Source organism: Ferrovibrio sp. GW821-FHT12B10 (assembly GCF_058807515.1).
The window spans coordinates 3,119,110-3,176,780 of sequence record NZ_JBXAQT010000001.1 but is presented as its reverse complement, the minus strand read 5'-3'; the positions used below and the strand labels follow the sequence as shown (position 1 = coordinate 3,176,780).

The window sequence follows — 57,671 nt, the reverse complement described above, 5'->3', positions numbered from 1 at the left end:
CTTCGGTCGGGTTGATCACGATGTAACCGCCCGAGCGCAGCTGCACGGTGGGCGAGAACATCGCATCGAGCTGCTGTTCGACCTGATAGCGGGTGAACAGCGGGATCTTGTCCTGATACTGCTTCACGTTTTCGGCGTGATTGGGCATCAGCATCTGCATGAAGTCATGCGCGAAGCGATAGCCTTCCTCGCCTTCCACGATCACTTCGTCGATCTGATCCGAATAGAGATCGCGGATCGAACGCTTGATCAGGCCGGCCTCTTCGTAGATCAGGGCCGGGGCGGAGGATTCCAGCGTGCGCTCGCGGATGCTGTCCCAGCTGCGCAGCAGGTATTCGAAGTCGCGCTTGATCTCCGGCTTGGAGCGTTCCATGCCGGCGGTGCGCACGATCACGCCCATGCCGTCCTGGATATCCAGCTCCGCCGTGATCGCCTTGAGACGCTTGCGGTCGGCCTGCGACTGGATCTTGCGCGAAATGCCGCCGCCGCGCGCGGTGTTGGGCATCAGCACGCAATAGCGGCCGGCCAGCGACAGATAGGTGGTGAGCGCCGCACCCTTGTTGCCGCGCTCTTCCTTCACGACCTGCACCAGCATGATCTGCCGGCGCTTGATCACTTCCTGGATCTTGTAACGACGGAAGGCGCTGGCGCGACGGCGGCGACGGCTGTCTTCCTGGTGATCGTCGCCCTTGCCGTCCTTGGCTTCAGCTTCTTCACCATGCTCGTCTTCACCATGCTCCTCGCCATCGACCGGCGCGGAGACGGTCGGCACCGGTTCGGCCACGTGCGGCACGTTCCAGTAGGCCGGCTGGCCAGCAGCCTCTTCGGTGGCGGGCGCTTCGGCAGCCGGAGTCTCGGCAGCGGCTTCAGCCACCGGCTCGACAGCCGGCGCGGTCTCAACGACCGGTGCGGCTTCGGGCTCGACAGCAGCTTCCGCAACGGGGGCTGCGTCGTCGGCCTTGATCTCTTCGACGGTTTCGAAATCGCCTTCGACGGTCTCAACGCCGTCGTTGTGATCGTCGGCATCCTGATGGTCGTCGGACTCATCGCTCGCTTCGGCAGACTGCTGCTTGTCACGACGACGCGACGCCTTGCGGGCCTCCTCGGCGGCCAGTTCGGCTTCCTCGGCTTCGGCGGCACGCGCCTCTTCCTCGGCCTGCTGCGCGAGCAGCGCCTGCCGGTCCGCTATCGGGATCTGATAGTAGTCGGGATGGATTTCACTGAAGGCCAGGAAGCCATGGCGATTGCCGCCATATTCAACGAAGGCCGCCTGCAACGAGGGCTCCACGCGGGTGACCCGCGCGAGATAGATGTTGCCCTTGTTTACCTGCTTGGTGGAGGTCTCGTAATCGAACTCTTCGAGCCGAGTACCCTTCACGACCACAACCCGGGTTTCCTCCGGATGGGTCGCATCAATCAACATACGCATGCCCATGAGGCACTATTCCTGCGGCGCGGCGCCGCCCGCGCGAATAACAAACGGCGGCGCGCCTTTGCTCTCGAAGCGGACTGCGGCCGGATCGGCCCGTCGCGGCCCTAGAGAACGGGGTGGCGGCGGTAGTGATCCTGTCGACCGGTGAGTGGGCGCTTCATCAGCGGGTAAAGAACGCTGAGCGCGCCGCGGCGCCGGTCTGCCGAGCCTCCGTCCAGCCTAGCCCGAATGAGAACTGGGCTGGCGCGGGTGCTTCGAAGGTTAAATATCATCCGGTGTGTCTTGAGCGCCGCTCCGGGGTCCTTCCGCGCCAGGTCGCCTCCTTCGGGCTGAACTCTGGATGGGTGCGGTCAAACTCATCGTCGCTACGCCGACCCTTCCGCTCCCGCACCGGGACCTGAAAAGTAAGGAAAAACCTTATTCCACAGGCCTTTGGCTGGACGTCCGGGTCTGACTCGGATATTCGCATCTGCATGCTACGCTTTGGCAGGGCATACCCACAAGGTCTTTCTTGCCGCGACGCGGCAGGACAGCCCGGCCTTTTCCATAAATTACTGATATTATTCATATTTTTATGCGGCTGGGCGGCCGACTCGGGCGCAGCGGAGCCGTTGCGGCTCACCCGGCTGCAGCTTGGCCTGAATGCCGGCCTCACAAGGCTGGTGATCGAGGCCTCCGGCCCACCCGAAGCCATGCTGGCGGCCAGCGCCGACGGCCTGGGCCTGCAGCTCACCCTCGCCGACATGCGCTGGGCCGCCCCGCCGCCGCAGGCGACCGCCGGGGGGCTGGTGGCGGCGCTCGGATTACCCGTCTCGACACCGAACGGTCCGCTCTCGATCGCCATCGAACTGATCGAGCCTGCCGTGATCGAGCGCGCCTTCCGGCTGGAACCGCAGGGAGCGGCCGGCCATCGCCTGGTGATCGACCTGCGGCCTGCCGAGCCCAATGCCTTCAGCCTCGCCTTCGCCGCGCCGGTGCATCTGCCGCTCGATACCGCTGTCGACATCGCGCCGCCGCCCGCCGCCGCGCGCGACCGCCGTCGCCTGATCGTGCTCGATCCCGGCCATGGCGGGCAGGATCCCGGCGCGATCAGCGCCTCGGGGCGCTATGAAAAGGAGATCACCCTGCAGGTGGCGCGGAGCCTGGCGGCGAAGCTGCGCGCCACCGGCCGTTACACCGTGCTGCTGACGCGCGACAACGACCGCTTCATCCGTCTTCCTGAACGTGTGGCCCTTGCCCGGGCGAAGGAAGCCGACCTCTTCCTCTCCATCCATGCCGACAGCCTGGCCGCCGACCGCGCGACACGCGGCGCCAGCATTTATACCCGCGCCGAGGCCGCGACCGACAAGGAAGCCGAAGCGCTGGCGCTGCGCGAGAACCGCGCCGACCAGCTGGGCGACAGCAGCCGCGCCGGCGATGTGGATGATGTGGTTTCGATCCTGCTCGACCTCGCCTCGCGTGACACCACGCGCCTGTCCAGCCGCTTCGCCGGCCTGCTCACAGCGTCCTTGAGCGAGGCCACACCGCTGCGGCGCAACGCCGTGCGCGCGGCGAATTTCCGCGTGCTCTCCGCGCCCGACGTGCCGTCGGCTCTGCTGGAGCTCGGATATATCTCGAACCCCAGCGACGAGGCCCTGCTGTTCTCGGACGCCGGCCGCGACCGGCTGGCCGGCGCCGTGGTCACCGCCATCGACCGGTTTTTCGGCGCGGAAACGCGGTAGCCGGACTCAGGTCCGGAAATAGGCCACCAGTTCATTGAGTTGGTCTGCCTGCGTCGCCATCGCCTGCGCCGAAGCCGTGGTCTGCTCGACCAGAGCGCCATTGCGCTGGGTCATCTCATCCATGTTCGCCACAGCCGTATTGACCTCGTCCAGGCCGGTCGCCTGTTCGCGGCTGGCTGCGGAAATCTCGGCCACGATATCAGCCACCTTGTTGACCGCGCCGACGATCTCCTTCAGCGCGGCGCCCGCGTGCTTGACCAGATCGGCGCCCTGACGGACCTGGTTGTTCGACAGCGCGATCAGATCCTTGATCTGCTTCGAGGCCTCGGCAGAGCGCTGCGCCAGCGCGCGCACTTCCTGCGCCACCACCGCGAAGCCCTTGCCTGCTTCACCGGCACGCGCCGCTTCCACGGATGCATTCAAGGCCAGCAGATTGGTCTGGAAAGCGATTTCGTCGATCAGGCCGACGATGTCGACAATCTTCCGCGCGCTGTCCTCGATCTGGTCCATGGCGGTGACTACATTGCCGACCACGCTGCCGCCACGATCCGCGGTCGCCCGCGCCGTAGCCGAGAGCTGATTGGCGGCCTCGGCATTTTCGGCATTGTGCTTCACCGTCGAGGTGATCTGATGCATTGCAGCCGCCGTCTCCTCGAGACTGGAGGCCTGTTGTTCGGTGCGGCCGGCCAGGTCGGTCGATCCCGACGAGATTTCACCGGCCGCGTCGCGTACCGTGCGGGCAGCCTGGGAAATCTTCTGCATCACGTCGGACAACTGCTCCGCCGTCTGGTTCACATTCCGTTGCAAGGTGGCGAAGACACCCTGGAATTCCCCATTCACGCGGTTTGTCATGTCGCCACGCGCCATACCGTCGAGCGTATGATTCACCGCATCGACTGCGCCGGAGAAATTGTCGAGCAGCGCGTTCACGCCCTCGGCCAGCTTCCGCATCACACCCTGCAGCGGCGCAACATCGATCCGCTGCGACAGGTCGCCGGCCGCAGCCGCGGCGACGATCAGGCCCACGGAACGGTCGATCATCTCTTCCTGGCTCACACGTTCCCGCTCAAAGGTGACGCGGCCTTCCTCGACCTGCTTCTGCAGCTGTTCATTTTCCAGACCATTCTGCCGAAAGATTTGCACTGCGCGCGCCATGTCGCCGACTTCGTCAGTCCGCTCCAGTTCCTGGATCGGCGTGCTCCATTCGCGCTTCGAGATGCGCGCCATGGCGCCAGTCAGGTTGGTGAGTTTGTCGACCAGCTGGGGCCCGACATAGAACTTGGCCACGGCCAGCGCGGCCACAATGCCGAGAACGGCCAGGCCGACCAGCACAGAGGTGCCGAGCTTGACGACCGCGAAGGACGATCCCGCAGCGTCCAGCGCTGTGGCATTGGCCTTCCCCACCACCGCCTTGGTTCGCGCCGTCAGTTCGGCAGCGCGCGTGCGACTGGCTGTCAGGGCGGCGTCAGAATTCCGGATCGCCTCGGCTTCACGCGTGCGCACGGCGAAAATGCCGTTGTCGCCACGGCCAAGCTGAACCATACCCTCGACTGCCGTGCGCAGTTCCGGCATGGCCTTCGCCTTCTGCACGTTCTCCATGCTGCGCAGCATCTTGGTCGCACGGCCCTCGAACCGGTCTTGCAGGATGCGCAGCGACGATGCGGTCAGTGTTTGCGCCGCCGTTTCAGTGATGTTGATGGCTGCATTGAACTCGGAGCTGAGCTCGAACAGGCTCTGCACCAGGCCGAATTCGTTGCCCAGCGCCACCATTTCGGCAGCAATCTCCTTGCCCGACTTCTTCTCGTCGACCCCGGTCAGGCCGATAGTGACATTGAACGCCATCTCATCGAGCAGCGAGGCGACCTGCTTGCTAAAGCCTTCATTGATCTTGTCGACCTCAGCCATCAGTTGCTTGCGCCGGGCCTCGAACTGGAGACGCGCCTTCACGCTGGCATCGACCTTGACGATTTCCGCTGAGAAGGCCTCGACCATCGTCCGGATGGCCGCGATTTCCGATGCTTCAACACCATGGTCCTGCAGGCGCTGCAACTCGACCCCGATCCCATCCTTGATCTTGAGAACCATGGCGTAGAATCGCGCCCGATCAGCTTCAGTCTCCGCAGCGCTCAGCGCCGGGGCAATAGCGACCAGTTCGGAACTATGTTCGACCAGGTTGAGCGAGGTGGTGACCGCGGGCAGGCTATTCTCGACCACGCGATCAAGCTGATTGCCGATGCTCCCGAAAAAAGCGCCGCCGATGCCACTCGATACCAGCATCAACCCGGCAATGGAAAAGAAGGCGATATAGAGCTTGGCTCCGATCCCCATCTTGCGGCGCAGGAAGGCCGCCGCATGCACCCCCGCGCCATCTGCGGCAACGTCAGTCATGATGGTATCCCTCAAAAATCAGAAACCGCCGGCGTGCCCCGTCACATGACGAGGCACGCCGCACAGAACTACTTCAGGCTCTTCACGGCTTTGTATTTGCCGTCGTCGCCGATGACCGTCAGGAACACGGTGTCCGAGCCCTGATTGTCATTCGCGCCGAAGGTCAGCTTGAAACCGCCGAGGTCATACTCGCCCTTCGACAGGGCATCGAGCAGGCTCGCGCGGGTCGGTTCACCGCCCAGACGATCGAGCGCTGCAATGACCAGTCGACCGACAAGATAGCCTTCCAGCGAAATGAAGCCGACCTGCGCGGTCGGAACATGCGCCTTGAGCGCCTTCTGGTAACGGTCAACCGCCGGCACCGAGGTGTCATAAGGGAACGGCACGACCTGCGTCACCACCACGCCGCCGCCATTGGTTCCCAGTGCCTCGGCCAGCGGATCAGCGCCGACGAAGGAGATGTTGACGAAGGTGGCGTTGAACTTCACCTGTTTCGCCAGCTTAATGAATTCCGCTGCCGGGGCATAAGGCCCGATGATGACAACGGCCTGCGGATCTTCTTTGCGAAGATCGAGCAGGCCCTGACGCACCGCCGTGGTGTTGCGTTCGAAGGTCGCCTCGCCTGCCACCTTCATGCCGCGCTTATCCAGGGCCTTCTGGATGCCGGCCTGTCCGGCGCGACCGAAGGCGTCATTCTGATAGAGCAGTGCGATCTTGGTGTGACCGAGATCCTTGGTCAGACGCTCGACCATTTCCTCGGTTTCCTGGAAATACGATGCACGCACATTCACCACATGCGGCTTGTAGGGATTGCGCAGGAACTCCGCGCCGGTGAACGGTCCGATAAATGGGACCTTCTTTTCCGCCACGATCGGTTCCACCGCCGCAGAGGTCGGAGTGCCGACGGGACCGATCAGGGCAAAGACCTTGTCGTCATCGATCAGCTTGCGTGACGCATCCGCGGATTTATCGGGCTCGTAGCCGTCATCGCGCGGAACCAGTTCCAGTTTGCGGCCTTTGACGCCACCTGCGGCATTGGCTTCACCGAAAGCAGCCAGGATGCCGTCCCGCATGCCGGTGCCCAGGCTGGAAGCCGGACCGGTCAGCGGTGCGGCCTGGCCAAATACGATCTTATCCGCGGCAACGCCGGGATCCGCCGCAGACGCATCGTATACGGCAGATATGGCCAGAAGGGCGGCCAATCCCCAGATTGATTTTTTCATTGTGGTTTCGTCCCCTGTTAGATGCCGACTCTTTGATGATCTAATCGACTGCACGTTTTCTTGGATGATCGATCGACTGCACGTTTTTACAGTCCACTGACTCAGGCCCTCGAACAATCACCCCTTAAGGTCAGGAGCCGGTATGCGCTTGCAAAAGCACTGCTTTTTCTGACATCGAAGCCCCTGTCGAACCCGTGAAGAAATGTTAGCGACAAGCGCCCACATTCCTGGCGTTAAATCCCGGTAACATCAAAGCTGCCATGGCCTTTATCACGCCATAATGTTGTCTCTATACAGAGCGATCATTCGGGAGTACCTGTACGCCGAAACTCGGATCCCGCTCGGGATCATATTGGGGAAGCCTTCCGTCCATGCGTCTTCTGTCGCGCTTTTTCCTGCTGATGTTCCTTGCCGTGATCGGCGTGATCGGTGCCGGCGTCGCCGGTCTGGTCGGCCTGTGGTATTACGGCCGCGACCTGCCCGACTATCAGCAGCTGGCCAATTACGAGCCGCCGGTGACGACCCGGCTGCATGCCGGCGACGGCCGCCTGATCGCGGAATACTCGCGCGAGCGCCGCCTCTTCGTGCCGATCCAGGCGATCCCCAAGCCGGTGATCCAGGCCTTCCTCTCGGCGGAAGACAAGAACTTCTACGCCCATAGCGGCATCGATCCGGTCGGCATCCTGCGCGCCGTGGTGCAGAATGTGGCGAACCTGGCGCAGAGCCGCCGCCCGGTCGGCGCGTCCACCATCACGCAGCAGGTGGCGAAGAACTTCCTGCTCGGCAATGAAGTGTCCCTCGGCCGCAAGGCCAAGGAAGCCATCCTCGCCTTCCGCATCGAGAAGACCTTCAGCAAGGACAAGATCCTCGAGCTTTACCTGAACGAGATCTATCTCGGCTCCGGCGCCTATGGCGTCGCCGCCGCCGCGCTGATCTATTTCGACAAGTCGCTTTACGACCTGACCCTGCCGGAGGCCGCCTATCTGGCCGCGCTGCCGAAAGCGCCGAGCAACTACAATCCGGTGCGCCATCTGGATCGCGCCAAGGCCCGCCGCGACTGGGTGATCGAGCGTCTGCAGGAAGACGGCGTCATTACCGTGGAGCAGGCGCGCAGCGCCATCGCCGCACCGCTGGTGGCGCTGGCGCGTCCGGAATCGGAACTGGCGCGCGCCGACTGGTTCGCCGAGGAAGTGCGCCGCGATCTTGTCGTGAAGTTCGGCGAGAAGGGCCTGTATGAAGGCGGCCTCAGCGTGCGCACCACCATGGATCCCAAGCTGCAGGCGCTGGGCGAGCGCGCGCTGCGCGATGGCCTGGAAGCCTATGACCGTCGCGCCGGCGGTTGGCGCGGCCCGCTGGCCAAGCTGCAGTCTGGTGCAGACTGGCGCGCGCAACTCGTCGCCCTGCCGCCTTTCCCGGGCTTGTCGGTCACCTGGAAGGTCGCCGTCGTGACCGCTGTGGAAAATGACAGCGCAGCACTCACCTTCGCCGATGGCAGCAAGGGCATCCTGCCCTATGCCGGCCTGCGCTGGGCGCGCAAGAAGCTCGGCCCCGATCATTTCGGCCCGGTGCCGCGCGCGCCGTCGGAAGTCGTCGCCATCGGCGACGTCATCGCCGTGCAGCCGCTGGATGCCGCCAAGCCGCAGAACGGCTATTCCCTGCGCCAGATTCCCGAAGTCGGCGGTGGCCTGGTCGCCATGGATCCGCATACCGGCCGCGTGCTGGCGCTGGTCGGCGGCTTCGACTTCAAGGTCAGCCAGTTCAACCGCGCGACGCAGGCAATGCGCCAGCCGGGTTCATCCTTCAAGCCGATCGTCTACACGGCGGCATTGGATAGCGGCTTCACACCGTCGTCGCTGGTGCTGGATGCGCCCTTCGTGCTCGACCAGGGTCCGGGCCTGCCGCTGTGGAAGCCGGGTAATTACTCGAACCAGTTCTACGGCCCCTCCACGCTGCGCGTCGGCATCGAGAAGTCGCGCAACCTGATGACCGTGCGCCTGGCCCAGGCCATCGGCATGGAAAAGGTGGTGGAGAATGCCAAGCGCTTCGGCGTGATCGACAATATGCCGGCGATGCTGTCGATGTCGCTGGGCGCGGGCGAAAGCACGCTGATGAAAATGACCACGGCCTATGCCGAGATGGTCAACGGCGGCAAGAAGATCACGCCCACCCTGATCGATCGCGTGCAGAACCGCAACGGCGTCACCGTTTATCGCCATGACAAGCGTGAATGCACCGGCTGCCTGTCCGACTGGGCCGGCCAGGGCGAACCGGCGCTGCCCGACACACGTGCGCAGGTGATCGACAGCGTGACCGCCTATCAGATGGTGTCGATGCTGGAAGGCGTGGTGCAACGCGGCACCGGCATCCGCATCCGCGAACTGAACAAGCCGCTGGCCGGCAAGACCGGCACCAGCAATGACAGCATGGACACCTGGTTCATCGGCTTCAGCCCCGACCTCGCGGTCGGCGTCTTCATCGGTTACGACACGCCGAAGGACATGGGCAAGCGCGAGACCGGCGCTTCCGTCTCGGTACCGGTGTTCAAGGACTTCATGGCCGAGGCGCTGCAGGGCAAGCCGAACATCCAGTTCCGCGTGCCGCCGGGCGTGCGCCTGGTGCGCGTGCAGGCCGAAACCGGCGAACTGGCCCGGCCGGGCGACCGCAATGTAATCCTGGAAGCCTTCCGTCCCGGCACCGAACCGCAGGTCGGCGAACGCGCCGCCGTGCTCGACGGCTCGATGGCCGCCGAACGCGACAGCATCTCGGGCGTCGGCACCAGCGCCGGCTCGGCGCCGATTTCAGGCACCGGCGGCCTTTACTAGACATTGAAAAAGGCCGCACCGGAAACCGGCGCGGCCTGTCCACCGTTCTGTCAGTGCAGGCTTACGCCTTGCGCAGATACGGAATGGTGCCGGCCAGATCGCTGTTGTCGATCATCTGGAAGCGGCTTTCGCTGCCCGCCTTGCGCGCCGCCGCGAAGGGCGCGTATTGCGGATCGGACGTGAAGGCATTCGCCGCCGCCGCCGTCGGAAACTCCATGATGGCGATCAGACTGGTATCCAGCGGCTTGCCCTCCATGGTGACCACGTTGCCGCTGCGCGCCAGATACTTGCCGCCATGCTTGTGCACAAGATCGTGAACCGCACCCGCATAAGCCGGCACCCAGCCATCATTCGTCACCTTGATATCAGCGATCACATAAACAGTCATTGCACTGAAACTCCTGAGAGATTGCGCGGCGCATAGGGGAATCCCGCACCGGTGCGTCACCCTCGCAGACACGCGACGCGACGCTCTAGTCCGCGGTTTGTAGTGGCGCGGGTACAGTTTCTGTACTGTGCCGGCGGTTCGTTCGCGCCTAAGGTCCCGCCGCTTTCATCGGAGACCGCATCATGTACCAGCCCGGATATAAACAGTTCTGCCCTGTCGCCATGGCCGCCGAAGTGCTGTGCACGCGCTGGACCATGGTGCTGCTGCGCGAGCTGGTGGCGGGATCGACGCGCTTCAACGACCTGCGCCGCGGTGTGCCGAAGATGTCGCCGACATTGCTGTCGCAGCGGCTGAAGGAACTGGAAACCGCCGGCATCGTGGAACGGCGGGAACTGAAATCGGACAAAGGCATTTTCGATTATCACCTGACCGAAGCGGGTCAGGACCTGCGCGCCGTGGTCGAAGCCATGGGCCTGTGGGGGCAGCGCTGGGTGGAGGCGCGGCTGTCGCTGAAGAACCTCGATCCATCGCTGCTGATGTGGGACATGCGGCGCAATCTCGATCCGACGCCGCTGCCGAAAAAACGCAGCGTGATCCAATTCCTGTATTCCGACCTGCCGGCGTCGAAGCAGAACTGGTGGCTGGTGGTGGAGGCCGATGGCGCAGTCGACCTGTGCTGGTCCGACCCCGGCTTCGATGTCGACCTCTATGTCTCGACCGACCTCTGCACCATGACCGAAATCTGGATGGGCCTTCTCACGGTGCAAAAGGCCGGCAACAGGGTCACCCTGACCGGCGCCCGCGAACTCGCCGAAACCATGCAGACCTGGCTTGGCCTCAGCCCCTTTGCCGTGGAACGCAAGCGCACGGCGGCCTAGGCCGGCGAGAGGGATCAGGAAACCGCCGGACTGCCCCGGCAAAGGCTACGCTAAGCTCTTGAAACAACAGGCCGCTTGACACTTTCAGGCGGCCTCTTTATACGCTGCACACGATTTGAGTTTGCGGATCGGTTCCCGGTCCGTCTGGCGGGCGGTTAGCTCAGCGGTAGAGCACAGCATTCACATTGCTGGGGCCACTGGTTCAATCCCAGTACCGCCCACCATTTTCATCTCCTGACATTGCAAGACAGCCTGACGAATCGCGCGCCGCAAGGTGGCCGACCGAAAGCCTGTTCATTGGCATGGCCGGCCCGTAAAATCGGCGCGGACAATCGACACACCAAACCGATCCGCACCCCCACACATCATGCATTACAGACCGGAAATCGACGGGCTGCGCGCGATAGCCGTAATCCCGGTTATCCTGTTCCATGCGGGCATCGGCGGATTCGGCGGCGGCTTCATCGGCGTCGACGTCTTTTTCGTCATCAGCGGCTACCTGATCACCTCGATCATCCTGTCTGACCAGGCGGCCGGCACATTCTCGATCGCCAGATTCTACGAGCGCCGCGCCCGGCGCATATTGCCGGCGCTGTTCCTGGTCATGCTCGCCTGCCTGCCCTTTGCCTGGCTGTATCTGCAGCCGCAAGAGTTGACGGCCTTCGGCAAAAGCATCGCCGCCGTGGCGACCTTCTCGTCGAACATCTTCTTCTGGAGCGGCAGTGGCTATTTCGCCGCGGCCGCCGAAACCAAGCCGCTGCTCCATACCTGGAGCCTGGCGGTCGAGGAACAGTTCTATGTGCTGTTCCCGCTGCTGCTGATGCTCACGTCGCGACTAGGCCGGGCCAGCGTCGCCGCCCTGCTGACGGTCTGCGCCATCGCCAGTCTCGCGCTGGCCGAATTCGGCGCACGCAACTATCCCTCGGCCGCATTCTTCCTGCTGCCGACGCGCGGCTGGGAGCTGCTGATCGGCGCCCTGCTCTGTTATGTGCGGATCGCCCCGGCGCGCTGGCTCAGCGAGGCCGCCGGCTTCGCCGGCCTCACCCTGATCCTCGCCTCGGTCGTCCTGCTGACCAAGACCAGTGTGTTCCCCGGCCTGTCGGCCCTGCCTGCCACAGCCGGCACGGCACTGGTGATCCTGTTCGCGACGCAGAAGACCGCCATCGGCCGCCTGCTGGGCCTGCTGTCAGCCATCGGCCTGATCAGTTACAGCGCCTATCTGTGGCATCACCCGCTCTTCGTCTTTGCCCGCATGGCCGGCGAGCCAGGGCCTGCAGGCTTTGCGGCGCTGATCCTGCTCACGTTTGTCCTCGCCTATCTGAGCTGGCGCTTTGTCGAGCAGCCCTTCCGCCGCGGCGCCACGGTGGGGCGCGGCGCCATTGCCGCCTTCGCGGTCGGCGGCATCATCCTGTTCACCGGCGCCGGGCTGCTGGCCGCCCGCTACAAGGGGTTCGAGGATTATTATTACGCGCATCGTCTCAATGCCGACGAGCAGCGCGTCTATGCACTGGTGAAAGCCCATACCCAGTACGACATCTCGACCGTCATGGGTGACGACGGCAAATGCAATTTCTGGAGCGAGACGGTCGACGAAACCTTCGAGCGCCGTTTCGCGGCCTGCGCCGCGCTGCATGGCAAGGCGCTGGTGGTTCTGGGCGACTCCCATGCCATGAACATCTATAACGCGCTGTACCGGGCAAAGACCGCGCCTTTTGTCGTCGGCATTTCGCGCGGCGGCTGCCGCCCGCATGACAGCCTGCCCTACTGCCATTACCAGGCCTTCGAGGCTTTCGCCGACCGGCAGAAGGATGCGATCGGCACCGTCGCCTTCCATCAGTCGGGCTCGTATCTGCTGCGCGACCATCTGGGCAATGCCGGCAGCTCGGAAACCTTCATCAGAGGCAAGGGCTACAGCATCCATCGCGAGACGATCGCGCGCCTGACAGCCTGGTTGCAGCACCTGCAAACCAAGCATGCCGTCGTCTGGCTCGGGCCTTTCGTGGAGGCCGGCACCGACATGACCAACGTGCGTGCATTGGCAAAGGCCGGGCTGAAGGTCAACCCAGTGTCGATCTCGGTTTTCGCCGCACTGGATGTCGTCCTGAAGGCTGACGCCCAGGCGGCCGGGATTGCCTATGTCTCGCTGGTCGATATCCTGGGAATCAGGGAATCCTCCATGCTAACCGGCGACTGCCTGATGTACCGGGATACCGACCATTTCAGCATCTGCGGCGAGGCCATCATCGGGCCAAAGATCGGCCGCGCGCTCGCGGCTGCGCCATAAGCGTCTATCGGAGCGAGAAGGCTTCGCCCGCTTCCACATCGAAGGAATAGGCCACCAGCGTGACGCCGGCCGGAATGCTGAGTCGCGAGTAGCGCAGTGTGGGTGAGGTGATGCGGCTGAGATCAGAATGACCGCGCCGCAGCAGATCGGCCACATGATTGTGCAGGAACAGGCCATAGGCACGGTCGCTGAGTGTACGCAGGTCACGGCCGAGAATGCTGCGATCGACATTGACCGCATGGGCCGTCGCCGCGCCGCCGCAATGCACAGTCCGGATCGCGTCATCGGTCTTGATCATGATGTGAACATAGGCGAGCAGACCCTTCTCGCCGAGGAATTCAGGCAGCGAGACACCGGCATTGCGGATTTCTGGCGCGGCCTCCAGCAGACGAAGCGCAACGGCATTGCCGCTGGCTGAACTCATGGGCAGCGGCTGGGCCGACCAGCCCGGCGGCTGGCGCAGCTCATCGATCAGGCCGGGAAAGCCGATGACGGCGAAAAACTCTTCCAGCGCCTCGACATCCTGGAACAGGATTGCGTCCTGGCCGGCGCGCTTCTCGGCCAGTGCCGTCGGCACGAGGCCGATGGAGGCCGCGACATCTTCGGCACGCAGGGCTGCACGCTCGATCCGCCATTGCAACGCGGTGTCCAGGCGCTCGGCCAGGCCGGCCTGCAGGGACGTTTTCAGCGGCCTGATCTTCTCATTCATCTGTGTACCTGGAGAATACCCAGCACTATCGGCCGGTCGGAGAGCCGGCGTCAATGCCTCTCCTATCATAGGCGATACAGAGCGAAATCAGTTCCCCGGGGTGGTGCTAGTGACTTCCGAACGTGTCAGGCGGCCAAGCAACCAGGCGGTGCCGTCATTGCTGTAGGTGTTCACGGTCGTCTTGGAATGACCGTCACCGGTGCTGACGCCGATCTGCGTGGCATTGCCATAGGCGTCATACTGATAACTAGTCGTGACTGCCGGCAGCACGGCGCCACTCAGTTCCCAGCTCTCTTCCAGGCTTTGAGTCAGGAAGGGATAGCGCCGCGTACCGCCGAGATTCGTATTGTCGTAGGTATTGGTCGAGCGGTTGAGCACCTGTGCAGCGAGCTTCTTCTCTCGGTTAGAGACTAGCCCGGTGAAGGGATAATCCTGCCGATAGGTTGTCACCTGCTCGACACCGGTCTGCTCGTCCTTCACCGTCATCTGGCGGAAGCCAAGGAAGCCGCGGCCCAAGATATCAGCCTTGGCACCAGCGTAGCGATAGGTGCTGCGATAGTCGCCACCGACGCCATTGGAAGATTTCACTTCACTGATCACATACATCGGTCCCTGCAAGTCGATGCAAGGATAGGCGCAGGCCAATATGCCGGTATCCTTGGCATACAGCGGCGCACCCTTATTGATGCGGTCATAGGTCAGCTTGGTCACTGCGCCGGTACCGCTGGCAATCTGCGTCACCAGCTCGGGCACGAAAGCGACTGGACGGCGCTTTGACACCGAGATCGGCTGCGAACCCACGATGGTGCCGTTCTCGTCATATATGTAATCCCAGCCCTGCCAGAACAGATCCGGTGCGCCATCGCCATTCCAGTCCGCACCAGGCATCACCGCCGGCCCGAGGCCGCCACCGCCACTCACACTACCCCAGGCAAAAGTCGAATAGCCGGACGGAATCTTCAATGTCTCAAGCATGAAACCGTTCGCCTGGACAGCAGCCGTGACGAAGTCGGCACGGCCGTCACCATTGGAGTCGCCAACAACGTAACCGAGCGTTCCAGAGTTATGGATCAGCGGGGCAAAGTTGCCGGTGCCATCGCCAAGATAGATGTAGGTTGTGGTCATGCCAGGCGGAATTCCCGGCATGATCATGTCCATGATGCCATCGCCATTCGCGTCGCCGATCAGCGTGCGCAGGTATTGCCAGCCAAAGCCCAGCGTCCCGACGGCTGTGTAAGTCGTGCCCCCTGGCCCCATCAGGTGAATTTTCATGATGGCACCAAATGCGCTGGGCACCGGGAAGATGTCGGCGCGGCCATCGCCGTTGAAATCCGCCACATACATACCCATGCCGTAAAAACCGGGAATGCTCAGGTTGGCATCGGTGAAGGTGCCATCGCCATTGCTAAGCATGATCTTACTCATGCCACCACTGCTGCGCGTCTGCAGCAGCAGATCCGTGCGGCCATCACCATTGAAATCACCGCCAAAGAGGTCGTAGGTCTGCCAGGTGGTCGGCGCGAAGCTGCCCTGCGTGAAGGACACGCCATCGGCGTTGGTCAGGTAGAACTGCACGGCTTCGGTCGTGCCCTTGCGGTAAACCAGATAGTCACTGCGCCCATCACCGTTCCAGTCGCCGATGACGACCGTATAGAGGCTCCAGCTCTTGCTTTCCGTCTTGAATGGTGCATCGAAGCCGCCCGTAGCATTGGCCAGCACGAAATAACCATTGTTGCCCACGGTGCAGAAGGCATCCACCCGGCCATCCCCGTTCCAATCAGCATCGGCGATGATGTTGGTTTTCGGGCCCGTCGTCACGGGGTCGCAATATTGGTTGCCGCCCCCAGCACCCACATCGCTGCCGGCAATCTGTGAGCTGCCCTGCCAGGTCAGCGTCATTGGTGGCAAACAGACATTCGCGCCATCGCAAGACTTGATATTGGTGATGCGCGAGCGTGCATTGAGCGGACTTTGCTCATAGGCAATGCGATAATCGCGGACCAGCGTAGCGCCGCTATAGGCCTGCACATTAATCATACGCTGCATCTGCTTGACCTGGCTGCCGCCGGCATAGGCCAACTCAAGGTCTGTGCGCGCGGCATAGACAAAACGTACCGAGTTGACAGGCGCCGTTGCCCCATTGCCGGTATAGTCGATACGATTGGGCTGATAACTGCCATTGGCAGCATCCTCAGCGTAAGAAACCGAGAAATAATTACCCTTGGTGTCACCGGTCTTATTAATCGCCCAGACGCGGACCGCCGCCTTGCCTTGCGCCTCGATGCGGCTGTCGGCCGTGTTCCCAAATTCCATCACCAGGCCGGCCTTGGTCCAGACCTTGAACCAGGCCGGACCAGAGCCGGCAGTACCAAACGAGACAATTTTGCTGAAGCTCTCACGCTCGGTGCGATATTCGGTCTGGTCGGCGCCGTAGGTGCCACTGGTCACGATCAGCCGCTGGCCATCCAGGCAGAAGCGGTCGTTAGCATCATAAGCAATGCTGCTGGAGCTACCATCCTGCACGATCGTCTGACCACAGCGGGTGATGGCGGGAAGACCGCTCAGGCTCCACCCCACCCCCAGCAAACCATTGCCACTGCGGCTGTCGTAAGAGAGTGACAGCTTCGGCTCCAGGCCGGCGGTGCCCGGCACGACTGAAATCGGGATCGTGTAACTGGCCGAACCGGTATCGGTGACCTCAAACTTGCCGGGCATCGTCATTTGCGCGACCGCCGGCAACGCAAGCGTCGCCACCATCAGAGCAGCGAGGCCGCTTCTCAATCCACCAATCATGTATTCCCCCAAAAACCAGGCCGAGTCGTCCCGATGCCCATTTTCCATGAGCTTGCGGACACAACCACGGTTGTCAATCTTCAGCCCATCACCCCTTAGGGTATGCGTGAATGAGGATTGACAACTACCCCCCTTATCGCCAAGGTAAATCGATTTAGTAAATCGATACACAAAACAAGAAACCGTCAGGGAAAGGAAACACCATCATGCCGATTTCACGCCGCAGCTTCATCAAGACCGGTACCGGGGTGGCCGCCGCCTCGCTGTTCGCCTCGCCCGCCATCCTGGCCCAGGCGGCGCCCATCACCTTCCGCGTCTCCTCCTCGATGCCGATCGACCCCAATGCCGCGCATCATGTCTGGTTTGACCTGTTCCAGAAGAACCTGAAGGCCAAGGTCGGCGACAAGATCCGCCTCGACTTCTTCCCCAACAGCCAGCTCGGCAAGGAAGCCGACGTGGTGCAGCAGGTCATCATCGGCTCGGTCGACATGATGATCACCGGCTCATCGATCTGGGCCACCGCCGTGCCGGAACTCGGCGCACTTGATCTCGGCTTCCTGTTCGACAACTACGCCCATGGCGCCAAGGCGCTGGATACCGGCGTGGGCAAGACGTTTGAGTCGATGCTGGAAGAGCGCAAGGGCATCAGCGTTCTGGGCTGGGGCTTCCATTTCGGCGCCCGCAGCGTCTACACCCGCGCCAAGGCCGAGAACCTGGCCGGCCTGAAGAGCGTCAAGCTGCGCGTGCTGCCGGCGCCGGCCTTCATCGAGACCTTCAAGATCATGGGCGCCGTGCCGGTGCCGATCCCGGTCAACGAGCTCTACACCGCGCTGCAGACCGGCGTGGTCGACGGCTTCGAACATGACCCGGCCACCGTGCTGTCCAACCGCTTCTATGAAGTGGCCAAGTTCTGCCTGCGCACCGACCATCTGTTCAGCCCGATGATCTGCGCGCTGGGCAAGCGCGGCATGGCCAAGCTGACCAAGGACACCAAGGACGCCTTCCTGGCCGCCGCCAAGGAAGCGACCATCGCCGAGCGCGCCATCGCCGACGCCAAGGCGACCGAGGCGATGAAGGAACTGGAAAAACTGGGCGTCACCTTCACCGCGTTCCCCGCTTCTGATCGTGCTGCCATTGCGAAGCCGATCTCGGAGACGCTGTATGCGCAGTTCATGACGCAGTATCCCTCCACCAAGCCGGTCTTCGACGCCATCGCCAAGGCGCGCGCCTAACCGGACAGACTGGTCAAGCCCGGCCCTGCGGTCGCACGCAGGGCCGGCGCTATAAAGGGAAGACAGACATGAACAGCATGGCCGCCGTCGACACACCGATCCTCTATGACCGCTATGGCCGCGGCGGCGCGCTGCTGCGCAGTGGCCTGCATGTGATCGAGCATATCGCGGCCATCGCCCTGCTGATCGACGTGCTGGTCGTCTTCATCTCGGTGATTTTCCGCTACTTCCTGCATGACCCGGTTGACTGGGCCGAGGAAGTGGCCCGCGCCCTGATGGTGGCGCTCGTCTTCTTCGGTGCGGCCACCGCGCTGGGCCGCAGCCACCATGCCGGCATCGACGTGTTCCGCGCCGCCTTCCCGCCGCACTGGCAGGCAGCGCTGGTACAGACCGGCCGCTGGATCGTGGCCGGCGTGGCGCTGGCCCTGCTGGCAACAACATATTCTTTACTGGAAGAGAGCGCCGGCCAGACCACGCCGCTGGGCCTGCCGCATGGCATCTACGTCTATCCGGTGCTGCTTGGCAGTCTGGCGATGACCGTCTTCGCGCTGGCCAATGCCTTCGAGGCGCCGCGCAGCCTGGCGCTGGGCACATTGGTCGGCACCATCATCTTCTGCGCCGTCATCTGGGCCTGGCACAGCCTGCACTGGGCCTCGGCGCCCTCGCCGCTCGCCCTGCTGCTGGTGGGCTTCATCGGCAGCGTCGTCATCGGGGTGCCGATCGCCTTTGCGCTGGCCTTTGCATCCCTGGTGTATTTCCTCGCCGATCCCTCGCTGCCGATGGTGATCTATTCGCAGCAGGTGGCGGCCGGTGCCGATCACTTCGTCTTGCTGGCAATTCCCTTCTTCGTGCTGGCCGGCCTCGCCATGGAAGCCAATGGCATGTCCTCGCGCCTGATCGAGCTGCTGCTGCGGTTGATGGGCCGGATGCGGGGTGGCATCAACCTGATCACCATCGTGGCCACGGCGGTCTTCTCGGGCATCTCGGGCTCCAAGCTGGCCGATATCGCGGCCGTCGGCGGCATCATCATGCCTGCCGTGCGCCGCAGCCGGCAGGATCCCAACGAGACTGCAGGACTCCTTGCATGCACGGCCGTTATGGCCGAGACCATCCCGCCCTGCGTCAACATGATCATCTTCGCCTTCGTCGCCAATGTGTCGGTCGGCGGGCTGTTCGTGGCGGGCCTCATGCCGGCCGCCTTCCTGGCATTGCTGCTCGCCGCCGTCGCCATCTGGTTCGGCGGCAAGGTCGAACCGCAGTATCTGAAAGCCAGTGATCGCTCGATGGCCCAACTGGTCGGCGGCTCGCTGGTCGCGCTGGTCATGATCCTGATGGTCGGCCGCGGCGTCACCGCCGGCGTGGCGACCTCGACCGAGGTCTCGGCCTTCGCCGTGGTCTATGCGCTGGTGGTCGGCGGCCTCGCCTTCCGCGAGTTGACGGTGAAGGTGACGGTGAGGCTGTTCGTGCAGTCCTCCGCCATGGCCGGCAGCATCCTGTTCATCGTGGCGGCGGCCAGCGGATTCGCCTATGCGCTGACCATCGAGCAGATTCCGACCCTGATTTCACACACCCTGATCGACTTCGGCCGCAACTACGGCAGCATGATGTTCGTGGTGGTGGCGACGCTGGTGATGATCTTCTTCGGTGCCGTGCTGGAGGGTGCCCCGGCGCTGATCATCTTCGGGCCGCTGCTGACCCCCATCGCGGCCCAGCTCGGCGTCAACCCGCTGCATTTCGGCACCATCATGGTGATCGCCATGGGCTTCGGACTGTTTGCTCCCCCTGTAGGATTAGGCCTGTTCGCCACCTGCACCATGACCGGCACGCGGGTCGAGGACGTGGCGCGGCCAATGGCGAAATACCTTGCCATCCTCGCGCTGGGAATAATTATATTGATCGTGTTCCCGTCCTTCTCGCTCTGGCTTCCGGCGCAATTCGGTATGAACTGATCATGTCCACCATCAGCGACGTAGCCCGGCTCGCCAAGGTCTCGACCTCCACGGTCTCCAACGTGCTCAACGGCCGCACCGACCGCATGAGCAAGGAGACCCTGAGCCGGGTCGAGCAGGCCGTGGCGCTGCTCGGCTTCCAGCCCAACCGCGCCGCCCGCCAGCTCAAGACCGGCCAGGCGCAACTGCTCGGCCTGCTGGTGCCCTCCATGGCCAATCCCTCCTATGGCCTGCTGGCGCGCGAGATCGAGACCGTGGCGCAGCAGCAATACGGCTACCGCGTCATCGTCGCCAATACCTACCGCAAGGCCGAACAGGAGCGCGCCTTCCTCGACGACCTGTGGTCGCAGGGCGTGCGCGGCGCCATCGTCATCTCCTCGCTGGCCGACGAGACCCATTTCGAGGAACCGGTGGCACGCGGCCTCGCCGCCGTCAGCTATGACAGCCACGCGCGCCGTGATCGCCAGCCGATCCTGGATTACGTTTCGGCCGACAACGTCGCCGGCGCCGGTCTGGCCGTACAGCATCTGGCCGAACATGGCCATCGCACCATCGCCTTCCTCACGCCGTCCGGCTGGACCTTCAGCCGCGCCGAGAAGCGCGAGGGCTTCCTCAATGCGGCCAAGGCCGCCGGCATGCAGGCGGTGATCATCGCAGGCAGCACGGCCTCGCATTACGCCGACGAGGAGATGGCGGAACTGGGTCAGAGCCTGGCCGAGCCGCTGGTCAAGCATCCCGACAAACCGACCGCCGCCGTCGCCATCAACGACATGATGGCCGTCGGGCTGATGGCCGGCCTGCGCGAGCGCGGCCTGACGCTGCCCGACGACATGTCGGTGATAGGCATGGACGGCATTCCGCTCGGCGCCTATACCGCGCCGCCGCTGACCACCGTGCGCCTGCCGCTGCCCGAGCTGGCCCGCACCATGGTCGACCGCATCATGCTGCGCCTGAAAGAGCCCGACACGATGCCGGACGAATTCCGCTTCAAGTCCACGCTGCTGGTGCGCGGCTCGGTCGCCCCGCCGGGCAAGCCGCGCCGCAGCCTGTCCCATTGATCGAGTTTCATCATGCGTATCCTGCTCTGCCACACCCCTGACGCCCTGAAGAACTATTACGGCGAGGAAGCCTTGGCTGCCCTGCGCAGGCATGGCGAGGTGCAGTTGCATGACCGCGCCACGCCGCTGACGCCGGCCGAGCTGATCCAGCGTGCCCGCGACTGCCAGGTGATCGTGTCGGACCGCCAGACCACCGGCCCGGCCGAAATCTTCGCAGCTTTGCCCGAGCTGGTCGCCTTCGTGCGCTGCGCCATGGATATCCGCAATATCGACCTGGACGCCGCCAACAAGGCCGGCGTGCTGGTGACGCGCGCCACCGCCGGCTTCATCGACGCGGTAGCCGAACTGGCCATCGGTTTCATGATCGATCTGTCGCGCGGCGTGAGCAGCGCCGTGCAGGCCTATCGCAACGGCCAACCGCCCGCCATCCGCATGGGTGTGCAGCTCTCGAAATCCAGCGTCGGCATCATCGGCTATGGCGCCATCGGCCAGCGGGTTGCGAAACTGGCGCATGCCATGGGCATGACGGTGCTGGCCGCCGATCCGGCCGTGACGATCACCGAGCCTTATGTGGAACAGGTGGCGCTGTCGCATTTGCTGCATGCGTCGCGCTTCGTGATCTGCCTGGCACCCGCCAATGCGCAGACCGAAAACCTGATGAACGCGCAGGCTTTTTCCGCCATGAAAGCTGGCAGCTACTTCATCAACCTGGCGCGCGGCGAACTGGTGGATGAAGCAGCACTCGTCCAGGCGCTCGACTCCGGCCATCTGGCCGGCGCGGCGATGGATGTCGGGCGCGCACCGGACCAGATGCCCTCAGCCGTCCTTGCCGGCCGCAGCGATGTGATTGCCACGCCGCATATCGGCGGGCTGACGCCGGCGGCGATCCAGCATCAGGCCTTCGATACCGTGCGGCAGGTGGCGGCACTGGCCGAGGGCCGCATGCCCGATCTCGCCGTGAACCCGGATATGGCAACGCGGCTGAAGCGACTGGGCGTTACGGCCTGACGCCTAAGGTCTGACGGCAGGCGTTTCCAGCGCCATGCCTTTGGCGCGATCGGCCAGATACAACTCCAGTTCAATCATCTCTGGCGCGCCGTAAGCGAACGGCTCGGCGCGCACGCCGGTCATGCAGTTGCGCAGGCGGCGCTGCAGCGAGCCCATGGCCTGCCATTCCAGGCGATAGATCGGATAGCCGGTCGGATGCGCCTGCGGGATCGGGCTGCCGGCCAGCCGCTTGCCCCAGTTGTCGTCATGGCATTGCGCGCAGGAGAAATTGAGCTGCCCCATCGGCGTGGAGAATAGCGCCTTGCCGCGCGCGCGCGTCCCGGCCAACCGCGGATCGTCGGGCGGCGCGATGGGCAGGCCTTTCGACTGATGGCCGATATAGGCGGCAAGCCCGAGCAGCGGGCGGCTCTCCGGCTCAAACACTGGCTGCTGCTGATGGGCCTGGCGGCAGAGATTGATGCGCTGCTCCAGGTCGATGGCCCGGCCGCTCTTCTCGTCAAAGGCCGGATAGCGCACGGCGACGCCGCGCATGCCGACCGTCGCATCATTATGGCAGCCGGCGCAGGACTTCGCCGTCGCGGACGGCGCTTCGCTCCACAGGCTTTCGCCATCGGCGACCCAGAGCATGCCGGAGTTGAGTGTTTCGTCCTGCTGCATGGCCTGGGTCTCGCGACTCATGAAGCTGAAGCCCGAGCGGCGCTCGTCTTTCGGAATATCGGCGGCCAGCGCGGCCGTCGCCATGACAGCGATAACGGCCGGCAGTAACCGGATCATGTCACGGCAATGGTCATGGTTTCGGTCTGGCTGAAACCGTTGTCGCCGTCCCAGGTGAAGGTGATCTGGCCGCTGGCCGTGGCAATGGTGGTGAAGCTGATGAAGGGATTGGCGGCGGTGGCCGGATAGAAATCGGCGCGGAAGATTTCCTCGCCGGCATAGCGGCAGGTGAACTTGCGCAGGATGTCGCGCGGCACGATCCTGCCATCCGCGCCGGGTCGGAAGCCCGTTTCCATGACATGGGAAATCATCGCCTTGATCTCGATGATCTCACCCTTCTTTGCCGTCTTCGGCACGCTGATCAGAGCCCGGGCCATGATGTCACTCGATACAGGCTGCAAGGGTGACGATGACTTCGACCTGGTCGGACCAGAAACTGCCATCACTGAAGGCGCCAATCGCCGTCACGCGCTGCGAGGTCGCCAGCCGCATGCGGGTATTGACCACGGCGCGGCCGGCGCGCGGGCCGAGATGGAAGGTCGCCACATTGGGCTGCGGATTCTGCTCGGTGAAAATGGCGAAGGCGCGCACATGATCGGCCTGGGTCATCGGGCTGTCGGCCTTCAGCGTGACCGAGACCGAATTGCCATTCTCGACCAGCGGCGGCAGGTCGAGCTTGACGCGGCCCGGCTGCACCTTGGCGCCACCGGTGAATTCATTGATCGCCGCCGCCAGCTCGGCCGGCGTGGTGGCGAAGGCCGGGCGCAGCACCAGCAGGCTGGCCGCGCCCACGATCGCTGTCCGTCTGGTGATGATCAGTTGCCTGTTCACTCGCGCAATCCCGTCAGAAATGCCACAACATCCTCGATCTCGGCGGCCGTCAGCACCGGCTGGTCGCGCCAGGCGGCGCCGACATGACTGAGGCCTTCGATACGATAGTAAGATGGCATGATGGTGTCCGGGTTCAACCGTCTGGAATCCACAATGCGCAGACGTAATTGCCCGGCCGACCAGCGCGTCCCCGCTCCGTTCAGCGGCGGTGCCAGATCCCCCTGGAACCGCTCTTCCGGAAACGGCCCGGTATGGCAGAGCAGGCACAAACCTTTCTGGCGGCTGGCAACGATGGCGCGGCCGCGCTGCGCATCGCCGGGCTTCCCGGTCAGCGATTGCAGGATCGCATCACCTGTTATTGTGTAAGCGACCGGCAGTTCGGCCCTGGCGGATAACGCCGCCAGGGCCAGAACGCCGGAAACGACAGCCGTCCGAAACCTCACGCCGACTTCAGATCGGTATTCTTCATCGGCAGGTCACGGATGCGCTTGCCGGTGGCGGCAAAGATCGCGTTCAGCACCGCCGGCGCAGCGACGGCAATGGTGGGTTCGCCCACGCCGCCCCAGAAGCCGCCAGAGGCCACGATCACCGTCTCCACCTTCGGCATCTCGTCGATGCGGATCATCGGATAGGTGTCGAAGTTCTCCTGCTCGATACGGCCATTGGCCACCGTGCACTCGCCATAGAGCGCAGCCGTCAGACCATAGACGAAGGAGCCTTCGACCTGGGCCGCGATCTGCTGCGGATTCACCGCATGGCCCGGATCGGTAGCCGCCACGATGCGGTGCACCTTGATCTTGCCGTCCTTGCCGACCGAAACCTCGGCGCAGGCGGCAACATAGGAGCCAAAGCCCATGGTCTGGGCCAGACCGCGGAAGATGCCGGCGGGCGCCGGCTTCGACCATTCGATCTTGTCGGCCACCGCATTCAGCACCGCGAGATGCTTGGGGTGGTTGGCCATCAGCTTGCGGCGCAGCGCCAGCGGATCCTGCTTGGTCTCATGCGCCAGCTCGTCGATGAAGCTCTCCAGATAGATGGCATTCTGGTTGAGGTTCACCCCGCGCCAGAAGCCTGGCGGCACATGCGGGTTGCGCATGGCATGGTCGATCAGCAGGTTCGGGAAGGTATAGCCGATCGAGGCTTCCGCACCGCCGGCCGGATTGAGGCCCTGGAAGACCACAGGATCAAGCCCGTTGCGGATATTCTGCGGGAAGATGCCGGCGACAATCGACTGGCCGGAGATCCGCATATGCAACCCGGTGATCTCGCCCTTGTCATCCAGCCCGGCCGTCATTTTGCACTGGGTGACCGGATGGTAGCGGCCATGGGTCATGTCTTCTTCGCGCGACCAGATCAGCTTGATCGGCGTGCCGGGCATTTCCTTGGCGATGGCAACCGCCTGACGCACCCAGTCATGCACCGCGCCACGCCGGCCGAATCCGCCGCCGAGATGCAGCTTGTAGACCTCGCACTGTGCCGGCGGCAGACCCGAGGCTTCGGCAGCCGCGGCCAACGCGGCCTCGCCGTTCTGGGTCGGCGTCCAGACCTCGCAGCGCTGCGCCGTGTATTTCGCCGTGGCGTTCATCGGCTCCATGGTGGCGTGGTTCTGGTACGGATAGCTGTAGGTCGCCGTGACGATCTTCGCGGCGCCTTTCAGCGCCGCCTCGACATCACCGACCTTGTTGCCGGCGGCGGCGTCCTTGGCGTCCAGTCCTTCCTTCAGCACCGCCGCGATGGTGGCGCTGGAGACCTTGGCATTCGGACCCTCGTCCCATTCGATGGTCATGGCGTCGAGGGCGCTTTTCGCCCGCCACCAGGTATCGGCGACCACGGCCACAGCACTGTCGCCCACCTGCACGACCTTCTTCACGCCGGGCTTTTTCATCGTGCCGGCCGCGTCGAAACTCTTCACCTTGCCGCCAAAGACCGGGCAGTCCTTGATCGCGGCATTCAGCATGCCGGGCAGCTGCAGGTCGATGCCATAGACCTGCTTGCCGGTCAGCTTGTCGACCGTGTCGAGGCGCTTCACCGGCTGGCCGGCGATCTTCCAGTCCTTCGGGTCCTTCAGCGCCACGTCGGTGGGCGGCGTCAGCTTGGCGGCGGCATTGGCCACCTTGCCGTAGGTCGTCTTGCGGTTCGACGCCTTGTGCGTGATGACGCTCTTCTCAACCGTGCATTCGGCCGCCGGCACCTTCCACTGTTCGGCCGCGGCCTGCACCAGCATCATGCGCGCGGCAGCGCCGCCCTTGCGGACATAGTCATGCGACTCACGGATGCCACGACTGCCGCCGGTGGAGAAATTACCCCAGGCGCGGTTGCGCGCGAGATTCTGGCCGGGCGTCGGATATTCGGTGGTGACCTTCGACCAGTCGCATTCCAGTTCCTCGGCGACGAGCTGCGCCAGACCGGTGAGCGAGCCCTGCCCCATTTCCGAACGCGCGATGCGAATCACCACGGTATCGTCGGGCTTGATCACAACCCAGGCATTGATCTCGGGCGCCGGCGCGGGCGTCTTCTGCTGCGCCGAGGCAAAGGGGATATGGAAGCCGACGGTGAGACCGGCGGCGGCGGACCCGGTGATGAAGCCGCGGCGGGAGGGCGTCATGACGTTCATGATGGTTCTCCTTCCCTTTAAGAGCGGCCGCGAGTGGCGGGCGCGCTGCCTGCCATCTCGGCTGCCTGATGGATGGCGCTGCGCACCCGGTTATAGGTGCCGCAGCGGCAGATATTGGTGAGCTCGGCGTCGATATCGGCATCGGTCGGCTTGGGCTTCTGCTTCAGCAGTGCCGCAACGGCCATGATCATGCCAACCTGACAGTAACCGCATTGCGGCACATCCTGGGCCAGCCAGGCCTTCTGCACCGGATGCGAGCCATCGGGCGACAGGCCCTCGATGGTGACGATCTTCTGTGCCTCGGTGAAGGCCGAGGCCGGCATGGCGCAGGAGCGGACCGCTTCGCCATCCACATGCACGGTGCAGGCGCCGCACTGAGCCACACCACAGCCATATTTGGTGCCGGTCAGCTTGAGCTGCTCGCGGATCACCCAGAGCAGCGGGGTGTCCTCCTCGGCTTTGAACTCGCGCACTTTGCCATTCACGTTGAGCTTGGGCATTGCTGGTCCTCCGGATCCGCGACAGGAATATCTGTGTGTGGGGTTGGACGTGGGGCCGTCCATTATGGGGTCTGCATATTACAACTCAGACCACCCCGTTCGTCCTAGAAAATTCCAGGCACGGAAATGTGATGCTGCACCGCAATCCGCATGGTTCCCTCGCGGTGACCATGGAGCAGCCCGCCAGTCCGACAACAACGCCTCTTTTTTGATCGGCGCTGCTGGAGCTTAGCCGCGGCGTTTTGCGCGCAATTTCAAGGTCTGCAGCAGCATGGCATCGCGCTCGGCGCTCAATTCTGCAATCGAGCGGCCGGCAGCTTCCGCCTCCACGCCCTGCACGATGGCAGCCTTCACGTCTTCGCTGAGCTGCGGATTGCCGAGCGAGGCCCAGCGCTTTTCCTGGCTGGGGCCGAGGTGATCGAGGTAATGCCGTATGCCGCCGTCACCGCCGCCCAGGTGATAGGTCATATGTGCGCCCTGGATCGACCAGCGCAGGCCCGGCCCCTCCACCAGCGCCTTGTCGACTGCCTCCACATCGGCGATGCCCTCGGCGACTATATTGACGGCTTCACGATAGAGCGCCGACGCCAGCCGGTTGGCGATATGGCCAGGCGCCTCGCGTTTCATGCGCACCGGCACCTTGCCCAGCGCCTCATAGAAAGCCATCACGCGCCGCACGACAGCATCATCGGTGCCGAAAATCTCCACCAGCGGCACCAGATGTGGCGGATTGAAGGGATGCGCGACGACAATCTGCGCCGGCTTCGATACACCCTGGGTGAGATCGGACCAGGCAAAGGAGGATGTGCTGCTGGCGATCACCGTGCCGGGTGCGGCATTGAAGATGTCGTTATACAGACGCCGCTTCAGTTCGATCTTCTCCGGCGCATTCTCCTGCACCAGATCGGCATCCGTGACGGCGGCGGACAGCCGCTTGAACAGCTTGACCTTGCCGCGCCCGCGCAGGCCAAGCTGCGCCAGTTGCTTGCGTGCGGCGGCCATGCGCGGCCGGAAAGCGTCGAGCGCCGCTGCATCCGGGTCCCAGACCGCGACATCGATACCGCCAGCGGTGAACAGCGCCGCCCAGCTTGCGCCGATCAGGCCGGCACCGACGATGGCTACGCGTTGCACGGGCTGTGCTGACATGACTCAAATCCTCGTTTCGTTGGGATCAGGCGCTGACGGCCTGGGGGAAAACTTTGGCGACGAAGCGCGGGTAGGTCTCGCCGATCTCAGCGGCGATCCGCCCGCGCATCAGGGTAAGGGTCACCTCGTCGGGCGCCGCCGTCTGCGGCACTTGATCGGGAACATCGAAATCGAAGCCGGTATTGTCGCGGACTTCCTCGACCGTATGCCCCGGATGCACGCTGTCCAGCCGGAAGCGGAGTTTCTGCCTGTCGAAGCTGAACCAGCAGAGATTGGTCAGCAGGCCGATGGGGCCGCCGGGCCGATAGGTGCCGTCATTCTTCGGGCCGGCCGAGGAAATGAAGTCGACCTTCGGCACCAGCACGCGGCGTGAATGCTCCTCACGGAACAGGATGACGCGCGGCACCAGATAATAGAGATAGCCCGAGCCGAACGAGCCCGGCCAGCGCACATCCATCTGCGGATACTGGCCGCCGGTCCCGACCAGATTGATATTGGCCTGCCCGTCAATCTGGCCGCCGCCGAGGAAAAAGGCATCAAGACGCCCTTGCGCGGCGATATCGAACAACTCGACGCCGCCGTCACAGAAGAAGTTGTGCCGCACGCTGCCCAGGATGTTGATCCGCAGCTTTGGGTCGCGGGCGCGCGCCAGCAGCGCGCCGGCGCCCGGGATCGGCGACGACGAGCCAACCGCGATGATGCGGCAGCCCTGCAGCAGCCCGGCGATGGTGTGGATCAGCAGTTCCTGGCGACTGAAACTCATTCCGCCGCCCGTCGGTCATGCACATAGGTATCGAGATAGCGGCAGAAACCCTCGTCCGTCTTCGCCAGCTCGCCGTATTCGCGCAAGTGCGCCTCGTCGTAATCGTAAAGGTCCCAGAGGCTGAGCGGCCAGGCGCCGCGTGGGGCGATCGCCATGCCGCCGATATAGGCCGCCGTCAACGTGCCGGCCGCAGACTCTTCCGTGGCCAGCAGATCGACATCGCGGATTTCCTCCACCGTCACCAGCGTGGTGGCCGCGGCATGCGCCATCGCCACCAGCTCGCGCCGGCGGCCGATGAAGACATTGCCATCGCGGTCGGCATAGGGCGCATGGAAAATCGCGACATCGGGACGGATGGCGGGCAGCAGCACGATGGGATCGGATTTTTCCTCGAAGGGATTGTCGATCACTGTCCAGTCCGGACGATTGGCCAACAGGTCGGTGCCGAGCAGGCCGCGCAAGGGCATGAAGGGCAGGCCCTTGCCGGCCGCCTGGATGGCCGCGTGAATGGCGGGGCAAGTCGCGTCCATCATGCGGAAGCTGCCGGCCTTGAGCGCGGCGGCGAAACGATACGCCGTGCCATATTCCCCCAGCGTGATGGCCGAGGTTTCCAGCGTGGCGACGCAGCCGGCGCCGATCAGCAGTTCGGCCTGCAGGCCGGAGACCGGCACGCCGACCAGGTGCAGGTTGCGGATGCCGCGCCGAATCATGGCATGGGTGAGCGCCATCGAAACGCCGGAATAATCCGGCGGCACGGCGATCTTGGCGCCGTCGGGGATCATCGCCGCAAGCTGGTCGAGACCGGTCATGGCGCCCTCCTGTTGCTTTCTCCGATCCTATTTAGGGGCAACAGGGCGTGTCGTCTATGCGGGAAAGGGCTGCGCCGCGCTATATGCGGCGCAGCATGGGGGATCAACCGCGCAGCTTATTGGTCCAGGCTTCCAGGGCCACCATCAGCTTCTGGATGAAGTCCCGGGTCGGCTGGTCGGTCAGCTTGCCTTCGGCGTCGAACTTAGTCTGCGCCATGCCAATGAAGACTTCCGGCTTGTTCACCGGGAAGGCGTTCAGGAACACCATCATCTTGCGCAGGTCATACTGCGCCCGGCCGGTGCCCAGCGGGCCCATCGCCGCGCCCATGATGGCGACGGGCTTGCCATCGAAGGGCTGGGGCTGCAGACGCGAAACCCAGTCGATGGCGTTCTTCAGCACGCCGGGAACCGAGAAATTGTATTCCGGCGTGACGAACAGGATGGCGTCGGCCTCGCCCAGCGCCTTGCCCAGACGCTCGACCGGTGCCGGGAAGCCCTGCTGCTTGATGTCGTCATTGTACAGCGGCAGGTCGCCGATCTCGGCCGGGGTGATGGTCATGCCGGCTGGGGCGACCTCGATGGCGACGCGGAGCGCGGCGGCATTGTAGGAGGCCTTGCGCAGGCTGCCGCAGAGCGCGGTCACGCGAATGGGAGCAGTCACGGGGACGTCCTTTCATAACAGACAGCGGCTTATGGTTCCGCCTGGAAGATGTCGCTGCGCTGCTGGCGCAGCTGCGCCAGCAGTACCAGACGGAGCACCAGCAACGCCAGCAGGATTGCGCTGCCGGAAGATGGCGCCGGCCATCAAAAGGCCGTTCAGTAGCCGAGCGTCTCCGGCAGCCACATCACCAGCTGCGGCGCGACGATGAAAGCGATCACCAGCGACAGCATGGCCAGCACGAACCAGACGGCATATTTCACCGTCTGCTCGATCGGCACGCGGGCCAGCTTGGCCGCCACCATCAGGTTGACTGCCATCGGCGGTGTGAACTGGCCGATCGCCACCATGTAAGTGAGCAGCACGCCGAACCAAACTGGATCCCAGGCGAAATTCCGCATGATCGGCATCAGCAGCGGAACGAAGATCAGGAAGATCGAGATGCCGTCCAGCACCATGCCGACACCCAGCAGAACCAGCACGATAATGGCGAGCGCGCCATAAGAGCCGAGGCCACTGTTGGCGATGCCGCGTGCCAGCGGATCGACGATGCCCAGCGTACTGACCGCATAAGCGAAGATGCTGGCCAGTGCGATGATCAGCATGATGATGCCAGACGTCTCGGCCGCCTCAACCAGGATTGGCGTGATGTCCTTCATCCTGATCTGGCGATGCACGACCATGCCGACGAACAAGCCGTAAACCACGGCGACCACGGCGGCCTCGGTGGGCGTGAACCAGCCCATGCGCATGCCGCCCAGGATCAGCACCGGCGCCGCCAGGCCCCAGAGTGCACCGCGCAAAGCGGGCCAGAAGGCGGGGCGTTCAGTATCCAGCTCGGCCTTGCCGAAACCGTAATGCTTGGCCAGCCACACCGCCGGTATCATCAAGGCCAGACCGGCCAGCACGCCCGGCACCATGCCGGCGGCAAATAGCGCCGGCACGGATGCGCCGGGCACCAGCACAGAATAAACAATGAAAGCGATGGAGGGCGGAATGAGGATGTCGGTGGCGGCCGCCGCGCCGATCACGGCGGCGGAATAGCCGGCGGGATAGCCGGCGCGCTTCATCGCCACCAGCATGACGCCGCCGACGGCCGCCGCCGTCGCCGGGCCGGAACCGGAGATGCCGCCGATCAGCATGGCGACACCGATGGCGACCAGCGGCAGGCGGCCGGGCTTGCGGCCAACGATGGCAACGGCGAGATTGACCAGCCGCTCGGCTACGCCGGACTTCTCGAAGATCACACCGACCAGCACGAACATCGGCAGGGCCAGCAGCGGGTACTTGGCGATGCCGGCATAGAAATTGTTCGGGATCGACATCATGCCAAGATCGGCCAGCGCGATGCCGAGCGAGCCGCCGAGCATCAGCGCCACGCCGATCGGGACGCCGGCCAGCATGAGGACGGCGAAGACGACGAAAATCAGGATGCCAATCATTGCGCGCGCCACTTGCGGAAGAAGACCTGCACGCCGCGTGCGGTGATGGCGGCGGCCAGCAACGGCAGCCATATGCTGTACCACCATTGCGGCAGGCCGATGCCCGGCGAGGTCACGTCGTATTTGTAGTCGTCATAGAAGAAGCGCACCGCCAGCACGGTGAGAATGCCGAAGGCCAGCACGGTGCAGGCCGCCGAGAGCAGCGCCAGCAGGCGACGACGTTCGGGCGTGCCGCCGTTGAAGAAAGCCTCGATACGGATATGCCGATCGCGCGCCACCGCAGCCGATGCCGCCACCATGGTCAGCACCACCATCAGCCAGATCGAGAATTCCTCGGTCCAGGCGAAGGATTCATCGGTGAAATAGCGCACCAGCACATTGCCGAAGGTGATGACAGCCATCAGCGCCATGGCGCCCGCCCCCACCCAGTCTTCCCAGCGCAGCCGCTCGGGATGCGCGGGATCGGGATGCAGCGGATCGCCTTCAGTGGGAAGTGACACGGGACAGTCTCCGGGGAATTGAAAAAGCAAAGGCCGGGATTGATCCCGGCCTTTGCCAGTGTTGCTTCAGCGCGATCAGGCCTTCTTGCGGCTGGCGGCGACGGCGTCTTCCGCCTTCTTCACCATGTCCTTGCCGATCTGGCCGGCCCACTTGTCATAGGCCGGCTTGACTGCCTTCTTGAAGGCGTCCTTCTCGGCAGCAGAGAGTTCGGTGACCTTGACGCCGAGGCCCTCCACTTCCTTGACCATCGACAGGTCGGTCGGCACCAGGCCCTTGCGGGCAATGGCGATTTCCTGCTTGCCGGCGTCGATGGCGGCCTGATGAACGATGTCGCGATCCTTCTGGGTCCAGGAATTCCAGACTTCCTGGTTGGCCACGAAGACCAGCGGATCGGCGACATAGCCCCAGCGCGTGACGAACTTCTGCGCCAGCGTGTGCAGCTTGGCCGCCGTGAAGATGTGCAGCGGATTCTCCTGGCCTTCCACCGCGCCCGAGGCCAGCGCCGGCTGGGCATCGGCCCAGCTCATCTGGGTCGGGTTGGCGCCCAGGGCAGTGAAGGTGTCGTTGAAGATCGGCGAACCGACGACGCGGAACTTGAGGCCCTTCATGTCGGCCGGCGTGCGGATTTCGCGCTTGGAATTGGTGACCTCGCGGAAGCCGTTCTCGCCCCAGGCCAGCGGCACCACGCCGTTCTTGCCGATGATGTCCATGATCTCCTTGCCGATCGGACCCTGAACCAGGGCATCGAGGCCGGCATGATCCTGCGCCAGGAAAGGCATGGAGAAGAGATTGAGCTGACGGATCTGCGGCGACCAGTTGATGGTCGAGCCGACAGCAAGGTCGATCACGCCCTGGCGGATGGCGGTGAATTCGCGGGTCTGATCGCCATTCACCAGCGAGACGCCAGGATACATCTTGATGTTGATGCGGCCTTCGGTGCGCTCACGCACCAGGTTACCCCAGATTTCGCCACCCTGGCCCCACGGGAACGGCAGGCCCACCACGGTGGAGAGCTTGTATTCCGGCTTGTAGGCGCCCTGGGCACGAGCCGAGCGAATGAAGAAGGCGGGGGCGGCGGTGAAAGCGGCAGCGGCCACACCGGCCTTGAGCAGCGAGCGACGGTTCATCGGGTCTTCCTCCAGTTATTTTTTATCGTTCGTCGAACAGAATATTCAGTACACAACCGCAAGGCAATCAGCGTCGCAGCAGATCGCGTGCCTTTGCTGCAATGCGGTCAGGCGTGACACGCACCTCGGCTTCCAGCCCCGGCGCATAGCCGACCGGCAGGCGCGGACCACCAAGGCGGGCGACCTTCGCCACGCCTTCCTCGGCCAACGACGCCGCAATTTCCGCGCCGAAGCCCGCCACCTGCACGGCTTCGTGCACAACAAGCACGCGGCCCGTTTTTGCGGCAGAGGCAAAAACCGCCTCGCGATCCCAGGGCCAGAGCGTACGCAGGTCGATCACCTCGGCCTCGACGCCCTCGCCCGCCAGCATGGCGGCCGCATCCAGCGACCAGTGCACGGCCTTGCTCCAGCTCACGATGGTCAGATCGCGACCGGCGCGTGCGATGCGCGCCTTGCCCAGTGCCACCTTCGCGGCAGGATCGACCTCGCCTTCACTGGCCCAGAGCTCCTTGTGCTCGAAATAGGCAACCGGATCGCCGCAGCCGATGGCCGCTTGCAGCAAGGCGTAATTGTCCTGCGGTGTTGATGGGGCCAAAACAACAAGACCCGGAATGTGCGTGAACCAGCCTTCGAGCGACTGCGAATGCTGCGCGGCCGAGGAACTCCAGATGCCGATAGGCATGCGAATCACGGCAGGCACCCGTCCCTGCCCACCAAACATGAAGCGATTCTTGGCGGCCTGGTTGATGATCTCATCCATGGCGCAGAGCGCAAAGTCGATCACCCGCATCTCGACCACGGGCTTGAGTCCGGTCAGCGCCATGCCGACGGCGGCACCGACGATGGTGGCTTCCGAGATCGGCGTGTCGATCACCCGTTCAGGCCCGAAGCTGTCCTGCAGGCCACGATACTGGCCGAAGATGCCGCCGCGCCCGATATCCTCGCCCAGCGCCACCACCGCCGGATCGGCCCGCATGGCATCGGCCACGGAAGCCGCAGCCGCGGCGGCATAGCTCATCACCGCCATTGGCCAGCTCCCGTATCCTGGATTTCGGAATAGGCGGCATTGGCATCAGGCCAGGGCGCGGCATCGGCCGAGCGCACGGCATCGGCCACCTCATCGCGCGCCGCCCGCATGATCGCTGCAATCTCGGCATCAGGAATGCCGGCCTTACGCAACTGCTGCGCCGTCACCAGCAGCGGGTCGTCCTTCAGCGCTGCCTGCAGTTCGGCCGGATCGCGATAGCTAGCCGGATCGACCGAGACATGCCCGGAGAAACGATAGGTGCGCGCATGCAGCAGGCGCGGACCTTTACCGCTGCGGATATCCGCCACCATCTGCTTCGCGGTTTCGCTTACCGCGCCGACGTCATTGCCATCCACGACTTCGGCCACAATGCCCAGGCTGCGCGCCCGCGCGGCGGCGCCCTCGCCGGCCGACATCGCGCCGGTCTTTGTTGTTGCAGACCATTGATTGTCTTCACAGACGAACAGGATCGGCAGTTGAAAGGCCGCGGCCCAGTTCAGGCTTTCGGCGAACGGGCCGCGATTGATGGCGCCATCGCCGAAGAAGGTGACGGCAATGGCATCGACCTTGCGGATCTTGATCGACTGCGCAGCACCCAGTGCAATCGGGATGCCGGCGGCGACCACACCATTGGCACCCAGCATGCCAACCGAAAAATCGGCGATATGCATCGAGCCGCCACGCCCGCCGCAGAAGCCAGTCACCTTGCCGAACAGCTCGTGCATCATGCGCGCGAGATCGGCGCCCTTGGCCAGCGTGTGGCCATGGCCGCGATGCGTGGAGGTGAGATAGTCACCCGCCTTGAGATGCGCGCAGACACCGGCGGCGACGGCTTCCTGCCCGGTTGAGAGATGCAGCGGTCCGCGCACCTGCGCCTTGCCTGCGGCCGCCTGGCCAAACGCGGCGACACCGCCCTTGCTGGCCTCCTCGGCCGCATCCTCAAAGGCGCGGATGCGGCACATCATCCGGTACAGCGGCAGCAGCGTGCCGGCAGGAATGTTGGAGTGTTTCACTGATCTGCTTCTCGGGTCATTTCTTTGTTATTGAAATGAACCGTAGCAATGTGACCCCGGCAACGCAACTCAGGCGGCGCGCCGGCCCTTTGCGACCTTCATTGCCTTGGCTTCCAGCAGCAGTGCCGCGAGCGCCGCCACCTTCGGCTGCGGCGGACCTTTGCGCGACACCAGCAACGTGCGCGCCTGATGGAATGGCGCCGCCAGCGGATGCACCCCAAGCCGGGCCTTTTCGGCATAGCCATCGATCACACTGCGCGGCATCAGCGCCACGCCCATGCCCACCACGGCACAGCCGAGCATGGCGTGATAGGAGGACAGTTCGACCACCCGTTCGATCGGCAGGCCGGCGCGACCGAACCAGCTTTCCAGCCGTTCGCGATGCGGGCAGCCGGGATGAAAAGCCAATACCGCGCGATGGCGCACATCCTTCGGCCCGCGGATCCGCGGATGCCGCGCATCGGTCACCAGCACCAGCTCCTCGGTGAAAACCGGCATGGCATCCAGCCGCGCATCATTCATCGGCTCGGCCACCAACGCGGCATCCAAATCGCCAGCCAGTAATTGCGCGATCATGTCGCGCGGCTGGCCGCCATGCAGTTCAATGGTCACGTCGGGATAGCGCTCGTGATAGCTGCTCAGCGGCGCCGGCAGCCGTACCGCCGCCGTGCTCTCCATCGCGCCCAGCCGCAGCAGGCCGCGCGGCACGGTCTCGTGCAAGGCTTCACGCGTCTGGTCGGCCAGCGCCAGCAGTTGCTCGGCATAGCCCAGCAGCACCCGGCCGGCCGGACTGAGTTGCAGTCGCCGGCCCTCGCGCAGGAACAACGCGACCTGCAGATCGTCTTCCAGCTTCTTGATGCGCGCGGTGATGTTGGACTGCACGCGATGCAACCGCTTGGCGGCGTGCGTTATGCCGCCAGCCTGCACCACAGCGCGGAAGATACGCAGATCGGACAATTCCATGTTCTCATCCTGAGATGATTTACATCATTATTATTCATTTTACGTGATTTAAAGGAAACCGCAATATCCACCCGCCGGCCACCCTCCCCCGTGGCCGCGAAAGGATACCGCCATGATACTCGTCGTTTTCCGCAGCCGGCTGCGGCCTGAAGCCGGCGCCGCCTACAAAGAGATGGCGCAACGCATCGCGCCGATCGCGGCCGCCATGCCTGGCTACGTCAGCCACAAAGCCTTCACCGCCGAGGATGGCGAGCGGGTCACGCTGGTGGAATATGAAAACGAAACAGCCGTGCAGGCCTGGGCCCGACATCCGGACCACCTGACCGCAAAGGCGGCTGGCCGGCGCGACTTCTTTGAAACCTACCGTATCCAGGTTTGCCAGGTCTTGCAGGATCGCGGCGGGAGCAGGCCGACCATAAAAACAAGCGAGCCGCCGGTATTGGCAGCCCGCAGTTTGCCTAATCCCCTGGACCTGATGCTGTCGATGCGCCAGCGGCGCTGGCAGCGCGGCTGATCAGAGTGTCATGCGGATGCGGGGTCAGCCACGGCTGGGTCCGATGTCACGACCGGCAATCTCGAGAATCAGCTTGCGCCGGACCGCCGCCTCGAATGAGGCATAGTCGCGCGCCGGCACGATGAAGGAGCCTGGACCGCCGATGACATATTTTTCGTAATAGTCATCGATATCAGGCTCCATATGCAGGATCGGCAGGCCGTTGATGATGATACCGGCGGCCACGGCGGCGTCGCGCGCCTCCATCGGAGCCGGCCCGGTATTGTTGCGGCCGTCGCCCGAGATATCGATGACCCGCCGCGTCGTCTGCACCGGCGCCTGGTCCAGCAGACGCCGGCCGAATTCGATGGCGCCGGTGGGCGAGGTGCCGCCGCCGAAGATGACCCGTTCGGCCCGCTCCATCAAGCCCGCGAAGCCGGCGATGTCGGTTTCGCTGCGCAGGATGGTCCAGGGTAGCACCGGCGTCTGCAGGCTGTAGCCCGACCACTGGAAATAGCAGACCGTGATGGCGCCATGGATGCCGGAGCGGATGGCCTGGATGACCTGGCGGTTGCGGAAGGCTTCGGCATAGCCCTTCTGCTGCAGGGCGTAATGCTCGGCATGGACGCTGCCCGAACAATCGGCCGCCAGCACAAGCGCCAGATCGACCGCCTTGGCCTGGGCCCGCAGTGGCCAGGGCAGCATCGCCGCTGCCATGGCATGGCCTGCCCCGATCAGGAGATCTCTCCGACGGGGTCTGCACTGCGAGTGCCTGTCGTCAGCGCGCAACAGCATGCAGCGAAAGGATAGCAAGAAATGACCTGCGGTGGCGAAAGCCCGCTTCAGTCGGCGTGGTAAACAATACGTTAACAGTAAGCCTTTGTATTAACTAAATAAAAACCACATCTTTCCTGTGGATAAACCTGGTGCTACCCTAGCCTGTATGTCAGTCGTCGATATCATCCCCCGTCTTGCGGTGCAGAGCATCGGCATGGTGCTGCCCAAGGGCGGCGCCGTGCCGCAGGACCGGGCTGCCGTGGTCGCTGGTGCCGTCGGCGGCCTGCCGGGCGCTGAAATCATGCTGCAGAAGCTGCTGGAAATCCGTGGCGAGATGGGCGGCGCTGAAAAGATGATCGCCGAGCGCAATGCCACGGTCCGCGAGTTCCACGGCGCGCCGGTCACCTATGACGGCTTCGGCAATGCGACCCGGCGGCCGCCGAGTTCGTCCATCTACCTGGTCGCCTGATCCGGCAGGCTTGTACCGCTGGGCGAAAGCCGTTATTCGGCGAAGCAGGCTCTGTTTCCGCTTCAACCTGCGGCCCTTCCGATGTCTGCCTCTTCCGGCGCCCCTGAAATCAGCTTCGTGATCCCGGTCTATAACAAGGCCGCCATCCTGCCGCTGGTGCTGCAGGCGCTGGCCGGCCAGCAGCTGCCGACGCTGGCGGAATACATCTTCGTCGACGATGCCTCGAGTGACGCCTCGGTATCGGTGCTTGAAGACCTCACGCGCAGCCTTCCCGCCGTCACCATCCTGCGCAACACGCAGAATGCCGGCCCCAGCCTGCGCCTGAACCAGGGCGCCGCCCAGGCGCGCGGACGGTATCTCTGCCTGATCGATGCCGACGAGCTGATCGTGCCCGATGCGGTTGTCCTCATGCATCGCCTGCTGCGGGAGCGGCAGGCCGACATGATCCACGCCAAGGTGGTCAAATCCGACCAGGATGCAGCCGACATCCGGCTCGCACCGCTGGGCCGCCTCCCTGATATCACCATCAGCGACCGGCCGCTGCATGCCATCATCCATGGCCGCGGTTTCGTGCGCATGGCCTGGCTGGTGGAGACGGCGCTGTTCCGTGCAGCCGGCGGCTGCGACGAGCGGCTGTTCATCCAGGATGAGTCGCTGCCGCTGCGGCTCGCCGCCAAGGCCCGCCGCTTCATCGACTTCCGTGGCGCCATGACCCATGCGCCGCGCATCGCATCGCATCTTTCCGTCGACAAGCGCCAGCAGCATCACGACCGCTTCTTTGCCTATTACAACCTGCTGCAGGACGCACCGCAGCTGCCGGCCGACGAACGCAAACGCATCGCCGCGACCTGTGCCTCCGTCGCCTGGAAAGCACGACAGCGCAGCGCGCTGCCCCTTGCGACCGCACGCGCCCTGCAGGCATATCTGACATCAAAGCTGGGCCTCGGGGTTTCCGCGGCCTACCTGGATCGGGCCGCTGCCGCTTTCCGCGCATTGCCTGGCATCCGCCGTCCGCAGGCCATCTCATGACCAGAGCTCCGATGTATCTTTCGACCGATGCCGGCTGGGCCGAAAAGCTGCGGCAAGTATGCCTGCTGCTGTTCGCGCTGATGCCCCTGCTGCTGCTGCTCTGGCGCGGCGGCGCCGATGCCGCCGCATCCCTGATCGGCGTCGCCTTCCTGGTGGTGCTGGTCGCCCGCCGGCAATGGACGGTGATGACCCAGCCATTGCTGCTGGCGCTGCTTGTCATCTGGCTCATTCTCAATCTGATTGTCTCGCCACTGGCGATGCATGTACCGGCATCCTTCTCGCGCAGCGTCGTCTGGCTGCGCTTTGTCCTGCTCTTCGCCGCCGCCGCCTTCTGGCTGATGCCGACGCGGCGCGATATCGGCCTTGTCGCCCTGTTGTGGGCTGCTGGGCTGGTCGTCGCCATGGGCGATGGCACGATCCAGCTCTTCACAGGTTATTCGCTAAGTGGCCAGCCGCAGTTCAACGGCCGCCTGACCGGGCCGCTCGACCGGCCCAATATCGGCATGTATGTGGCACGTGTCGGCCTGCCGCTGCTGCTGGCCTGCGTCTTCCTGCTGCGGCAGGCGCAGGGCCTCGGCCGGCTGACGCGGCTATGGACCATGGCCGCGCTGGGCGCCGCCACCCTGCTGACCTTCATCTTCATCCTGATGACCGGTGAACGCTCCGCCTCGATTCTGACCCTGATCGGCTTCGCCAGCATCGCTGGCGTGATTGTGCTGACCCTGCCGGCCTATCGCCTCTATGGCCTGCTGTTCATCGGCGGCCTGACCGCACTGTTGACGGTAGTGATCGCCACCAGCGAGCGGGTGATGGCGCGGCTGGTCGAGTTCAATCAGGTGATCGAACATTTCTGGGTATCGCATTATGGCGAGTTGTTCACGGCCGGCTATACAGTCTGGCGCCACCACCTGCTGACCGGCGCGGGCATGAAGAACTTCCAAGATGCCTGTGAGTTGGTCGCGCGCAGCAAGATGCGATATGACTGCCCTCAGCATCCGCACAATGTTTACATCGAATGGCTGGCTGAAACCGGCATCGTCGGTGCGGCAGGCTATTATATTTTCGTGCTGCTGCTGATCGGCGGCCTGATCGCCATGCTGTGGCACCATCCCCGCCTGCGCATTATCGGCGCCTTCGTCGCGGGCAGCTTCACCGTGCTGCTGTTCCCCTTCACCGCCAGCCAGAGCATCTTCAGCAACTGGCCGGCGCTGCTGTTCTGGTCCGGCCTGTCATTCACCATGGCGGTCGCCAACCTGGCCCGCCGCGGCGAGGCCTGACCAGCGTGTCGATCCTGGTGATCAAGCATTCCGCGCTGGGCGACATGATCCTCGCCCTGCCGCTGCTGGCCGCGATCCGCCGCCATCATCCGGGTGAACATATCGTCCTGCTGACAACCGAGCCTTACGTCGACCTGACGCGCCGCTCAGGCTCGGTCGATGAAATCTGGACCGATCCGCGCGCACGCCTGTGGCAGATCGGCAAGACCATCGCCCTGATGCGCCGTATCCGGCAGGGCAACTTCAGCCGTATCTACGACCTGCAGGGCAGCCAGCGCACCAGAAGCTATTATCGCCTGCTGGGCCGCCCGCGTGACATCTGGGTCGGCAATGCAAAGGGCGTGCGGTATCACATCCCCGACCCCGTGGCGCCGATCCATATCAGCGATCTGCGCGCCAAGCAGCTTGCCCTGGTCGGCATCCCCGATCCCGGCCTGCCCGATCTGAATTTCCTGCGCGCCGATATCGCGCGCTTCGACCTGCCGCCGCGCTTTGCCCTGCTGGTGCCGGGTGGCGCGCCGCATCGGCCGGCCAAGCGCTGGCCAGCGCAACAATTCGCCCTGCTGGCGCAGCGCCTGCTGCAGCAGGGTGTGACGCCGCTGCTGATCGGCCGTGCCGCCGAACGCGCCGAGATCGAAGAAATCGTTGCAGCCGCGCCGGGGGCACGCAGCCTGTGTGAACAGACCTCGATTGACGATCTGGCCACGCTGGGTCGCAACGCTGTCCTGGCCGTGGGCAACGACACCGGACCGATGCATATCATCGCCGCCAGCGGCGCGCCGTCGGTGGTGCTGTATTCAAACGAGTCCGATCCGCGCAAGGTGTCGCCGCGCGGCGATCATGTGCGCAAGCTGCAGCGTCCGAGCCTGCAGGACTTGGCCGCCGCTGACGTGATCGCGGCGCTGCCGGCCCTATAACCAGCGATTAGGCCAGCGCGGCCCCGGGCGCAATCGGCTCCAGACCAGCACCCCGGCCAGCAGGATCAGCAAGGCCGGCAGCAGCGGATAAGCGAGGAACAGCCAGCCGCTTTTCAGATTGAGCACGATCAGCGGATTGGCGCCGGCCGGCGGATGCATGATGCCGAAGGCCTTCATAACAAGGGCGATCAGCGCCACGCCCAACCCCATGGTCCAGACCGTGCTGCCGAAGAGCTGCAGCAGTGCGATGCCGATCGCCGCCCCCAGCAGATGCGATGTCAGCACCGCGATCGGCCGGGATCCTTCATGGCTGGGAAAGCAGAATAGCAGGATCGCGGTACTGCCCAGCGAGGTCAGCGCCAGGCCGTGCTCGGCATCGATGATCCACAGCACCAGGCCCAGCGCCGGTACAATGCCCAGCAGGATCCACAGGGCGTCAAGGAGGCTTGCCTTAGTCACGGTCGGTTTTTTCATCCTCCCGGAATAGCGGCAGCGTGTCGCGTTCGGAGCGCGAGGCCAGCGGTGCACGCGGATCGGCGATCCAGCCGGCGATATCCCGCCAGACCGTTTCGGCCTGCAGGTCGCGCAGCAGCATATGCCAGCCCTGCGCATAGATGCCGATGCGCAGATCAATGCCGGGCACGGCGCGCAGCTTGGCGACATAGGCCTCGACCGGTTTTTTCGGGATCACCTCATCCTTCACGCCATAGAGCAGCAGCACCGGCAAACCGGTCGGCTGCACCTCGGCCGCCTTGTCCATCAGGTTGACCAGGCCATGGATCGCATCCACACGGGTGGCCTTGATGAACAGCGGATCGCGCGACAGGCGACGCAGCATCTCGATATTGTCAGACGCCTGGATCTTCAGGCCGCTGCCGGTGAAGGTTTTCCATGGAATGGTGTAACTGGTAAGCCATAGCACCATGCGGTAATGCACCGGCATGGTGGCGCGGCCCCAGACCGCCGGCGCCGTCAGCACGACGGCTTTCGGACGATCGGATGGCGCGCTGCGGCTGAGCGCATGCAACGTCACCGCCCCGCCCATGCTCTCGCCCAGCCAGTAGACCGGCACGTCCGGATGCATGCGACGCAGCGCCGCCGCCAGCTCGATCACATCGTCGGCTATACGATCCTCCCCCGGCCATAACCCGGTGAAGGGTGCACGGCCGAAACCGCGCTGGTCCGGCGCATAGGTGGCGATGCCGCGCCCCGCCCACCATTCGGCGGCTTCGGTGAAGGCATTGCTGTAATCGTTGAAGCCATGGATGGCGAGGATGATGGCGGAGGGTTTTCCGACCGGCAGCCAGCGGCGCAACGGCAGGATGCGGCCGTCACCGGCCTGCCAATGCAATTCGGCTTCCGCGGATACCACCGGGTCCGCCTTCCCTTCACCTGGCGGCTGCAAGCGCGGCGCGCAGGCGGTTCCGATCAGCAGCATGCAAACCAGCGCGAACGTCGCGGATCCGCGCCGCAGCACCATCATCACAGCGTACCGTCGACTGGCACGACGCGTGCGGCCGGGAAGACCAGCGTCGCCGTGGTGCCCGCGCTCTTGCGGCTGGCTAGATGAATCCGGCCGCCATGCAATTCGATCAGGCGGCGGGTGATCGGCAGGCCAAGGCCGCTGCCGCCGCCATCGCGCGCGCGCAGCGAGTCACCGCCCTGCGAAAAGGGCTCGAAAGCCAGGCGGAGCTGGTTGTCGCTCATCCCGGATCCGGTGTCCCGCACACGGATCGCCAGATCGCCCTCACTGAGCATGGCAGCGGCGATCTCGATGCTCCCACCTTCGGGCGTGAACTTGATGGCGTTGCTGAGCAGGTTAAGCAGCATCTGCCGCAGCAGCCGCTCATCGGCATAGAGATGCGGCACCATGGCCGAGAGGTTACGCTCCAGCGACACGCCCTTGCCGTCGGCGGTGACGCCGACCAGCGCCATTGCCTGATCGATGGCCTGCACCAGGTTGACCTCGCTCTCGGTGAGCTCCAGCTTGCCCGCTTCGATCCGCGACATGTCGAGCACGTCGTTGATCAGGGATAGCAGATGATGCCCGCTTTTCTGGATGCCGTCGACATAATCGGCATAGCGTGCATTGCCTACCGGGCCGAACAGGCCCTGACGCATGATGTCGGCAAAACCGAGAATGGCGTTGAGAGGCGTGCGCAGTTCATGGCTCATGGTCGCCAGGAAGCTGGATTTGGTGCGACTGGCTTCTTCCGCCTGCCGGCGCGCCAGTTCCAGGTCGGCGGTCATCGACCGCATGTCGGCATGCGCGGTCTCGGTGGCACGCAACTGCCGCATCAGCGCATAGGCAAACCCGATCACCAGCAACCAGGTGATCACGGCGGCGGCAATCAGCGTCGAGTACAGCCGCGACAGGCGTTCGCGCGAGTCATCCAGCCGCTTGATGCCCAATGCGTTGACGCCGCTGGTGAAGACATTGAAATCGGTGTTGATCGAGCGCGTCGAGCGCGCGATCTCCAGCCCGGCCGCCCGGTCGCCCGCCTCGAAAGCGGCAAGCGGCTTCTCCCAGCTCCGGATCACCTCGGCAATGCGCTGCAGGAGCGGATAGAGATCGCGATCGGCACGATAGACCGCCGCGGTCTCGCCTGATTCCAGCGTCTGCAGGCGGCTGTACAGGATTTCATAACGACGTCGCATCTCCTCGCGGCTGGCGCCCGGTGCATCGCTCAGCATTTCCAGCATGCTGGCGCGGAAGGCCTGATGCTCGTTACGGAACTGCACGCCGTCCCAGATCACGTTCTGAAAGGACGAGCGGCCGTATTCGCCATGCTGGATATACAGGTAACTCGCCAGCACCGCCGACAACGCCACCACGGTCGCCACCATCACCAGCACGAAACGGCGCGCCGCGCCGGCCAGCGCCTCGGGCCGGGCCTGCACCGTCTTCGGCAGGAAGCGGCGCGGCATCTAGAGAATCACCGTCATGGCCGCACATCCAGGCGCTTGAGCTGCCAGACCGAGCGGATATAGACGCTATCGGTACGCAGCGCCGCGTCGCTGTCATACGGATAGATGATGAACAGCGGCCCCTTGTCGCGCAGCGTCATCTCTTCGCCATCAACCTTCATCGCCAAGATCACGTTGTAGCGCTGCACATCGCTCATCGGGATCTGGATGGCGTAATCGTTATGGGCCACGGCCTGCAGGGCACTGCCCGAGGCGCCGACCGCTTCCATCACGGCGCGCAACGGCACGCCCTCGAAACGCACCACCTTCGGATGCCAGGGCGTCGCGGTCACAATCTCGCTCCAGCCGATCTGCATCAGCATGCTGCGATCGAACTGCGCCACGCCGCCGGCATTGTGCCGGCCGATCTGGCCGCCGATGGTCAGCAGCACCTCACCCTTGGGCGACGGCAGCGGCTCGACGGCCCGGCCGGCCGGAGCAACCATCAGAAGCAGAAGCGCAACATACAGAACCGATAGCCAATCTCGGCGCCGACCTTCAAACCAATGCCTAATCAAGACTGCTCCGCCCCAATACCGATCCCCTCATCCATCCGGAGTGGCATTGCGGTGCGGAAAAATCAATAGAAGCTTTGCCGCAGCCGCTACAGCGTGCGCGTCAGGCCGCCATCGACGTCCAGAATCGCGCCATTGAGATAGGCTGCCTGCGGAGAGGCGAGAAAGGCGACAGCCCGAGCAATCTCTGCGGGTTCACCGAATCGCGCGATACCCATACTGCGCGGTAATTGGGCAGCGGCCTCCGACTCCGACAGGCCCTTCTCCTTGGCGAAGTTGCGGATTCGCACCTGCAACCGTTCGGTCGCAATCGTGCCGGGATTGATCGCGTTGACCCGCACGCCATCCTGGATGCCGCGGTCGGCCAGCACCTTGGTCAGGTTCATGCTGGCGGCGTTGACCGATCCGCCGATGGCGAATTCCGCCGTGCCGGTGCGACCGCCAACGCCGATGATGCTGACGATGCTGCCTGCGCTTTTGCCCAGATGCGGCCAGGCCGCGCGGCTGAGCCGCATGGCCCCGAAGAATTTCAGCGCATAGCCATCCGCCCAGTCCTCGTCCGTCAGCGTGAGGAAGTCGCCACGCTTGGTGGCGCCGGCATTGTTGACCAGGAGATCAAGGCCGCCGAACCGCTGGATCGCGGCCTCCACCACCTGCGCCGGCACCGCTGGATCGCGCAGGTCGACGGCTTGCACCAGTGTCTCGGTCTTCAGGCTGCCGGCGAGGTCCTTCAGCAGATCGGCCGAGCGCGCCGCCAGCACCAGCTTCATCCCTTCCGCAGCCAGCGTCTCGGCGATGGCGCGGCCGATGCCTTTGCTGGCGCCGGTGATGATGGCGACCTTGCCCGCAAGTTTGAGGTCCATGGCGTTTTCTCCTGATGGCGCGTCTGTCGCGCTCTGGGTTAGTCTGGGTCATAAGAAATCTGGGGCCATAAGAAAACAGGGAGGCGACATGTTCCGCAACGATCTGTTCCGGGGAAAACGCATTCTGGTCACCGGCGGCGGCACCGGCCTGGGCAAGGCCATGGCGCAGCGGCTGATGGAACTCGGCGCCGAGCTGCATATCTGTGGCCGGCGCGACAGTGTGCTGCAGGAAACCGCACAGGAACTGTCCAAGGCCACCGGTGGCGCAATCCACACCCATCCTTGCGACATCCGCGTGGCGCAGGCCGTGGATGAGATGATCGAGCTGATCTGGCAGAAGCACGGACCATTGGACGGCCTGGTGAACAATGCCGCCGGCAACTTCATCGCCAAGACCGAAGACCTGAGTCCGCGCGGTTTCGACGCCATCGCCAATATCGTGCTGCATGGCAGCTTCTATGTGACGCAGGCGGTGGGCAAGCGCTGGATCGCCGCCAAGCGCGGCGGCAGCATCGTCTCCATCGTCACCACCTGGGTCTGGACCGGCTCCGCATTCGTCATTCCTTCCGCCATGTCGAAAGCCGGCATCGCGGCGATGACGCAGTCTCTGGCCGTGGAATGGGGCCCGAAGGGCATCCGTCTCAACGCCATCGCGCCCGGCCCTTTCCCCACCGAAGGCATGACCAAGCGGCTGGCGCCGACCGAAGCCCTGGAAAAACGCATGATCGGCGCGATCCCGATGCGGCGCGTTGGCAATCTGCCCGAGCTGGCCAATCTCGCCGCCTTCCTGCTGGCCGATGATGTCGGCTATCTCACCGGCGAGGTGATCGCCATCGATGGTGGCCAGTGGCTGAACTCCGCCGGCGGCTTCGGCGCGCTGACCGATCTGAGCGATGACGAATGGCAGGACATCCGCGCCAGCATCGAGGCGACCAATGCGAAGGACAAGGCCAGACGCACCGTCTGAAGCGGCCCCATAAGCCGCATTGATCGGGAGGCATGCATTGGTTGCATCGGAAACTGTAGGTATTTCAACGAAATAAAGCCCGGCAAAGGCTTCGCATTGCCGTTGGGTAAGCGCAAACTATGCCCCTGTTTTTGAGCAGACAGCAGAGGCACGGTATGAGCAGCGATCCGACCACCCGCCTTGAACATGACTCGCTTGGCGAGATGGCGATCCCGGCGGGAGCCTATTACGGGATCCAGACGCAGCGGGCGCTCGACAACTTCCATATCTCGGGCATCGGCATCAATCATTACCCGAACCTGATCCGGGCCTTCGGCATGGTGAAGAAGGCCTGCGCGGCTGCGAATAAGAAACTCGGCTATCTGGAGCCCGAGAAATACAAGGGCATTGCCCAGGCCTGCGACGAGCTGATCGCCGGCAAACTGCATGAATGGTTCACCATCGACGTCTTTCAGGGCGGTGCCGGCACATCCACCAACATGAACGTCAACGAGGTGGTGGCCAACCGCGGCCTGGAGTTGCTGGGCTTCCACAAGGGCGAATACCAGCACCTGCATCCCAACGACGACGTGAACCTGTCGCAGTCGACGAATGACGTCTATCCCACCGCCGTGCGGCTGGGGGTGATGCTGAGCCATTCCGAGCTGATGAAGGCGCTGGACGGCCTGGCCTATGAGTTCCGCCAGCGCGGCGTCGAATTCGCCGACATCATCAAGCTGGGCCGCACCCAGCTGCAGGATGCCGTGCCGATGACGCTGGGCCAGGAATTCGAGGCCTTCGCCATCAACATCAAGGAAGACGTCTCGCGCGGCGACGAGATCGTGAAGCTGTTCCGCGAGATCAATCTGGGCGGCACGGCTGTGGGCACCGGCATCAACACCGAGCCGGAATATTCCAATCTCGCCATCGAGGAACTGACGCGGGCCAGCGGTTTCGACATGGTGCGGGCCGCCAACCTCATTGAAGCCAGCTGGGACATGGGCGCCTTCGTGCTCTATTCCGGCATGCTGAAACGTATCGCGGTCAAGCTCTCCAAGATCGCCAATGACCTGCGCCTGCTCTCCTCGGGTCCCAGAGGCGGCCTGAACGAGATATCCCTGCCGCCGATGCAACCGGGCTCATCCATCATGCCCGGCAAGGTCAATCCGGTGATCCCGGAAGTGGTCAACCAGGTCTGCTTCCAGGTGATCGGCAACGACATCACCGTCACCATGGCGGCCGAGGCCGGCCAGCTGCAGCTCAATGTGATGGAGCCGGTGATCGTCTACAACGTGCTCACCTCCATGCAGCTGCTGGCGCGCGCCGCCAACACGCTGGCCGAAAAATGCGTCTCGGGCATCCAGGCCAATGTGGAACAGGCCAAGCGTCATGTGGAGGCCAGCGTGGGCATCGTCACGGCGCTCAATCCCTATATCGGCTATGAGAAATCGGCGTGGCTGGCCAAGGAGGCACTGAAATCCGGCCGCACCGTGCGCGAACTCTGCATCGAGAAGCAATGGCTGACCGAGCACCAGCTCGATGACATCCTCGATGTCGCCAAGCTGACGGCGCCGCGCCGGCGTGGCCGCAAGATCGTGGCGCCCCCAGCCTGAGCGGGCCGGCTGGAGCCGGCCGATCTGACTGCGTGCGGTATTCGCATTCTGCGGCAGGTACCCGTTTGTCTTTTGACTCGGTTCGGCCAGCCTCCTAACCTCCTGACAAGGCTGCGCATAAGCAGTCACAGGAGGAAATCATGCCCGCACCGCATCGCCTGCCGGCGCTGTCCGTTCTTCTGTTGCTCTCTGCCTGCGCCACGGCGCCGCGCGATCCCTCAGCGGCCTGCGCCGCCCTGCTCCAGCCTGTCGCCGCCGCCAGCATCGGCCTGCCGACCAATGGCGCATCCATCGAAAGCGCGACCCTCACCGCGCCCTCGAATGCCGCCGCGATGGCCAACCCGCCCTTCTCGCCCCTGCCACCCGAGCTGATCGTGCCTGCGCTGCCCGAGCATTGCCGCGTCATCGGTGCGATCGCCGCGATCGACCCGCAGGCGCCGCCGATCCGCTTCCAGGTCAACCTGCCCACGCAATGGAACGGCCGCTCGCTGCAATATGGCGGCGGCGGTTTCAACGGCGTGCTGATCACCGGCCTGGCCATGCCGCCGGCGGCACGCCCTGACCGCCCGCATCCACTGGCGCGCGGCTATGTCACCTACGGTACCGATTCCGGCCACCAGAATGCGCCGAATGTGCCGCTGCAGGCCTTCGCCCTGAATGACGAGTCCTTGGTCAATTTCTCGCATGCCTCCTACAAGAAAGTGCGCGACGTGGCGGTCGAGTTGATGAAGCGCCGCTACGGCAAGGCGCCGGAGAAACTCTATTTCTTCGGCAGCTCCGAGGGCGGCCGCGAAGGCCTGACCATGGCGCAGCGCTATCCCAACGACTTCGACGGCATCTTCAGCCGTGTGCCGGTCATCAACTGGACCGGCCTGCAGGCTGCAGGCACCCGCATGGGCATCGCGCTGACCCAGGGCTGGATCAGCCCCGACAAAGTGAAGCTGGTGGCCGAGGCCGCCCTCAATGCCTGCGACGACCGGGACGGCCTGAAGGATGGCATCATCAGCGACCATGAAGGCTGCAAGCGCATCTTCGATGTCACGCGGCTGCGCTGCCCCGGCCCGGCCAATCCGATGTGCCTGACACCGGCGGAAATCCGCTCGGTTCAGACGCTGCACTCTTCGGTGAACTTCAATTTCGATCTGGCCAATGGCGTACGCAGCTACCCAGGCTTCGGTATCGGCGGCGAGGCCGCGTCGGGCACCGGCCCGGTCGGCGGCTGGGTCAGCTGGCAGACCGGCACCGCGCCACCCACCGTGCCGGCGACCAACGCCAGCAGCCGTGCCTGGCTCTATGGCAGCGGCGCGATTCAGTATTTCTATGCGCGCGATCCGAATTACGATCCGCGCCAGTATACCGTCGACAGCTTCCGCGACCGCACGCAGGTGGTCTCGGGCCTGATGGACTCCACCAACCCCGACCTCAGCGCCTTCGCCGCCCGCGGCGGCAAGCTGGTGGTGGCCGAGCAGATGGCCGACTACGCCCAGAGCCCCTATGCCGGCATCCAGTATTACCAGTCGGTGGTGGACAAGATGAGCCAGTCAACGGTGGACCGCTTCATGCGGCTCTACGTCACGCCGGGCGCCGATCATGTCGGCGTCGGCGCGCCTTCGGCGGTCGACATGCTGGAGGTGGTGAGCGACTGGGTCGAGAAAAGCGCAGCGCCCGGCAATCTGGTGCAATCAGCGCACCAGCCCGCGCCGCCCTTCGCCATCACGGCGTCGCGGCCGATGTGCCGCTATCCGATGTTCCCGCGCTATCGCGGTGGCGACGTCAGTGCCGCCGCCAGCTTCGAGTGCTCGATGCCGTAAGGCTCAGGCGAAGCTTGCATCCGCCGTCATTGCCAGTGCGTCATCGGCATCGGCGACCCAAAGGCTGAGGCTGCCGTCATGGGCGGTCTTGGCGCGCAGCTGGAACGGCTGGCCGTCGATCACCGGGCGACGGCCGCGGAAGCTGAAGCTCTTCAGCGCTTGCCCGGGCCGCAGGCTGGTGGCGAAATCCACCAGCAGGGTCGCCAGCAGCGGGCCATGCACGACCAGGCCGCGATAGCCTTCGACATCACGCGCATAATCGCGGTCATAATGGATGCGATGGCCGTTATAGGTCAGCGCCGAATAGCGGAACAGCAGCACCGGATCGGCGGTGAAACTCGCATGCCACTGGTTGTCGCCCGAGGCCGTATCCGGTTCGGGCAACGCAGCATTGGGAAGCTCTTCGCGATAGACGATGTCGTGACGGTCGGTGACGGCAAGGCTGTCGGCATCGAAAATCTCGTGCCGCACGGTGACGAAAACCAGCCGGCCGCTGCGCCCTGATTTCTCTTCGACGCTTTCCACCGTAGAAAGCCGTTTGGTCGGCATGCCGAGCGTCAGCGGGCGATGAAACTCGAGCCGGCTGCCGGCCCACATGCGGCGCGTCTGGCTGCCCCAGATTTTTCCCACATCGGGAAGGAAACCGCCCAGCGCCGGATGACCGTCACGGCCGAGCCGGTCGCGCGCCACTATCGTCCAGAAATATAGCCAGTGCCGCAGCGGCGGCAGCGGCCGGCCCTCGACCAGATCGGCATCGGGCTGACCGAGTGCGCGCGCCAGCGCCACACAGCGTTCGGGCAAAAAAAGATCGGCGGCCTCTTCCGTGCCGCCGATCCAATCCTTCAGAACTGTCTTTGTCATCGCACCTGACTTAGTGACGGGACTTGCCGACCGCCTCGCGCAGCAGCAGGTAGACCTTGCCGATATCGGCGGTCACGAAGGCCGAGGTCAACAGTTCCTCGTGCTCCACACCCTTGGCGCCGGCCAGCACACGCTCGAACTCGGCGATGTAGCGATCGGTGAAGTCGCGGAACTCGCCATTCTCCTGATACTTGTCACGGATCTTGTCCAGGTCCTTCTGGTCGATCAGCTTGCGGGTGAACAGGCCGCGCTCGCCCTTGTAGTAGCGGCGCCACAGGTCTTCCGACAGATCGCGATTGAGCAGGCGGCTGATGTCGATGGCCATCGAGTTGAGATGACCGGTGACGAAGGCCGCCGTCTTGAGGAACTGTTCGCCGCGCAGTGCCTGGGTGGCCTTGCGCAACGCCTCGGCCTCGATGCTGGCGGTACGCGCTGCTTCGGCCAGGGCTTTGGAGTCCGCCTTGAGGCTGGCCTCGGCCGAGGCCGCCTCGCTGGCGGCGCGGGCCGCGGCAGAGGAAAGCTCTTGCGCGCGCTGGCCCAGGATTTCGGCGGTCTCGACGGCGCGCGCGCTGGCGCGGTCGGAGATGGCGCTGAACTCGTTGCCGGTGCGGGCCATGCGTTCGCCGATTTCGGTGACCTTCTCCGACAGACGGCCGGCGCGGGTATCGATCTCGTCGGCCTGGCGACGGAAACCGTCGCTCATCCGGTCGGTCTGCTTCATCGCGTCTTCGACGATATTGGCCAGCTCGCGTGTGCGGTTACGCAGAACTTCGCTGGCGTCGTCGATGCGGCCCGAGGCGTTGCCCACCGCGAGGTTGATCTCGCGGGCGCGGGCGTCGAAGGTCGAGCCCACCTGTTCGACGCGGCTGACGGCCTCGTCGGACACGCGGGAGACTTCCTGTGCCTGGCGGCGGAAGCTGTCGCCGATATTGGCGGTCTTGAGGATCGCCGCATCGGAGGCCTCTGCCAGTTCCTGCACACGGCCGCGGAAGTTCTCGCGGATGTTTTCGGCCTGACGGGTCAGCTCGCCCGAGAGCGAGGTGAGCGCGGCGGCCTGGTCGTGGATGGTGCTGCGCAGTTCCAGCGTGCGATCGACCACGCTCTGCGCCGCTTCGCCCAATTCGAGCGAGCGCACGCGGGCGGTGTCGCCGGCGGTGTTGATGCTGCCAGTCGCCTTCTCGGCAGCGGCATTCAGAGCAGCTACCTCCAGCTGGGCCTTGTCGCTCATCGCGACCAGCGCGCTGGTCTGGTTCGACGCCTTCTCGGCCAGCGTCGCCATCGCCTCGGCAACATTGACGGCCAGATCCTGCAGGTCCTTGGCACGCGCCTGCGCGGTGCTGCCGGCGAGCTGCGATTCCATCGCGGCGCGTTCGGCGGCGGCGCTCAAGGCATGGGCCTGAACCTGCGCGGTCTCGCTCACCTGATGCAGACGCTGGGCCGCGCGCTCGGCGGCGGCCTGCAGCTGCACGGCATCCTGGCCGGCGCTCTCGCCGGCCGAGCGCAGACGCTGGGCAGTGCGGGCGGCGGCCTGGTCGAGGCCATCGACCTGATCGCGGACAGCCGTGCCGGTCTCGTTGATGCGCTTGGCGACACCGTCGATGGTGACGCCGAACTGTTCGGCATGGCCACGCAGCAGCGTGCCCGCCGAGCCGATCTGGTCGTCGGCGCGCTGGGTCGCCTGGGCCAGCAACGTGTTGGCCTGCGCCATGGTTTCCTGGACCTGCGCCGCCATGTCGAGCGCTTCGCGGCCAGCCTGGGCCAGGCTCTCGATGCGGGCTTTAATCGTGTCGTCGGCATCGCCGATCTTGTCGAGCGCGCGACCGGCGGTTTCATCCAGCGTATCGGCACGCTGCTTCAGCTCGTCGCCGGTGCGCAGCGCACGGTCGGCAATCTGCTGCAGCGTCGAGGTCATGTTGGCGCCTTCGCGGCGCAGCGCATCGCCGGCCTGGGCCAAGCGCTGGTCGGCCTGTTCGGCGGCGGACGCAAGCTGGTCCGACTGGTGACGCACCAGATTGCCGGTCAGCTTCAGGCGCTGTTCGGCCTGGGTCGCGGATTCGGCGAAGGCTTCAGCCTGCTGGGTGGCGGCAGCGCCGGCCTGCTCCAGTGCATTGGTACGGACGCGCATGTCGTCGGCCGACAGGCGCAGCTTCTCGGAGACGCGAGCGCCCTGCTCGTCAAGCGCGCCGACTTCGGAGCGGATGGTCTCGCCGATATCGCGGATGCGGCCAATGGTGGTGCCGGTGGCATGCTCGATCTCGCGCACGCGCTCGCGCAGCACGGTGCCGGCAGCTTCGGCGCTGTCGATCACCTTCTGGCTGGCGCTGCTGAACACCTGACTCTCGCGGCCAAAGCTTTCGCTGGCGGCGGTGGCACGCGCCACGGTGACTTCGGCAGCCGTCGTGATGATCTGTGCGGATTCGGCAAAGCCCAGGCCGATACGGCCGGCTTCGCCGCTGGCGCGGGTGACGGCCTGCTCGAGGGTCACGATCTTCTGTTCAAGCTGGGCAGCGATCTGCTGCGCCACTTCAGCGGCGCGGTTCACCGCCTGGTCCATCAGCTCGCCATGGCGGCGCGACAGTTCGTCGACGCGCTCGTTCTGGAACTGGATGGCCGAGGTGATGCGCGAAATTTCCGAGGCCTTGTTCTGGAAGATGCCGCGCGCGGTTTCCACTTCGCGCACGATCACATCGGCGGCCTGCAGCAGCACCTGCGCCTGGGTCGACACAGTCTGGCCGATGCCCGACACCTTGGCGTTCATCTCGGTGCCGACCTTGTCGGCGACATCAACCAGCGCACGGCTCTGCTCCTCGAAGCGGCCGGCAAGGCCCTTCACGGTGCTGTCGAGATCGCGGTTGACCTGTTCGGCCGCGGCGATCAGCGCCTGCGACGACTGGTTCAGCGTGCCGCCGATCTGGCGGGCCTGCTGGGCGACCTGTTCGCCGGCGCCGGCGGCGGCCTGCATCAGGGCCTGTTGCTGGCCGGCCATGGTCTCGCCCAGGTTAGCGATCTTGTCGGTGGCGGACTGCGCGGCTTCTTCCATCTCGCGCGCCTGGCGGCGCAGCGCACCGGCCAGCGCCGAGACGCGGCGCTCGGCTTCCGGGGTGGGGTAGCTCAGGTCGAGCAGGATTTCGTGCAGGGCGGCAGCCTGGCGCTTGATCGCCATGCCGCGCCACATGTTGAGCAGCAGCAGCCAGAGGAAAGCGAGCGGTGCTGCGACGCCGGCGATGAAGGCGCCCACTTCATGGGGCAGCGCATGCCAGAGATTGGTCCAGCCGATCGAGCTGTCGATATAGAGGACGCAGGTGAGCAGCCAGAGCGCGCTGACCGCGCCGCCTGCCGCCACCAGGATCAGGCGCTGGCGCTCGAGCGCCGGCTGGCCGATCAGTTCGGCGGCCCGGGCATCGGCCTCATGCAGCGCAGATTCGCTGGCGGACTTGTTGGCATTGGCGGCCATATCGGCACGCGGGTGTTTGATCAGCATCGCAACCTCCCCCGTCGGGGCCTGGAGACAGTCTCCGGCCCGGTCGGATCGCGTCATCTTCCGCATTGAAACACAAAAGACCGGGGCGGGGCGGAAAACCCGTGCCGGTAGCACACCATATTTAGGGTCGGAATAGTTAACAGCGCCTTGCCCGAAAGCCTCCAACAGGATTCGAAATCGTCCCTGTGAGTCCCGGGGATAACTTTTTTGAGTCACCCCGAAAAATGCTCTCCGTGCGCGACACGGCATAAAATAAGGGGGTTCACGCTACTCGGACTCCGTCAATCGGTTTTTTTACAGGTTGAGGTCACACATCCCATTGACCCTCTCTTAACCGTGAGTACCATATGTTGTGTTCGTTGGACCTGTTTCGTGACGACGCTGCGCCGCCTTCGAGGCCGCTTTTTGGGGCTTTTCCGGCTTTGAAGGTGAAAGGGCGGGGTGCGCGGCCGCCGGAAGTAAGGGATCAACGGGCGTAAACCTTTGGATTTTTTTGTTTTTACGGCCGGGCCGGTTGCACCTCGAAAGGGTACCGGGCCGCGATAATGAGGGGAAGCAAATCCGTGCTGAACACTCTGCAAACCGAACGCGGTATCCGCATCGACGTCGACCGCAGCCGCGACCGCCTGCTCACCGATTTCGGTAAAGCCACCCTGGACGACCGCTACCTCCTGCCAGGCGAGTCCTACCAGGACCTGTTCGCCCGCGTCGCCGGCCACTATGCCGACGACACCGCCCATGCCCAGCGGATTTACAGCTACATCAGCCGCCTCTGGTTCATGCCGGCCACCCCGGTCCTGTCGAACGGCGGCACCAACCGCGGCCTGCCGATCTCCTGCTTCCTGAACGAAGCCAACGACAGCCTCGACGGCATTCTCGGCCTGTGGAACGAGAATGTCTGGCTCGCAGCGCGCGGCGGCGGCATCGGCAGCTACTGGGGCAACCTGCGCTCGATCGGCGAAAAGGTCGGTCAGAACGGCAAGACCTCGGGCATCATCCCCTTCATCCGCGTGATGGACAGCCTGACCCTGGCCATCTCGCAGGGTTCGCTGCGCCGTGGTTCGGCCGCCTGCTACCTGCCGGTCGACCATCCGGAAATCGAGGAATTCATCGAGATCCGCCGCCCCACCGGCGGCGATCCGAACCGCAAGGCGCTCAACCTGCATAACGGCATCCTGATCTCGGACGCCTTCATGCGCGCCGTGGAAGCCGACGAACAGTGGGCGCTGCTGAGCCCCCATGACCAGACCGTGCAGCGCACCGTCTCGGCCCGCGCGCTGTGGATCCGCATCCTCACCGCCCGCATCGAGACCGGCGAGCCCTACCTGGTCTACATCGACCATGTGAACCGCGCCCTGCCGGAACAGCACAAGCTGGCCGGCCTGCGGGTCAAGACCTCGAACCTGTGCAGCGAAATCACGCTGCCGACCGGCATCGACCATCATGGCGTGCAGCGCACGGCCGTGTGCTGCCTGTCGTCGCTGAACCTGGAGTACTTCCACGAATGGAAGGAGCATCCGCTGTTCATCGAGGATTGCCTGCGCTTCCTCGACAACGTGCTGAGCGACTTCATCGCCAACGCTCCCGACAGCATGTCGAAGGCGCGGTACGCCGCCGAGCGCGAGCGTTCGGTCGGCCTGGGCGTGATGGGCTTCCACTCCTTCCTGCAGGCCAATGGCGTGCCGTGGGAAAGCGTGATGGCCAAGGTGTGGAACCGCACCATCTTCAAGCACATCAAGGACCAGTCCGACGCCGCATCGCGCAAGCTGGCGGAAGAGCGCGGCCCGTGCCTGGATGCGGCCGAGTACAACATCATGGAGCGCTTCTCGCACAAGATCGCGATCGCGCCGACCGCGTCGATCTCGATCATTGCCGGCGGCGCTTCGCCGGGCATCGAGCCGAACGTGGCCAATGCCTTCACGCACAAGACGCTGTCTGGCTCTTTCTCGGTGCGCAATCGCTATCTCGAGAAGGCGCTGGAGCAGCATGGCAAGAACGACGATGACACCTGGTCGTCGATCACCACTAATGGTGGCTCGGTGCAGCATCTCGACTTCATGTCGGATGACGAGAAGGCCGTGTTCCGCACTGCCTTCGAGATCGACCAGCGCTGGCTGATCGATCTGGCCGCCGACCGCACGCCGTTCATCTGCCAGGCGCAGAGCCTGAACATCTTCCTGCCGGCGAACGTGCATAAGCGCGACCTGCACCAGATCCATTTCCAGGCCTGGAAGAAGGGCGTGAAGAGCCTCTACTACTGCCGCTCGCTGTCGATCCAGCGCGCGGAAACGGTGTCGGGCAAGTCTTCGGCCGAGCTCAACAGCAACGTCGTCTCGATCCCGCTGGCCGGCAAGGTCAACGAGGGCGAACGCCCGATGGGCATTCCCGAGCTTGAGCCGGAACTGCCGCTCGCCGCCATGGCTGCGGTTGCCGCCGCAGGTGGCCCGCGCGAGGCGGTCGATTACGACGAATGCCTGTCTTGCCAGTAACGACAGGCAAAACCCTCGGGAGTTAGACCGAGTTGGGGAGAAGACCAGCGGCCCGGAAGCAATTCCGGGCCGTTTTTTTATCTACACGCAGTCGTCATCGCGGGATGGCCCGCCTCACGGAAACGGCATTGGCCTGCCGTTCATCCGCACACCCAGAGTGTCGCGCCGCATGAGCGGTCGACAAACTGGGAGACTGAAAAATGAAAACCTATCTGATGGGGGCGATGATGCTGGGCGCCATGCTGATGGCGCAGCCGGCCGAGGCACAGCTCGCCAACCGCAAGGCCATGACGCTCGCCGCCGCCGAAACCGCCCTTGCCGCCGCCAAGGCCGAGGCGGTCAAGAACAACTGGGCCGTGGCGATCGCCGTGGTCGATGACGCCGGCAATCTGCTGGCCTTCTCCAAGCTGGACAACACCCAGGGCGCCAGCATCGACATCGCCATCGGCAAGGCGCGCACCGCGGCGCGATTCAAGCGCCCGACCAAGGCGCTGGAAGACGCGGTCGCCGGTGGCCGCAACGTGCTGCTCGCCGTGGATGGCATCACCCCGCTGGAAGGCGGTGTGCCGATCATGGCCGATGGCGTCATCATCGGTGCCGTCGGTGTCAGCGGCGTGATGTCGAGCCAGGATGCGGTGGTCGCGCAGGCCGGCGTCAGCACAGTCAAGTAGTCACTGTCCGCGGCCCGGGAGACATTCCCGGGCCGTTTGCGCTCAGATATGCGTCAGCGGCGGGCTGACGGTTTTCTTGTCCGGCGCCTGCGTCTCTTCCCACAGCTCGGATGCCGCCAGGAAAGTGATGAGCAGGCCGAGCCCCAGATGACAGGCCACCGCCTGCGGCGCGCCGGCATAGTCCAGCAGCCAGCTCGAAACGATCAGCCAGAGGCCGAGCGCGATGTTCAGCCATTCCTCCCAGGGCTGCAGCTTCGCGATGGCGAAAGCCGAGAGCAGCATGATTGCCGCGCCAACGCAGATGGCATTCCACATCGGCGCCTGCGCATGGGTGAAGCCAAGCAGCCAGGGTGAGATCAGGACGGCAAGACCGAGCAGCAGATCGGCCCAGTCCTGCCAATGCCGGTAGATGAAGGGTTTGAGCACAGACATCGCGCACCTCCCTGCCGGGTTTGCGCGGGCATGATCGCCGACGCAGGCCGGCTTGCTGACTTCGCTT

General features: G+C 64.4%; 49 protein-coding genes and 1 tRNA gene (1 of these 50 running past the window's edge). 19 read left to right on the top strand and 31 right to left on the bottom strand.

Annotation, left to right across the window (positions count from 1 at the left end; genetic code table 11):
• A protein-coding gene (locus AC1RRT_RS15870; RefSeq protein ID WP_493014782.1) for an Rne/Rng family ribonuclease crosses the window boundary here: on the bottom strand, positions 1-1,435 show its start. It extends 1,469 nt beyond the left edge of the window; 1,435 of the gene's 2,904 nt are visible here — the first part of the coding sequence; its start codon is at positions 1,433-1,435; its stop codon lies off the left edge, out of view.
• Between the two features lie 608 nt (positions 1,436-2,043).
• Between AC1RRT_RS15870 and AC1RRT_RS15865 the strand changes: the two genes are divergently transcribed.
• Complete coding sequence (locus AC1RRT_RS15865) at positions 2,044-3,153, top strand: N-acetylmuramoyl-L-alanine amidase family protein (RefSeq protein ID WP_493014781.1); 1,110 nt, start codon at positions 2,044-2,046, stop codon at positions 3,151-3,153.
• 6 nt (positions 3,154-3,159) lie between these two features.
• On the opposite strand, the gene AC1RRT_RS15860 is transcribed toward AC1RRT_RS15865, so the two are convergent.
• Positions 3,160-5,541, bottom strand: a complete 2,382-nt coding sequence (locus AC1RRT_RS15860; RefSeq protein ID WP_493014780.1) for a methyl-accepting chemotaxis protein — start codon at positions 5,539-5,541, stop codon at positions 3,160-3,162.
• Positions 5,542-5,609: 68 nt separating this feature from the next.
• On the bottom strand, positions 5,610-6,764 hold the full coding sequence (locus AC1RRT_RS15855; RefSeq protein WP_493014779.1) for an ABC transporter substrate-binding protein: 1,155 nt from the start codon (positions 6,762-6,764) through the stop codon (positions 5,610-5,612).
• 371 nt (positions 6,765-7,135) lie between these two features.
• Between AC1RRT_RS15855 and AC1RRT_RS15850 the strand changes: the two genes are divergently transcribed.
• Entirely contained in the window at positions 7,136-9,586 is a 2,451-nt protein-coding gene (locus AC1RRT_RS15850; RefSeq protein ID WP_493014778.1) for a penicillin-binding protein 1A, read from the top strand.
• A 61-nt stretch (positions 9,587-9,647) separates the two neighbouring features.
• Here the strand turns inward: AC1RRT_RS15850 and AC1RRT_RS15845 are convergent, their stop codons facing one another.
• Positions 9,648-9,974 carry a DUF1330 domain-containing protein gene (locus AC1RRT_RS15845; protein WP_493014777.1) on the bottom strand — a complete coding sequence of 109 codons (327 nt, stop codon included), beginning with the start codon at positions 9,972-9,974 and terminating at the stop codon, positions 9,648-9,650.
• 182 nt (positions 9,975-10,156) lie between these two features.
• On the opposite strand from AC1RRT_RS15845, the gene AC1RRT_RS15840 reads away from it, so the two are divergent.
• From AC1RRT_RS15840 to AC1RRT_RS15830, 3 genes are all read left to right on the top strand, one after another.
• A complete protein-coding gene (locus AC1RRT_RS15840) occupies positions 10,157-10,852 on the top strand; it encodes a winged helix-turn-helix transcriptional regulator (protein WP_493014776.1) in 696 nt (231 codons plus the stop codon).
• A gap of 149 nt (positions 10,853-11,001) precedes the next feature.
• Positions 11,002-11,076, top strand: a tRNA-Val gene (locus tag AC1RRT_RS15835).
• 143 nt (positions 11,077-11,219) lie between these two features.
• A complete protein-coding gene (locus AC1RRT_RS15830) occupies positions 11,220-13,136 on the top strand; it encodes an acyltransferase family protein (RefSeq protein WP_493014775.1) in 1,917 nt (638 codons plus the stop codon).
• Between the two features lie 4 nt (positions 13,137-13,140).
• Here AC1RRT_RS15830 and AC1RRT_RS15825 read toward each other — a convergent pair whose 3' ends face one another.
• Positions 13,141-13,845: a hypothetical protein gene (locus AC1RRT_RS15825; protein ID WP_493014774.1), complete on the bottom strand. Its 705-nt coding sequence runs from the start codon at positions 13,843-13,845 to the stop codon at positions 13,141-13,143.
• A gap of 87 nt (positions 13,846-13,932) precedes the next feature.
• On the bottom strand, positions 13,933-16,638 hold the full coding sequence (locus AC1RRT_RS15820; RefSeq protein ID WP_493014773.1) for an FG-GAP-like repeat-containing protein: 2,706 nt from the start codon (positions 16,636-16,638) through the stop codon (positions 13,933-13,935).
• 206 nt (positions 16,639-16,844) lie between these two features.
• Between AC1RRT_RS15820 and AC1RRT_RS15815 the strand changes: the two genes are divergently transcribed.
• From AC1RRT_RS15815 to AC1RRT_RS15800, 4 genes are all read left to right on the top strand, one after another.
• Positions 16,845-17,870 (top strand): TRAP transporter substrate-binding protein, encoded by a 1,026-nt coding sequence (locus tag AC1RRT_RS15815; RefSeq protein WP_493014772.1) that lies wholly within the window; start codon positions 16,845-16,847, stop codon positions 17,868-17,870.
• 68 nt (positions 17,871-17,938) lie between these two features.
• The gene (locus AC1RRT_RS15810; RefSeq protein WP_493014771.1) at positions 17,939-19,819 is read left to right on the top strand and encodes a TRAP transporter large permease; all 1,881 of its coding nucleotides are present in this window, start codon (positions 17,939-17,941) and stop codon (positions 19,817-19,819) included.
• A 2-nt stretch (positions 19,820-19,821) separates the two neighbouring features.
• Positions 19,822-20,877: a LacI family DNA-binding transcriptional regulator gene (locus AC1RRT_RS15805; RefSeq protein WP_493014770.1), complete on the top strand. Its 1,056-nt coding sequence runs from the start codon at positions 19,822-19,824 to the stop codon at positions 20,875-20,877.
• 12 nt (positions 20,878-20,889) lie between these two features.
• A complete protein-coding gene (locus AC1RRT_RS15800) occupies positions 20,890-21,885 on the top strand; it encodes an NAD(P)-dependent oxidoreductase (RefSeq protein WP_493014769.1) in 996 nt (331 codons plus the stop codon).
• A gap of 3 nt (positions 21,886-21,888) precedes the next feature.
• Here the strand turns inward: AC1RRT_RS15800 and soxA are convergent, their stop codons facing one another.
• The 16 genes from soxA to AC1RRT_RS15720 form a co-directional block, all read right to left on the bottom strand.
• Complete coding sequence (soxA, locus tag AC1RRT_RS15795; protein ID WP_493014768.1) at positions 21,889-22,659, bottom strand: sulfur oxidation c-type cytochrome SoxA; 771 nt, start codon at positions 22,657-22,659, stop codon at positions 21,889-21,891.
• Positions 22,656-22,976, bottom strand: a complete 321-nt coding sequence (gene soxZ, locus AC1RRT_RS15790; RefSeq protein ID WP_493014767.1) for a thiosulfate oxidation carrier complex protein SoxZ — start codon at positions 22,974-22,976, stop codon at positions 22,656-22,658. Before soxZ ends, soxA begins: the two co-directional genes overlap by 4 nt.
• 4 nt (positions 22,977-22,980) lie before the next feature.
• Entirely contained in the window at positions 22,981-23,430 is a 450-nt protein-coding gene (locus AC1RRT_RS15785) for a SoxY-related AACIE arm protein (RefSeq protein WP_493014766.1), read from the bottom strand.
• Positions 23,427-23,873, bottom strand: coding sequence for a sulfur oxidation c-type cytochrome SoxX (gene soxX / locus AC1RRT_RS15780; RefSeq protein ID WP_493014765.1), 447 nt, complete (start codon positions 23,871-23,873; stop codon positions 23,427-23,429). Before soxX ends, AC1RRT_RS15785 begins: the two co-directional genes overlap by 4 nt.
• A complete protein-coding gene (locus AC1RRT_RS15775; protein ID WP_493014764.1) occupies positions 23,870-26,044 on the bottom strand; it encodes a xanthine dehydrogenase family protein molybdopterin-binding subunit in 2,175 nt (724 codons plus the stop codon). Before AC1RRT_RS15775 ends, soxX begins: the two co-directional genes overlap by 4 nt.
• Positions 26,045-26,061: 17 nt before the next feature.
• Positions 26,062-26,544 carry a (2Fe-2S)-binding protein gene (locus AC1RRT_RS15770; protein WP_493014763.1) on the bottom strand — a complete coding sequence of 161 codons (483 nt, stop codon included), beginning with the start codon at positions 26,542-26,544 and terminating at the stop codon, positions 26,062-26,064.
• Between the two features lie 228 nt (positions 26,545-26,772).
• Positions 26,773-27,690, bottom strand: a complete 918-nt coding sequence (locus AC1RRT_RS15765) for a 3-hydroxyacyl-CoA dehydrogenase NAD-binding domain-containing protein (RefSeq protein WP_493014762.1) — start codon at positions 27,688-27,690, stop codon at positions 26,773-26,775.
• A 25-nt stretch (positions 27,691-27,715) separates the two neighbouring features.
• Positions 27,716-28,453, bottom strand: a complete 738-nt coding sequence (locus AC1RRT_RS15760) for a CoA-transferase (protein WP_493014761.1) — start codon at positions 28,451-28,453, stop codon at positions 27,716-27,718.
• Positions 28,450-29,262, bottom strand: coding sequence for a CoA transferase subunit A (locus AC1RRT_RS15755; RefSeq protein ID WP_493014760.1), 813 nt, complete (start codon positions 29,260-29,262; stop codon positions 28,450-28,452). Before AC1RRT_RS15755 ends, AC1RRT_RS15760 begins: the two co-directional genes overlap by 4 nt.
• A gap of 103 nt (positions 29,263-29,365) precedes the next feature.
• Positions 29,366-29,923, bottom strand: coding sequence for an NADPH-dependent FMN reductase (locus AC1RRT_RS15750; protein WP_493014759.1), 558 nt, complete (start codon positions 29,921-29,923; stop codon positions 29,366-29,368).
• A gap of 155 nt (positions 29,924-30,078) precedes the next feature.
• Positions 30,079-31,362, bottom strand: a complete 1,284-nt coding sequence (locus AC1RRT_RS15745; protein ID WP_493014758.1) for a TRAP transporter large permease — start codon at positions 31,360-31,362, stop codon at positions 30,079-30,081.
• Positions 31,359-31,862: a TRAP transporter small permease gene (locus tag AC1RRT_RS15740; RefSeq protein ID WP_493014757.1), complete on the bottom strand. Its 504-nt coding sequence runs from the start codon at positions 31,860-31,862 to the stop codon at positions 31,359-31,361. The genes AC1RRT_RS15745 and AC1RRT_RS15740 overlap by 4 nt, the downstream gene beginning before the upstream one ends.
• 75 nt (positions 31,863-31,937) lie before the next feature.
• Positions 31,938-32,990, bottom strand: coding sequence for a TRAP transporter substrate-binding protein DctP (gene dctP / locus AC1RRT_RS15735; protein WP_493014756.1), 1,053 nt, complete (start codon positions 32,988-32,990; stop codon positions 31,938-31,940).
• A 67-nt stretch (positions 32,991-33,057) separates the two neighbouring features.
• On the bottom strand, positions 33,058-34,017 hold the full coding sequence (locus AC1RRT_RS15730) for an alpha-ketoacid dehydrogenase subunit beta (RefSeq protein ID WP_493014755.1): 960 nt from the start codon (positions 34,015-34,017) through the stop codon (positions 33,058-33,060).
• The gene (locus AC1RRT_RS15725; RefSeq protein ID WP_493014754.1) at positions 34,008-35,030 is read right to left on the bottom strand and encodes a thiamine pyrophosphate-dependent dehydrogenase E1 component subunit alpha; all 1,023 of its coding nucleotides are present in this window, start codon (positions 35,028-35,030) and stop codon (positions 34,008-34,010) included. The genes AC1RRT_RS15730 and AC1RRT_RS15725 overlap by 10 nt, the downstream gene beginning before the upstream one ends.
• Positions 35,031-35,099: 69 nt before the next feature.
• The gene (locus AC1RRT_RS15720) at positions 35,100-35,993 is read right to left on the bottom strand and encodes a LysR family transcriptional regulator (RefSeq protein ID WP_493014753.1); all 894 of its coding nucleotides are present in this window, start codon (positions 35,991-35,993) and stop codon (positions 35,100-35,102) included.
• Positions 35,994-36,105: 112 nt separating this feature from the next.
• Between AC1RRT_RS15720 and AC1RRT_RS15715 the strand changes: the two genes are divergently transcribed.
• Positions 36,106-36,507 carry an antibiotic biosynthesis monooxygenase family protein gene (locus tag AC1RRT_RS15715; protein ID WP_493014752.1) on the top strand — a complete coding sequence of 134 codons (402 nt, stop codon included), beginning with the start codon at positions 36,106-36,108 and terminating at the stop codon, positions 36,505-36,507.
• A gap of 24 nt (positions 36,508-36,531) precedes the next feature.
• On the opposite strand, the gene AC1RRT_RS15710 is transcribed toward AC1RRT_RS15715, so the two are convergent.
• Positions 36,532-37,203 (bottom strand): DUF1194 domain-containing protein, encoded by a 672-nt coding sequence (locus AC1RRT_RS15710; protein WP_493014751.1) that lies wholly within the window; start codon positions 37,201-37,203, stop codon positions 36,532-36,534.
• 226 nt (positions 37,204-37,429) lie between these two features.
• Here AC1RRT_RS15710 and AC1RRT_RS15705 point away from each other — a divergent pair, with 226 nt between their 5' ends.
• The 4 genes from AC1RRT_RS15705 to AC1RRT_RS15690 all read left to right on the top strand — a co-directional run bounded on the left by AC1RRT_RS15705 (position 37,430) and on the right by AC1RRT_RS15690 (position 40,955).
• Positions 37,430-37,732, top strand: coding sequence for a hypothetical protein (locus tag AC1RRT_RS15705; RefSeq protein ID WP_493014750.1), 303 nt, complete (start codon positions 37,430-37,432; stop codon positions 37,730-37,732).
• Positions 37,733-37,813: 81 nt separating this feature from the next.
• A complete protein-coding gene (locus AC1RRT_RS15700; RefSeq protein ID WP_493014749.1) occupies positions 37,814-38,761 on the top strand; it encodes a glycosyltransferase family 2 protein in 948 nt (315 codons plus the stop codon).
• Positions 38,758-40,038, top strand: a complete 1,281-nt coding sequence (locus tag AC1RRT_RS15695) for an O-antigen ligase family protein (RefSeq protein ID WP_493014748.1) — start codon at positions 38,758-38,760, stop codon at positions 40,036-40,038. Before AC1RRT_RS15700 ends, AC1RRT_RS15695 begins: the two co-directional genes overlap by 4 nt.
• Positions 40,039-40,043: 5 nt before the next feature.
• Positions 40,044-40,955 (top strand): glycosyltransferase family 9 protein, encoded by a 912-nt coding sequence (locus tag AC1RRT_RS15690; protein ID WP_493014747.1) that lies wholly within the window; start codon positions 40,044-40,046, stop codon positions 40,953-40,955.
• On the opposite strand, the gene AC1RRT_RS15685 is transcribed toward AC1RRT_RS15690, so the two are convergent.
• The 5 genes from AC1RRT_RS15685 to AC1RRT_RS15665 all read right to left on the bottom strand — a co-directional run bounded on the left by AC1RRT_RS15685 (position 40,950) and on the right by AC1RRT_RS15665 (position 45,300).
• Positions 40,950-41,414: an HPP family protein gene (locus tag AC1RRT_RS15685; protein WP_493014746.1), complete on the bottom strand. Its 465-nt coding sequence runs from the start codon at positions 41,412-41,414 to the stop codon at positions 40,950-40,952. The genes AC1RRT_RS15690 and AC1RRT_RS15685 overlap by 6 nt on opposite strands.
• The gene (locus AC1RRT_RS15680) at positions 41,407-42,393 is read right to left on the bottom strand and encodes an alpha/beta fold hydrolase (RefSeq protein WP_493014745.1); all 987 of its coding nucleotides are present in this window, start codon (positions 42,391-42,393) and stop codon (positions 41,407-41,409) included. The genes AC1RRT_RS15685 and AC1RRT_RS15680 overlap by 8 nt, the downstream gene beginning before the upstream one ends.
• Positions 42,394-42,437: 44 nt before the next feature.
• Positions 42,438-43,883, bottom strand: coding sequence for a sensor histidine kinase (locus AC1RRT_RS15675; RefSeq protein WP_493014744.1), 1,446 nt, complete (start codon positions 43,881-43,883; stop codon positions 42,438-42,440).
• Positions 43,884-43,897: 14 nt separating this feature from the next.
• Positions 43,898-44,368, bottom strand: a complete 471-nt coding sequence (locus tag AC1RRT_RS15670; RefSeq protein ID WP_493014743.1) for a putative pterin-binding protein — start codon at positions 44,366-44,368, stop codon at positions 43,898-43,900.
• A gap of 158 nt (positions 44,369-44,526) precedes the next feature.
• Positions 44,527-45,300 (bottom strand): SDR family oxidoreductase, encoded by a 774-nt coding sequence (locus AC1RRT_RS15665; protein ID WP_493014742.1) that lies wholly within the window; start codon positions 45,298-45,300, stop codon positions 44,527-44,529.
• Positions 45,301-45,388: 88 nt separating this feature from the next.
• Between AC1RRT_RS15665 and AC1RRT_RS15660 the strand changes: the two genes are divergently transcribed.
• The 3 genes from AC1RRT_RS15660 to AC1RRT_RS15650 all read left to right on the top strand — a co-directional run bounded on the left by AC1RRT_RS15660 (position 45,389) and on the right by AC1RRT_RS15650 (position 49,670).
• Positions 45,389-46,267, top strand: coding sequence for an SDR family oxidoreductase (locus tag AC1RRT_RS15660; protein ID WP_493014741.1), 879 nt, complete (start codon positions 45,389-45,391; stop codon positions 46,265-46,267).
• A 155-nt stretch (positions 46,268-46,422) separates the two neighbouring features.
• A complete protein-coding gene (locus AC1RRT_RS15655) occupies positions 46,423-47,859 on the top strand; it encodes an aspartate ammonia-lyase (RefSeq protein WP_493014740.1) in 1,437 nt (478 codons plus the stop codon).
• A 140-nt stretch (positions 47,860-47,999) separates the two neighbouring features.
• Complete coding sequence (locus tag AC1RRT_RS15650) at positions 48,000-49,670, top strand: tannase/feruloyl esterase family alpha/beta hydrolase (RefSeq protein WP_493014739.1); 1,671 nt, start codon at positions 48,000-48,002, stop codon at positions 49,668-49,670.
• 3 nt (positions 49,671-49,673) lie between these two features.
• On the opposite strand, the gene AC1RRT_RS15645 is transcribed toward AC1RRT_RS15650, so the two are convergent.
• Both AC1RRT_RS15645 and AC1RRT_RS15640 read right to left on the bottom strand, forming a co-directional pair.
• Positions 49,674-50,531 (bottom strand): HTD2 family dehydratase, encoded by an 858-nt coding sequence (locus AC1RRT_RS15645; RefSeq protein WP_493014738.1) that lies wholly within the window; start codon positions 50,529-50,531, stop codon positions 49,674-49,676.
• 10 nt (positions 50,532-50,541) lie between these two features.
• The gene (locus AC1RRT_RS15640) at positions 50,542-54,012 is read right to left on the bottom strand and encodes a coiled-coil domain-containing protein (RefSeq protein WP_493014737.1); all 3,471 of its coding nucleotides are present in this window, start codon (positions 54,010-54,012) and stop codon (positions 50,542-50,544) included.
• Between the two features lie 563 nt (positions 54,013-54,575).
• Here AC1RRT_RS15640 and AC1RRT_RS15635 point away from each other — a divergent pair.
• Both AC1RRT_RS15635 and AC1RRT_RS15630 read left to right on the top strand, forming a co-directional pair.
• Positions 54,576-56,501, top strand: coding sequence for a ribonucleoside-diphosphate reductase subunit alpha (locus AC1RRT_RS15635; RefSeq protein ID WP_493014736.1), 1,926 nt, complete (start codon positions 54,576-54,578; stop codon positions 56,499-56,501).
• Between the two features lie 200 nt (positions 56,502-56,701).
• Entirely contained in the window at positions 56,702-57,172 is a 471-nt protein-coding gene (locus tag AC1RRT_RS15630) for a GlcG/HbpS family heme-binding protein (protein WP_493014735.1), read from the top strand.
• Between the two features lie 42 nt (positions 57,173-57,214).
• Here the strand turns inward: AC1RRT_RS15630 and AC1RRT_RS15625 are convergent, their stop codons facing one another.
• Positions 57,215-57,604, bottom strand: coding sequence for an SPW repeat protein (locus AC1RRT_RS15625; RefSeq protein WP_493014734.1), 390 nt, complete (start codon positions 57,602-57,604; stop codon positions 57,215-57,217).
• Positions 57,605-57,671: the final 67 nt, after the last annotated feature.

Bases quoted from the DNA above. Each gene is read 5' to 3' on its own strand.
- AC1RRT_RS15860 (WP_493014780.1), bottom strand. From the start codon at position 5,541: ATGACTGACGTTGCCGCAGATGGCGCGGGGGTGCATGCGGCGGCCTTC.
- AC1RRT_RS15855 (WP_493014779.1), bottom strand. From the start codon at position 6,764: ATGAAAAAATCAATCTGGGGATTGGCCGCCCTTCTGGCCATATCTGCC.
- AC1RRT_RS15850 (WP_493014778.1), top strand. From the start codon at position 7,136: ATGCGTCTTCTGTCGCGCTTTTTCCTGCTGATGTTCCTTGCCGTGATC.
- AC1RRT_RS15845 (WP_493014777.1), bottom strand. From the start codon at position 9,974: ATGACTGTTTATGTGATCGCTGATATCAAGGTGACGAATGATGGCTGG.
- AC1RRT_RS15840 (WP_493014776.1), top strand. From the start codon at position 10,157: ATGTACCAGCCCGGATATAAACAGTTCTGCCCTGTCGCCATGGCCGCC.
- AC1RRT_RS15830 (WP_493014775.1), top strand. From the start codon at position 11,220: ATGCATTACAGACCGGAAATCGACGGGCTGCGCGCGATAGCCGTAATC.
- AC1RRT_RS15825 (WP_493014774.1), bottom strand. From the start codon at position 13,845: ATGAATGAGAAGATCAGGCCGCTGAAAACGTCCCTGCAGGCCGGCCTG.
- AC1RRT_RS15820 (WP_493014773.1), bottom strand. From the start codon at position 16,638: ATGATTGGTGGATTGAGAAGCGGCCTCGCTGCTCTGATGGTGGCGACG.
- AC1RRT_RS15815 (WP_493014772.1), top strand. From the start codon at position 16,845: ATGCCGATTTCACGCCGCAGCTTCATCAAGACCGGTACCGGGGTGGCC.
- AC1RRT_RS15810 (WP_493014771.1), top strand. From the start codon at position 17,939: ATGAACAGCATGGCCGCCGTCGACACACCGATCCTCTATGACCGCTAT.
- AC1RRT_RS15805 (WP_493014770.1), top strand. From the start codon at position 19,822: ATGTCCACCATCAGCGACGTAGCCCGGCTCGCCAAGGTCTCGACCTCC.
- AC1RRT_RS15800 (WP_493014769.1), top strand. From the start codon at position 20,890: ATGCGTATCCTGCTCTGCCACACCCCTGACGCCCTGAAGAACTATTAC.
- soxA (WP_493014768.1), bottom strand. From the start codon at position 22,659: ATGATCCGGTTACTGCCGGCCGTTATCGCTGTCATGGCGACGGCCGCG.
- soxZ (WP_493014767.1), bottom strand. From the start codon at position 22,976: ATGGCCCGGGCTCTGATCAGCGTGCCGAAGACGGCAAAGAAGGGTGAG.
- AC1RRT_RS15775 (WP_493014764.1), bottom strand. From the start codon at position 26,044: ATGAACGTCATGACGCCCTCCCGCCGCGGCTTCATCACCGGGTCCGCC.
- AC1RRT_RS15770 (WP_493014763.1), bottom strand. From the start codon at position 26,544: ATGCCCAAGCTCAACGTGAATGGCAAAGTGCGCGAGTTCAAAGCCGAG.
- AC1RRT_RS15765 (WP_493014762.1), bottom strand. From the start codon at position 27,690: ATGTCAGCACAGCCCGTGCAACGCGTAGCCATCGTCGGTGCCGGCCTG.
- AC1RRT_RS15760 (WP_493014761.1), bottom strand. From the start codon at position 28,453: ATGAGTTTCAGTCGCCAGGAACTGCTGATCCACACCATCGCCGGGCTG.
- AC1RRT_RS15755 (WP_493014760.1), bottom strand. From the start codon at position 29,262: ATGACCGGTCTCGACCAGCTTGCGGCGATGATCCCCGACGGCGCCAAG.
- AC1RRT_RS15745 (WP_493014758.1), bottom strand. From the start codon at position 31,362: ATGATTGGCATCCTGATTTTCGTCGTCTTCGCCGTCCTCATGCTGGCC.
- dctP (WP_493014756.1), bottom strand. From the start codon at position 32,990: ATGAACCGTCGCTCGCTGCTCAAGGCCGGTGTGGCCGCTGCCGCTTTC.
- AC1RRT_RS15730 (WP_493014755.1), bottom strand. From the start codon at position 34,017: ATGGCGGTGATGAGCTATGCCGCCGCGGCTGCGGCTTCCGTGGCCGAT.
- AC1RRT_RS15720 (WP_493014753.1), bottom strand. From the start codon at position 35,993: ATGGAATTGTCCGATCTGCGTATCTTCCGCGCTGTGGTGCAGGCTGGC.
- AC1RRT_RS15715 (WP_493014752.1), top strand. From the start codon at position 36,106: ATGATACTCGTCGTTTTCCGCAGCCGGCTGCGGCCTGAAGCCGGCGCC.
- AC1RRT_RS15710 (WP_493014751.1), bottom strand. From the start codon at position 37,203: ATGGCAGCGGCGATGCTGCCCTGGCCACTGCGGGCCCAGGCCAAGGCG.
- AC1RRT_RS15705 (WP_493014750.1), top strand. From the start codon at position 37,430: ATGTCAGTCGTCGATATCATCCCCCGTCTTGCGGTGCAGAGCATCGGC.
- AC1RRT_RS15700 (WP_493014749.1), top strand. From the start codon at position 37,814: ATGTCTGCCTCTTCCGGCGCCCCTGAAATCAGCTTCGTGATCCCGGTC.
- AC1RRT_RS15695 (WP_493014748.1), top strand. From the start codon at position 38,758: ATGACCAGAGCTCCGATGTATCTTTCGACCGATGCCGGCTGGGCCGAA.
- AC1RRT_RS15680 (WP_493014745.1), bottom strand. From the start codon at position 42,393: ATGCTGCTGATCGGAACCGCCTGCGCGCCGCGCTTGCAGCCGCCAGGT.
- AC1RRT_RS15675 (WP_493014744.1), bottom strand. From the start codon at position 43,883: ATGCCGCGCCGCTTCCTGCCGAAGACGGTGCAGGCCCGGCCCGAGGCG.
- AC1RRT_RS15670 (WP_493014743.1), bottom strand. From the start codon at position 44,368: ATGGTTGCTCCGGCCGGCCGGGCCGTCGAGCCGCTGCCGTCGCCCAAG.
- AC1RRT_RS15665 (WP_493014742.1), bottom strand. From the start codon at position 45,300: ATGGACCTCAAACTTGCGGGCAAGGTCGCCATCATCACCGGCGCCAGC.
- AC1RRT_RS15660 (WP_493014741.1), top strand. From the start codon at position 45,389: ATGTTCCGCAACGATCTGTTCCGGGGAAAACGCATTCTGGTCACCGGC.
- AC1RRT_RS15655 (WP_493014740.1), top strand. From the start codon at position 46,423: ATGAGCAGCGATCCGACCACCCGCCTTGAACATGACTCGCTTGGCGAG.
- AC1RRT_RS15650 (WP_493014739.1), top strand. From the start codon at position 48,000: ATGCCCGCACCGCATCGCCTGCCGGCGCTGTCCGTTCTTCTGTTGCTC.
- AC1RRT_RS15645 (WP_493014738.1), bottom strand. From the start codon at position 50,531: ATGACAAAGACAGTTCTGAAGGATTGGATCGGCGGCACGGAAGAGGCC.
- AC1RRT_RS15640 (WP_493014737.1), bottom strand. From the start codon at position 54,012: ATGCTGATCAAACACCCGCGTGCCGATATGGCCGCCAATGCCAACAAG.
- AC1RRT_RS15630 (WP_493014735.1), top strand. From the start codon at position 56,702: ATGAAAACCTATCTGATGGGGGCGATGATGCTGGGCGCCATGCTGATG.
- AC1RRT_RS15625 (WP_493014734.1), bottom strand. From the start codon at position 57,604: ATGTCTGTGCTCAAACCCTTCATCTACCGGCATTGGCAGGACTGGGCC.